At 66.3% G+C, this 55,786-nt stretch carries 56 protein-coding genes and 3 tRNA genes (1 of these 59 cut by a window edge); 48 read left to right on the top strand and 11 right to left on the bottom strand.

Annotated features, from left to right (window positions below; genetic code table 11):
- Positions 1–20: 20 nt before the first annotated feature.
- Positions 21–650: an ANTAR domain-containing response regulator gene (locus METUNV1_RS02865; RefSeq protein ID WP_008058657.1), complete on the bottom strand. Its 630-nt coding sequence runs from the start codon at positions 648–650 to the stop codon at positions 21–23.
- Complete coding sequence (locus METUNV1_RS02870; protein WP_008058658.1) at positions 643–1,815, bottom strand: transporter substrate-binding domain-containing protein; 1,173 nt, start codon at positions 1,813–1,815, stop codon at positions 643–645. Before METUNV1_RS02870 ends, METUNV1_RS02865 begins: the two co-directional genes overlap by 8 nt.
- Positions 1,816–2,092: 277 nt before the next feature.
- Between METUNV1_RS02870 and METUNV1_RS02875 the strand changes: the two genes are divergently transcribed.
- The 12 genes from METUNV1_RS02875 (at position 2,093) to METUNV1_RS02930 (ending at position 14,145) form a co-directional block, all read left to right on the top strand.
- On the top strand, positions 2,093–2,533 hold the full coding sequence (locus METUNV1_RS02875; RefSeq protein ID WP_008058659.1) for a N,N-dimethylformamidase alpha subunit family protein: 441 nt from the start codon (positions 2,093–2,095) through the stop codon (positions 2,531–2,533).
- A 116-nt stretch (positions 2,534–2,649) separates the two neighbouring features.
- Positions 2,650–5,037 (top strand): N,N-dimethylformamidase beta subunit family domain-containing protein, encoded by a 2,388-nt coding sequence (locus tag METUNV1_RS02880; RefSeq protein WP_043358920.1) that lies wholly within the window; start codon positions 2,650–2,652, stop codon positions 5,035–5,037.
- Positions 5,038–5,112: 75 nt separating this feature from the next.
- Positions 5,113–6,096 carry a Rieske (2Fe-2S) protein gene (locus METUNV1_RS02885; protein ID WP_008058661.1) on the top strand — a complete coding sequence of 328 codons (984 nt, stop codon included), beginning with the start codon at positions 5,113–5,115 and terminating at the stop codon, positions 6,094–6,096.
- Between the two features lie 26 nt (positions 6,097–6,122).
- Positions 6,123–6,812, top strand: coding sequence for a tetratricopeptide repeat protein (locus tag METUNV1_RS02890; protein WP_008058663.1), 690 nt, complete (start codon positions 6,123–6,125; stop codon positions 6,810–6,812).
- 4 nt (positions 6,813–6,816) lie between these two features.
- Positions 6,817–7,125: a hypothetical protein gene (locus tag METUNV1_RS02895; protein WP_008058665.1), complete on the top strand. Its 309-nt coding sequence runs from the start codon at positions 6,817–6,819 to the stop codon at positions 7,123–7,125.
- Between the two features lie 539 nt (positions 7,126–7,664).
- Complete coding sequence (urtA, locus tag METUNV1_RS02900) at positions 7,665–8,840, top strand: urea ABC transporter substrate-binding protein (protein ID WP_008058669.1); 1,176 nt, start codon at positions 7,665–7,667, stop codon at positions 8,838–8,840.
- A 97-nt stretch (positions 8,841–8,937) separates the two neighbouring features.
- A complete protein-coding gene (locus METUNV1_RS02905; protein WP_008058670.1) occupies positions 8,938–9,435 on the top strand; it encodes an urease accessory protein UreE in 498 nt (165 codons plus the stop codon).
- A 1-nt stretch (position 9,436) separates the two neighbouring features.
- Positions 9,437–10,171, top strand: a complete 735-nt coding sequence (locus METUNV1_RS02910; protein WP_008058671.1) for an urease accessory protein UreF — start codon at positions 9,437–9,439, stop codon at positions 10,169–10,171.
- 15 nt (positions 10,172–10,186) lie between these two features.
- Positions 10,187–10,891, top strand: a complete 705-nt coding sequence (locus METUNV1_RS02915) for an urease subunit beta (RefSeq protein WP_008058672.1) — start codon at positions 10,187–10,189, stop codon at positions 10,889–10,891.
- 24 nt (positions 10,892–10,915) lie between these two features.
- Positions 10,916–12,628, top strand: coding sequence for an urease subunit alpha (gene ureC / locus METUNV1_RS02920; RefSeq protein WP_008058673.1), 1,713 nt, complete (start codon positions 10,916–10,918; stop codon positions 12,626–12,628).
- A 4-nt stretch (positions 12,629–12,632) separates the two neighbouring features.
- Positions 12,633–13,280, top strand: a complete 648-nt coding sequence (gene ureG / locus METUNV1_RS02925; protein ID WP_008058675.1) for an urease accessory protein UreG — start codon at positions 12,633–12,635, stop codon at positions 13,278–13,280.
- Positions 13,270–14,145: an urease accessory protein UreD gene (locus METUNV1_RS02930; RefSeq protein WP_008058676.1), complete on the top strand. Its 876-nt coding sequence runs from the start codon at positions 13,270–13,272 to the stop codon at positions 14,143–14,145. The genes ureG and METUNV1_RS02930 overlap by 11 nt, the downstream gene beginning before the upstream one ends.
- 171 nt (positions 14,146–14,316) lie before the next feature.
- On the opposite strand, the gene METUNV1_RS02935 is transcribed toward METUNV1_RS02930, so the two are convergent.
- Positions 14,317–15,297, bottom strand: coding sequence for a nodulation protein NodZ (locus METUNV1_RS02935; protein ID WP_008058677.1), 981 nt, complete (start codon positions 15,295–15,297; stop codon positions 14,317–14,319).
- Positions 15,298–15,511: 214 nt separating this feature from the next.
- Here METUNV1_RS02935 and ttcA point away from each other — a divergent pair, with 214 nt between their 5' ends.
- Positions 15,512–16,453, top strand: coding sequence for a tRNA 2-thiocytidine(32) synthetase TtcA (gene ttcA, locus METUNV1_RS02940; RefSeq protein ID WP_008058678.1), 942 nt, complete (start codon positions 15,512–15,514; stop codon positions 16,451–16,453).
- Between the two features lie 7 nt (positions 16,454–16,460).
- Entirely contained in the window at positions 16,461–16,967 is a 507-nt protein-coding gene (locus tag METUNV1_RS02945; protein ID WP_051165294.1) for a low molecular weight protein-tyrosine-phosphatase, read from the top strand.
- Between the two features lie 48 nt (positions 16,968–17,015).
- On the opposite strand, the gene METUNV1_RS02950 is transcribed toward METUNV1_RS02945, so the two are convergent.
- Together METUNV1_RS02950 and METUNV1_RS02955 are read right to left on the bottom strand one after the other, a co-directional pair.
- Entirely contained in the window at positions 17,016–17,531 is a 516-nt protein-coding gene (locus METUNV1_RS02950; RefSeq protein ID WP_008058681.1) for an SRPBCC family protein, read from the bottom strand.
- Between the two features lie 155 nt (positions 17,532–17,686).
- The gene (locus tag METUNV1_RS02955; RefSeq protein WP_008058683.1) at positions 17,687–20,572 is read right to left on the bottom strand and encodes an Rne/Rng family ribonuclease; all 2,886 of its coding nucleotides are present in this window, start codon (positions 20,570–20,572) and stop codon (positions 17,687–17,689) included.
- A 377-nt stretch (positions 20,573–20,949) separates the two neighbouring features.
- On the opposite strand from METUNV1_RS02955, the gene METUNV1_RS02960 reads away from it, so the two are divergent.
- The 4 genes from METUNV1_RS02960 to METUNV1_RS02975 are packed head-to-tail and all read left to right on the top strand — an operon-like array spanning position 20,950 to position 23,907.
- Complete coding sequence (locus METUNV1_RS02960) at positions 20,950–21,930, top strand: RluA family pseudouridine synthase (protein ID WP_043358922.1); 981 nt, start codon at positions 20,950–20,952, stop codon at positions 21,928–21,930.
- 6 nt (positions 21,931–21,936) lie between these two features.
- Positions 21,937–22,593: an HAD family hydrolase gene (locus tag METUNV1_RS02965; protein ID WP_008058687.1), complete on the top strand. Its 657-nt coding sequence runs from the start codon at positions 21,937–21,939 to the stop codon at positions 22,591–22,593.
- A complete protein-coding gene (locus METUNV1_RS02970) occupies positions 22,590–22,931 on the top strand; it encodes a Rieske (2Fe-2S) protein (RefSeq protein WP_043358925.1) in 342 nt (113 codons plus the stop codon). The genes METUNV1_RS02965 and METUNV1_RS02970 overlap by 4 nt, the downstream gene beginning before the upstream one ends.
- Positions 22,932–22,941: 10 nt before the next feature.
- Positions 22,942–23,907, top strand: coding sequence for a S49 family peptidase (locus METUNV1_RS02975; protein WP_008058701.1), 966 nt, complete (start codon positions 22,942–22,944; stop codon positions 23,905–23,907).
- A gap of 14 nt (positions 23,908–23,921) precedes the next feature.
- Here the strand turns inward: METUNV1_RS02975 and METUNV1_RS02980 are convergent, their stop codons facing one another.
- Both METUNV1_RS02980 and METUNV1_RS02985 read right to left on the bottom strand, forming a co-directional pair.
- Positions 23,922–24,653 (bottom strand): SAM-dependent methyltransferase, encoded by a 732-nt coding sequence (locus METUNV1_RS02980; RefSeq protein ID WP_008058703.1) that lies wholly within the window; start codon positions 24,651–24,653, stop codon positions 23,922–23,924.
- On the bottom strand, positions 24,650–25,234 hold the full coding sequence (locus METUNV1_RS02985; protein ID WP_008058708.1) for a Maf family protein: 585 nt from the start codon (positions 25,232–25,234) through the stop codon (positions 24,650–24,652). Before METUNV1_RS02985 ends, METUNV1_RS02980 begins: the two co-directional genes overlap by 4 nt.
- A gap of 125 nt (positions 25,235–25,359) precedes the next feature.
- On the opposite strand from METUNV1_RS02985, the gene METUNV1_RS02990 reads away from it, so the two are divergent.
- The 9 genes from METUNV1_RS02990 to METUNV1_RS03030 all read left to right on the top strand — a co-directional run bounded on the left by METUNV1_RS02990 (position 25,360) and on the right by METUNV1_RS03030 (position 32,104).
- On the top strand, positions 25,360–25,914 hold the full coding sequence (locus METUNV1_RS02990; protein ID WP_008058711.1) for a YceD family protein: 555 nt from the start codon (positions 25,360–25,362) through the stop codon (positions 25,912–25,914).
- 73 nt (positions 25,915–25,987) lie between these two features.
- Positions 25,988–26,167, top strand: coding sequence for a 50S ribosomal protein L32 (rpmF, locus tag METUNV1_RS02995; RefSeq protein ID WP_008058713.1), 180 nt, complete (start codon positions 25,988–25,990; stop codon positions 26,165–26,167).
- Between the two features lie 79 nt (positions 26,168–26,246).
- Positions 26,247–27,260: a phosphate acyltransferase PlsX gene (gene plsX, locus METUNV1_RS03000; RefSeq protein ID WP_008058714.1), complete on the top strand. Its 1,014-nt coding sequence runs from the start codon at positions 26,247–26,249 to the stop codon at positions 27,258–27,260.
- Entirely contained in the window at positions 27,257–28,219 is a 963-nt protein-coding gene (locus METUNV1_RS03005) for a beta-ketoacyl-ACP synthase III (RefSeq protein ID WP_043358926.1), read from the top strand. The genes plsX and METUNV1_RS03005 overlap by 4 nt, the downstream gene beginning before the upstream one ends.
- A 60-nt stretch (positions 28,220–28,279) precedes the next feature.
- Positions 28,280–29,218 carry an ACP S-malonyltransferase gene (gene fabD, locus METUNV1_RS03010; protein WP_008058718.1) on the top strand — a complete coding sequence of 313 codons (939 nt, stop codon included), beginning with the start codon at positions 28,280–28,282 and terminating at the stop codon, positions 29,216–29,218.
- Positions 29,218–29,964 (top strand): 3-oxoacyl-ACP reductase FabG, encoded by a 747-nt coding sequence (gene fabG / locus METUNV1_RS03015; RefSeq protein WP_008058719.1) that lies wholly within the window; start codon positions 29,218–29,220, stop codon positions 29,962–29,964. Before fabD ends, fabG begins: the two co-directional genes overlap by 1 nt.
- Positions 29,965–30,103: 139 nt before the next feature.
- A complete protein-coding gene (gene acpP, locus METUNV1_RS03020) occupies positions 30,104–30,349 on the top strand; it encodes an acyl carrier protein (RefSeq protein WP_008058720.1) in 246 nt (81 codons plus the stop codon).
- 24 nt (positions 30,350–30,373) lie between these two features.
- Complete coding sequence (fabF, locus tag METUNV1_RS03025; RefSeq protein ID WP_008058721.1) at positions 30,374–31,612, top strand: beta-ketoacyl-ACP synthase II; 1,239 nt, start codon at positions 30,374–30,376, stop codon at positions 31,610–31,612.
- 27 nt (positions 31,613–31,639) lie between these two features.
- On the top strand, positions 31,640–32,104 hold the full coding sequence (locus METUNV1_RS03030) for a hypothetical protein (RefSeq protein WP_139026274.1): 465 nt from the start codon (positions 31,640–31,642) through the stop codon (positions 32,102–32,104).
- Here METUNV1_RS03030 and nadB read toward each other — a convergent pair.
- A complete protein-coding gene (gene nadB / locus METUNV1_RS03035; RefSeq protein WP_008058722.1) occupies positions 31,995–33,620 on the bottom strand; it encodes an L-aspartate oxidase in 1,626 nt (541 codons plus the stop codon). The two genes, METUNV1_RS03030 and nadB, sit on opposite strands and share 110 nt — an antisense overlap.
- Before the next feature lie 235 nt (positions 33,621–33,855).
- Here nadB and rpoE point away from each other — a divergent pair, with 235 nt between their 5' ends.
- The 21 genes from rpoE (at position 33,856) to METUNV1_RS03140 (ending at position 50,918) form a co-directional block, all read left to right on the top strand.
- Complete coding sequence (rpoE, locus tag METUNV1_RS03040) at positions 33,856–34,455, top strand: RNA polymerase sigma factor RpoE (RefSeq protein ID WP_008058723.1); 600 nt, start codon at positions 33,856–33,858, stop codon at positions 34,453–34,455.
- A gap of 5 nt (positions 34,456–34,460) precedes the next feature.
- Complete coding sequence (locus METUNV1_RS03045; protein ID WP_008058724.1) at positions 34,461–34,970, top strand: sigma-E factor negative regulatory protein; 510 nt, start codon at positions 34,461–34,463, stop codon at positions 34,968–34,970.
- The gene (locus METUNV1_RS03050; protein ID WP_043358930.1) at positions 34,967–35,935 is read left to right on the top strand and encodes a MucB/RseB C-terminal domain-containing protein; all 969 of its coding nucleotides are present in this window, start codon (positions 34,967–34,969) and stop codon (positions 35,933–35,935) included. The genes METUNV1_RS03045 and METUNV1_RS03050 overlap by 4 nt, the downstream gene beginning before the upstream one ends.
- Positions 35,935–36,387, top strand: coding sequence for a SoxR reducing system RseC family protein (locus tag METUNV1_RS03055; RefSeq protein WP_008058726.1), 453 nt, complete (start codon positions 35,935–35,937; stop codon positions 36,385–36,387). The genes METUNV1_RS03050 and METUNV1_RS03055 overlap by 1 nt, the downstream gene beginning before the upstream one ends.
- Complete coding sequence (locus METUNV1_RS03060) at positions 36,384–37,829, top strand: DegQ family serine endoprotease (protein ID WP_008058727.1); 1,446 nt, start codon at positions 36,384–36,386, stop codon at positions 37,827–37,829. Before METUNV1_RS03055 ends, METUNV1_RS03060 begins: the two co-directional genes overlap by 4 nt.
- Positions 37,826–38,083 (top strand): glutaredoxin family protein, encoded by a 258-nt coding sequence (locus METUNV1_RS03065; RefSeq protein ID WP_008058729.1) that lies wholly within the window; start codon positions 37,826–37,828, stop codon positions 38,081–38,083. The genes METUNV1_RS03060 and METUNV1_RS03065 overlap by 4 nt, the downstream gene beginning before the upstream one ends.
- Positions 38,084–38,207: 124 nt before the next feature.
- Positions 38,208–40,001 (top strand): translation elongation factor 4, encoded by a 1,794-nt coding sequence (gene lepA, locus METUNV1_RS03070; RefSeq protein WP_008058731.1) that lies wholly within the window; start codon positions 38,208–38,210, stop codon positions 39,999–40,001.
- A 51-nt stretch (positions 40,002–40,052) separates the two neighbouring features.
- Positions 40,053–40,865 carry a signal peptidase I gene (gene lepB, locus METUNV1_RS03075; protein ID WP_008058733.1) on the top strand — a complete coding sequence of 271 codons (813 nt, stop codon included), beginning with the start codon at positions 40,053–40,055 and terminating at the stop codon, positions 40,863–40,865.
- Positions 40,866–40,907: 42 nt separating this feature from the next.
- A complete protein-coding gene (locus METUNV1_RS03080) occupies positions 40,908–41,273 on the top strand; it encodes a DUF4845 domain-containing protein (RefSeq protein ID WP_008058735.1) in 366 nt (121 codons plus the stop codon).
- Between the two features lie 4 nt (positions 41,274–41,277).
- Complete coding sequence (rnc, locus tag METUNV1_RS03085; protein WP_008058737.1) at positions 41,278–41,958, top strand: ribonuclease III; 681 nt, start codon at positions 41,278–41,280, stop codon at positions 41,956–41,958.
- A gap of 20 nt (positions 41,959–41,978) precedes the next feature.
- Complete coding sequence (era, locus tag METUNV1_RS03090) at positions 41,979–42,890, top strand: GTPase Era (RefSeq protein WP_008058738.1); 912 nt, start codon at positions 41,979–41,981, stop codon at positions 42,888–42,890.
- A gap of 34 nt (positions 42,891–42,924) precedes the next feature.
- Positions 42,925–43,656 (top strand): DNA repair protein RecO, encoded by a 732-nt coding sequence (recO, locus tag METUNV1_RS03095; RefSeq protein ID WP_008058739.1) that lies wholly within the window; start codon positions 42,925–42,927, stop codon positions 43,654–43,656.
- Positions 43,657–43,658: 2 nt separating this feature from the next.
- Positions 43,659–44,414, top strand: a complete 756-nt coding sequence (locus METUNV1_RS03100; RefSeq protein ID WP_008058742.1) for a pyridoxine 5'-phosphate synthase — start codon at positions 43,659–43,661, stop codon at positions 44,412–44,414.
- On the top strand, positions 44,411–44,800 hold the full coding sequence (gene acpS / locus METUNV1_RS03105; protein ID WP_008058744.1) for a holo-ACP synthase: 390 nt from the start codon (positions 44,411–44,413) through the stop codon (positions 44,798–44,800). Before METUNV1_RS03100 ends, acpS begins: the two co-directional genes overlap by 4 nt.
- Positions 44,797–45,831: a beta-N-acetylhexosaminidase gene (nagZ, locus tag METUNV1_RS03110; protein ID WP_008058747.1), complete on the top strand. Its 1,035-nt coding sequence runs from the start codon at positions 44,797–44,799 to the stop codon at positions 45,829–45,831. Before acpS ends, nagZ begins: the two co-directional genes overlap by 4 nt.
- 15 nt (positions 45,832–45,846) lie before the next feature.
- Positions 45,847–47,628: an excinuclease ABC subunit UvrC gene (uvrC, locus tag METUNV1_RS03115; RefSeq protein ID WP_008058756.1), complete on the top strand. Its 1,782-nt coding sequence runs from the start codon at positions 45,847–45,849 to the stop codon at positions 47,626–47,628.
- 5 nt (positions 47,629–47,633) lie between these two features.
- On the top strand, positions 47,634–48,206 hold the full coding sequence (gene pgsA, locus METUNV1_RS03120) for a CDP-diacylglycerol--glycerol-3-phosphate 3-phosphatidyltransferase (RefSeq protein ID WP_008058758.1): 573 nt from the start codon (positions 47,634–47,636) through the stop codon (positions 48,204–48,206).
- A gap of 70 nt (positions 48,207–48,276) precedes the next feature.
- Positions 48,277–48,352, top strand: a tRNA-Gly gene (locus tag METUNV1_RS03125).
- A 67-nt stretch (positions 48,353–48,419) separates the two neighbouring features.
- Positions 48,420–48,493 (top strand) — tRNA-Cys (locus METUNV1_RS03130).
- A 32-nt stretch (positions 48,494–48,525) separates the two neighbouring features.
- Positions 48,526–48,601 (top strand) — tRNA-Gly (locus METUNV1_RS03135).
- Positions 48,602–48,911: 310 nt separating this feature from the next.
- Positions 48,912–50,918: an extracellular solute-binding protein gene (locus METUNV1_RS03140; RefSeq protein ID WP_051165389.1), complete on the top strand. Its 2,007-nt coding sequence runs from the start codon at positions 48,912–48,914 to the stop codon at positions 50,916–50,918.
- A gap of 48 nt (positions 50,919–50,966) precedes the next feature.
- Here the strand turns inward: METUNV1_RS03140 and METUNV1_RS03145 are convergent, their stop codons facing one another.
- The 3 genes from METUNV1_RS03145 to METUNV1_RS03155 all read right to left on the bottom strand — a co-directional run.
- Entirely contained in the window at positions 50,967–54,704 is a 3,738-nt protein-coding gene (locus METUNV1_RS03145; protein ID WP_008058762.1) for a PAS domain-containing hybrid sensor histidine kinase/response regulator, read from the bottom strand.
- A gap of 140 nt (positions 54,705–54,844) precedes the next feature.
- Positions 54,845–55,411 (bottom strand): DNA-deoxyinosine glycosylase, encoded by a 567-nt coding sequence (locus tag METUNV1_RS03150; protein WP_008058764.1) that lies wholly within the window; start codon positions 55,409–55,411, stop codon positions 54,845–54,847.
- Positions 55,412–55,420: 9 nt separating this feature from the next.
- Positions 55,421–55,786: the 3' end of a tetratricopeptide repeat protein gene (locus METUNV1_RS03155; protein WP_008058765.1), read on the bottom strand. 516 nt of this gene lie beyond the right edge of the window; 366 of the gene's 882 nt are visible here — the last part of the coding sequence; its start codon lies off the right edge, out of view; the stop codon is at positions 55,421–55,423.

Here is a 55,786-nt window from a genome sequence, read left to right on the forward strand (position 1 = left end):
TTGTCATTGCAATGCTTCAGTCATCGTCCGGACAGGATTTCGTCCGCATGGATGATGGCCCGCGCGATCTCCTCGGTCGGGATGCGCTTGCTCATCGCCTGTTCGCGGATGATCTTGTAGGCCTCGGCGTCGCTGACCCCACGGGTGCGCATCAGGATGGCCTTGGCGTCGTTGATCTGGTTCACGCTGAGCAGCTTCTGCTCCAGCCGCTGCACCCTTTTCTTGTAGCCGCGCATTTCCTGCGTCAGGCCGACGGTGAGCACCAGTGAGGCGAGTACGCCGGTCGAGCGCAGCGGCGCGCTCAGCACACCGGTCGCGCCCATGCGCAGCATGACTTCGAAAATGGTCGGGTTCTCGTAGCCGACGACGGCGATCACCGCCGGCGGCTGTTCGAAATTGCTGAAGTTCAGCGGCGCGTGCATTTCGTTCGACTGGATCGCGTAGTACACGACGTCGACCTTGTCCGGCAGGTCCTGCACCGGCGGCCAGAAGGTCTGTACCTGGCAGCCGATGCGCTGCAGCTGCTGGATCAGCACCTCGCCGTCGGCATCGCGCGGATGCAGCACGACGATGCGCAGATTGCGCAGCTGGGTCAGGAATTCAGGCGTGATGCGCTTGCTGCGCACGCCTGCGCGCGGCGGGCTACTCATGGCGACCTTCTTCGACCGCATTCACCCGCAGCCGTGTGCTCCAGTCGTCGAAGGAGTGACTGACCAGATAGGGGTCGGCCTCCACGCCGCCCGGGGTTTCGGCGAGTATCGTGAACTGGCCTTCGCTGTTCACCCGGCCGATGCGCGGGTACAGGCGGGCATGATGGTTATGCGGCAGGATGCGGATGCGGCCCTGCGGCGCGTCGAACTCGCGGCCGAGAACGTACGGCAGCAGGATGTCATGTTCGTCGCTGCCCGCTTCGCGGAAGGCGTCCGCGAACACATGCACCTGGTAGTAGGACGACTCCCAGCTCATGTTGGGCTGTACCTCGTTGCCGAACAGCTTGCGGAACAGCGCTACGCAGTCGCGGTTGCGCGGGGTGTCGATCGACTGGAAATAGGTGCCGCCGGTGTAGTGGCCTTCGGCCAGCCGGATACCCATTTCGGATACCTCTTCCTCGCTGGTGCACAGGCTTGCGATCGGCATTTTCTTCGGATCGAAACCGGCGTCCGCGTAGGCCTGGTAGAGCATGCGCGTGGTCTTGCCGACCATGGTCGAGAAGATGAAGTCCGGCTGCTTGGCCCTGATGTCCTTCATGATCGGCGTGAAGGCGCTTTCCTTCGCGTCAAGGTGCACATAGCGCTCGCCCACCTTGGCACCGCCCTGACGGTGGTGCACGAAGTCGCTCATGATGCGGTTCGACTCGTAGGGGAAGATGTAGTCGCTGCCGATCAGGTACACCCGCGCGCCGAATCGGGTCGACATGTAGTCGGCGAGCAGGGCGCTGTTCTGGTTCGGCGCACCACCGGTGTAGATGATGTTGTTCGAGAATTCGAAGCCCTCGTACATCGTGGGGCAGAACAGCAGACGGTTCCATCTTTCGACCACCGGCAGTACCGCCTTGCGCGTGCTCGACATGTAGCAGCCGAAGATGACATTGACCTTGTCGTCCTGAACCAGGCGCGTGGCCAGTGCGCGGAACTGCTGCGGGTTGGACTGCGGATCGTAGTAGACCGGAACCAGCTCCCGGCCGTCGATGCCGCCGGCATCGTTGATCTCGCGGATCGCGAAAAGCGTGCCGGCGAGCATCGTGTTTTCGATGCGGGATGTCACGCCCTCGCGCGAGAACAGGACACCGACCTTGATGGGATCGTTGATGGACACGGGTTTGCGGCCGGATGACTGAAAACGTGTCCGATACTAACAGACGCTTGACCGCGCGAAAGAGGCTCACTAAGATTCACTCAACGCTTCGCCCCGCCAGCACTGCCGGGCGCGAAGACGGGCAAAAAGGCCTGCACGGATCTCCGGATCCGGCAGGCCTTTTTGTTTTGGTTTTTCGCTTTCGAGTTTTCGCAGTTTTTCGAGATTTTTCGCATTGGCCAGTGCCGGCCGGTCGCGACAGGAGCTTCCAGATGTTCAACCCTTGAAGGAGAGTGCAGTGATTCCGATACCCAGGAAAGGCACGCCGGAACGCGACCGGCTGATCCAGGAACACCTCGAGTGCGTGAAGTCCATGGCCGGCGTGGCCGGCTTCTCGGTACTCAAGTGCGCGACGCCGGGTGACACCACCCACATCAGCGGCGGCGTGCACGAAGACCCTCTGCTCAGGCGCGTGCTGCTGCGCATGCGCGGCGCCTCGCCCAAAGGCAAGCTCATCGTCATCTGCACCAAGATCGACGCGGAATGGCGCATCGGGCGTCTGTCCGGCATACGCGGCGTACCGCCGGTATTCGTCGACGACACCGTCTACACCAGCGAGCAGGACATCCAGCACGCCATCTTCCTGATGCGTCTCGACGAGATGGAAGAGACCGACGGCATGCCCGAGCACTACCACGAAGGCTACAAGCGGCGCGACGACAACTGGCCGGTGACCTGATCACCGCCTCGCGCTGACGCGCGGCTGCGGCCGCACCCGTCTTCACCCCATCTACTGCAAAAGCATCCGAGCCCCCGGAGGGCGGCGCTCGGCCTGGAGAAATGACCATGTGTGCAATGCGACTGACCGGATACGCCGACAAGTTCAGTGTCCATCCGGGCGACACCATCAAGTTCTACGTCAATTGCGACGGACCGAAGAAGTACAGCGCGTCCATCGTGCAGATGATCAATGGCGACACCAATCCGCGCGGCCCCGGCTTCATCGAGAAGGCGGTGAAGGCCGACTGCGAGGGCGTCTACGACGGCATCAAGCAGGTCGTCTATGGCGGCTCGTACGGCTTCGTGGCGGACGCGCCGCAGCTGAAGCCGGACAGCTTCACGCTGCAGTGCTGGATCTGGCCGACCACGCCCAAGACCGACACGCGCTACTGGAAGCACGGCGCCCAGGGCCTGGTGACCAAGTGGTCGGGCGGCAAGGGTTACGGCCTGTTCATCAACACCGACGGCTGCGTCGAGCTGCGCATCAACGGTGAAACCTACTCGACCGGCGCACCGCTGCGCGACCACGCCTGGCACTTCATCGCGGCGAGCTTCGACGCGAAGACCGGCGATGTGGTGCTGTATCACGAGCCGCAGGTGGTGTATGCGCTGGACCCCGAAATCCCGCCGGTCAAGGCGACGTTCAAGGGCAAGGTCGAGCACACGAACCTGCCGCTGGTGATTGCCGGCTACGTGGATCATGTCGAGCCGGGGCCGCTGGGCCTGTCCTCGCTGCCGCAGGGCGTCATCGTCGGCGGCCACTACAACGGCAAGATCGACAGCCCGCGCCTGTGCAGCCGTGCGCTGTCGCGTTTCGAGATCGAAATGATGAAGGGCGGTGCGCAACCGGGACTGACCGAGCGCCGCAACGCCGGCCCGACCGGCGTGCTGTCGGAAGCCATCGTCGCCGCCTGGGACTTTTCCGACGGCATCGACACGCTGGTGGCGAAGGATGCCGGCCCCTACCGCTTCGACGCCACGCTTGTTAACTGCCCGACGCGCGCGCTGACCGGCTACAACTGGGCCGGCCAGACCTTCGACTGGAAGGTCGCGCCGAAGGAATACGGCGCCATCCACTTCCACGACGACGACCTCGACAACGCACGCTGGGAAGTGAGCTTCGAATGGAGCGTGCCGGCCGACATCAAGAGCCGCTTCTACGCCGCCAAGCTCACCACGCCGGAAGGTGACGAGGACTACATCCCGTTCTGGATCGTGCCGAAGATCGGCCAGGAACAGTCGAAGATCGCCGTGATGGTGCCCACCATCAGCTACATGGCGTACGCGAACGAGCACGTCGCGTGCAACGCCGGCGGCGCCGAACTGTTCGTCTATCGCGTGCCCATCATGCAGCAGCAGAACATGTTCCTCGCCGAACACCGCGAGTACGGCGGCTCGATCTACGACACCCACACCGACGGCAGCGGCATCTGCCTGTCGTCGCGGCTGCGGCCCATCCTGAGCATCCGTCCGAAGTACGACCATTTCCTGGCGCAGGCGCCGTGGCAGTACCCGGCCGACCTGCACCTGATCTGCTGGCTGGAACAGATGGGCTACGAGTACGACGTGTTCACCGACGAGGACGTGACCTATGACGGTCTGGCCCGGCTGGAGAACTACAACGTCATCATCACCGGCTCGCACCCGGAGCACAATTCGGGCACCCAGCTCGACGCGCTGCACAACTACACCCAGCGCGGCGGGCGCCTGATGTATATGGGCGCCGACGCCTGGTACTGGGTGCATTCCTTCCACCCGGCCTACGACGGACTGGGCCGCGGCATCGTCACTGAAATGCGCCGCTGCGAATCCGGCATCCGCACTTGGCGCGCCGATCCGGGCGAGTACTACCACCAGGGCACCGGCGAGCTGGGCGGCATGTGGCGCTATCGCGGCCGCTACCTGCATTCGGTGGCGGGTACCGGCATGTCGTCCGAAGGCTTCGACATTTCGTCCTACTTCTCGCGCACGCCGGAAAGTCTGGATCCGCGCGTCAGCTGGGCCTTTGACGGCATCAGCTACGAGGAGAACCTCGGCAACTTCGGTCTGGTCGGCGGCGGGGCGGCCGGTCTGGAACTGGACATCGTCGACACCATGCTGGGTTCGCCGCCGCACATCCTCACCGTCGCCACCTCGGCCGGCCGTCACACCGAGGCCTATCTGCTGGTGATGGAGGACTTCGGCTTCAACCAGCAAGGTCTGGACGGCACCGTGCATCCGCGCGTGCGCGCCGACATCACCTTCCACGAAACGCCCAATGGCGGCGGCTGCTTTGCCTTCAGCTCGATCGCCTACTGCGGTTCGCTGCCGTGGAACAACTGCGACAACAACATTTCGCGTCTGACCAAGAACGTGCTTGACCGCTTCATGCAGGACGGCCCGCTGCCGGCCGCGCCGAAGGAAGCGATCAAGCACCGCGGTCGCGCGGATTACGAGTCGCCGGCGCTGGCGTCGAAGAGCTGATGTGAGGTGCAGGCAGGGTTCGCTCGCCATGCGGGCGAACCCTGCGCAGATGGAATCAGACTGAGGATTCGTCAGATGGAATGCATGACCGAACATCCGGTTCACCTGCACCGCCGGCCGGGCAGGGCGGGCGAGGCATTCGACGTCGCCGCCTTCCGCGGGCTCGATTTTGCACGCGCCGAGGACGACGCGATCTGGACGCGCGAATGGGTGTGTGTGGGCAGCCCGCTCGACATTCCGGCCGCCGGCGATCTGCTGCCTTTCACCGTCGGCGATCACGCCATCCATGTGCAGCGCCTGCCGGATGGCGGATTCGCTGGCCGCTTCAACAAGGCGCAGCACGGCGGTTGTCGCGTGGTGCCGTTGCAGTGCCAGCAGGGCGCGAAGACGCCGTGCTCATTCACCTCCTGCGGTCACAGCCTCGACCGCCCGGCGATCGCGGCCGGTGAACTGGGTGAAGGCACGCCCGAGATGTACCAGTACCTCGGGCTGCGGCCGGAGCGCCTGCTGCCGGTGCGCACAGCGACCTGGGGGCCGCTGCTGTTCGTGAGCCTCGATCCGCACGGGGCATCGTTCGATCCGACCGCGCGCGCGCTGACGACGGCACTGCCGGCGTGGCGCGGCGAGGCCGCGGACCGCCACCGCATCCGCTGGATGAACTGCGACGCCAACTGGAAGCTGGTCGCCCAGCACCTGCTGGCGGCATCCGCCACGTGTGCGTCCGGCGAAGTCGCGCTGTGCCGTGGCGACGCCGAAGGCCGGGCGGCGCTGCTGTTTCCCAATCTCGTGCTGCTGTCGTCGCCGCTTGGCACCTGTGCCGTCGTGCTGCAGCCGGTGTCGCTAACCCGCACGCGGTGCCGGGTCGCGCAGTTCGGGCCTGACGACAGCCCGCTCGCGTGGGAGACGCTGCTGCACACCCGGCTTGCCGCCGCCGCGCAGGCGCAGTCAGCGATTGAAGGCGGCGGCATAGGCGGGCGTGGCTGTGACCCGGCCGGTCAGCTGGATGCCGGCGGACGATGGATCGAAACGCAGGTGATGGCGCGCATCGCTGCGCGCTGATCGGGCAAACCAGGAGATCTGCATATATGGACGCACTGATGGAAACGCCGCTGTCACTCGAAGACGCGGTGGTCGCCTACCGCGATGGCGATCTGCCGACCGCGGCGAGATTGTTCGAGGCGCTGGCCGAGGACGGCAATGCGGAGGCGCAGGCCTGGACCGGCGCGCTGTACGCGAATGGCGAAGGCGTGCCGGCTGATCTGGCGCAGGCCTTCCGCTGGTATCTGCGTGCCGCCGAGAGCGGCCACGTGCCGGCGCAGACCAATGTCGGCGCCATGCTGATGATGGGCAATGGCACGCCGACCGACCCGGAACGCGGCCTGCACTGGCTGCGCATCGCGGCCGAAGCGGGCGACGCGATGGCGCAGAGCAATCTGGCAACGCTGTACTTCAAGGGCCAGGGCACGGCGCAGGACGAAGTGCAGGCGGCGCACTGGTACCGGCAGGCGGCCGGGCAGGGGCACTTTCCCTCCCAGGCGCGGCTGGGTTTCATGTACGCCAACGGGCTGGGCGTGGACAAGGACAGGGCGCAGGCCTTCGCCTGGCTGTCGCTGGCCGCGCAGCACGGCGTGGGCAGCGCGCTCAACGCGCTCGAAGGCATGATCGGCCAGATGTCGGCCGAGGAGAAACAGAAGGGGGCCGCGCTGTTCGACCAGTGGCGCAGCCGCACCGCAGCGGTGTCGTCGCCGGCACGGCTGATTCCGGTTCCGGGGTGATGCGATGAGCTACAGCGTGCAGCAGATCAAGTTCGAGTGCCTCACCTACATCAAGGAGTTCGGCGCGCGCATGGACGAGTGGTCCATCGGCATGGCGGACGACCCTGAACACGCACTGTTCGGCCTGTGCGGCGTCGATCCGGAGCGCGACATCTGGCTGTGGAAGCCGGCGCTGTCGGTGAACGCCGCGCGCACCGTGGTCGACTTCATGACCGGCCGCTACCGTCTGCATCCGGCAAGGGCGTCGAGTGCGGCGGTGGGCGGACGCTGCGTGTTCATGTACCGGCGATCCACCGTGACGGAAGGGTCGTGACGCGACCGTATGGGCGCGATCTTCTGACGGCGAAGGGAGCCCGCATCGAAGCCCGAGGCAGGCAGACGCTGCGTTGCGGCCAAGGTCGCGCCCACCGGGATGCGCGTGAGTCTTAGCGGGCGCCGGGGTTTTGCGGGAGCGGGCTTGCTCGCGATTGCAGCCTTGATCTGAGCGTGAGGCCGGTCAAGGCCGCGCCCACAGAGGAGGGCGCGCCCTCATGCGAATCGTCGGTGCGTGCACGAAAATGCTGTTGTATTGATGGTGCGAAAGCGCGTGCATCGGCGCTTCCGGACCATTGAAAAGAATTTGAGAAAAAGCCGCTGTCGATGCTTGACGCACTGCAGCAGCCTTCCTATCATCGACTCAACTTTCCGCGTCGCCAGCATTGCCGGCGCGGAACAAGGCAAAAGGGCCTGCCCTGGATCTCCGGATCCGGGCAGGCCCTTTTTTTTCGCCTTCACGACACGTAAGTCCGCCCCGGCAACGACGACGGTGCGATCGCAAGCCACTTTCTTTCATCACTTCAATCGAGGTTCAACATGAAGAATCAATCCAGGCGCGACATCGTCAAGGGGCTGGCCCTCGCGGCAGTCGCCGGTCCGTGGATGGTGCGCAACGCCATGGCCGAAGACACGGTCAAGGTGGGCATCCTGCATTCGCTGACCGGCACCATCGCGCTGGCCGAAGCGTCGGTGGTCGACGCGGAAAAGCTGGCCATCGACGAAATCAACGCGGCCGGTGGCGTGCTCGGCAAGAAGATCGTGCCGGTGGTCGAGGACGGCGCCAGCGACTGGCCGACCTTCGCCGAAAAGGCGCGCAAGCTGCTTGACCGCGACAAGGTCGCGGCGGTGTTCGGCTGCTACACCTCGGCCTCGCGCAAGGCGGTGCTGCCGGTGTTCGAACAGCAGAAGGGTCTGCTGTACTACCCGACCTATTACGAAGGCCAGGAACAGTCGCCCAACATCCTGTACACCGCGCACGAAGCGACCCAGCAGTGCATACAGGCCTGCAACTGGCTGCTGGCCAACCGCGGCAAGAGCGTCTATCTGATCGGCTCGGACTACATCTGGCCGCGCGTCACCAACAAGATCGCGCGCCCGACCATCGTGAAGGGTGGCGGCAAGGTGCTGGGCGAGGAATACCTGCCGCTGGGCAGCACCAATTTCGGCTCCACCATCAACAAGATCAAGGCCACCAAGCCGGACATCATCCTGAGCACCGTGGTCGGTGGCTCCAATGTGGCCTTCTACAAGCAGCTGAAGGCCGCCGGCGTGAACTTCAGCAAGACCACGGTGATGGCGCTCGCGGTGTCGGAAGAGGAAGTGTCCGGCATTGGCAAGGAGAACGTGCAGGACGTGCTCACCTGCATGAGCTATCTGCAGAGCCTCGATAACCCGGCCAACAAGAAATTCGTCGCCGCCTTCAAGGCCAAGTACGGCGACAAGCGGGTGACCGGCGATACGCTGGCCAGCGCCTACACCGCGGTCTATCTGTGGAAGCAGGCGGTCGAGAAGGCCAAGAGCTTCGACGTCGACAAGGTGGTGGCGGCCTCGGCCAACCTCGAGTTCGAAGGGCCGGAAGGCAAGGTGAAGTTCCATGCCACCAACCATCATCTGTGGAAGCAGGCGCGCATCGGTTCCTTCATGGCGGACGGCCAGGTCAAGCTGATCTACGAATCGCCGCTGATCGAACCGAATCCGTATCCGACGCTGTAAGCGCATGCGGTCCTGCGACAGCGGGACCGCAGCGGCACGGCCGGCGCCGCGACCGTCGCGGCGCCGGCTCCTGTACCGAAAGATTCGAGATCGAACCATGCTCAGACTGACTGAAATCGTCGGCCACGCGTCCGACCCCGAACTGGCCGAGCGTCTGCACCAGATGGCACACGACGGCGTGGTGGAGCGCATCCACCTGTCGCGCACCGACCTTCAGCGACGCCGTCAGCGCGTGCTGACCGACCGCGGCAACGAGGTGGCGCTGATGCTGGACCGCGCATCGGCGCTCGACAACGGCTCAGTGCTGCTGCTCGAACCCGCCCGTGCGGTGATGGTGGTGCTCGACGAGCCTGAATGGCTGGTGCTGCGCGCACCGCACGCAGCCGGCGCGCTGGAGCTGGGTTACTTCGCCGGCAACATGCACTGGAAGGTGCGCTTCGAGGGCAGCTGCCTTTGGGTGCCGCTCGAAGGTCCGCGCGAAGGCTATGTGCAACGCCTCGCGCATCTGATCGCCCGTGGCGATGCCGAAATCATCGACGCCCCGGCCGTACCGGCGGGCGGGGTGCGCTATCTGGCGGTTCCGCATGCGCACTGACATGAATCACGCCGATCCCGCCCTCGGCCTGCCGGCTGACGACGGCGGTGCGCTGGACATGCTCACCATGCTGCAGTTCGCCGACAGCTTCTTTCCCAGCGGCGCGACCTCGTTCTCCTGGGGGCTGGAATCGCTGCGCCACGACGCCCGGGTGAGCAATGCCGAGCAGGTGTTCGAGGTGCTGTGCGCCCATATCGAACAGCGCTGGGCCGGCTTCGACCGGCCGCTGATGCACGCGGCCCGTGAAGCCTGGGTGCAGCGCGGCGCCGCCGCGCTCAGTGATGCGATCGAACTGGATCGCCTGTGCGAGGCGATGAACCTGACGCGCAGCTGGCGTGACGCCAGCCGCCGGCTCGGCTTCACCCAGCTCCGGGTGCATGCCGATCTGGGGCAGGGCATCGCCCAGGTCTATCTGGATCAGGTGCGTGCATCCGGCCTGCCCGGTCACCTGCCGGTGGTGCAGGGCCTGGTGTGGGGCGCGTACGGACTGTCGGCTGCCGGCTGTGACGCGATGGCGTCCAGCGGACTGTGCACCACGGTGGTCGGCGCGGCGCTGCGGCTGGGGCTGATCGGTCACACCGAAGGCCAGCGCCTGCTTACCCGTACGCGTCCGCTGATCGCCCGCGTGATGGCGGCGCCGCCATGCCCGGTCGACGCGCTGTGGAGCGGCGCACCGGTGCTCGACCTCGCCGCCATGCGCCACGAACCGCGCGCGGCGCGGCTGTTCGCCAACTGACAGGAGGGCGCACACATGCTGCTCACCCCGACCGAACTCGAAAGACTGACGATATTCAACGCCGCCGAACTGGCGCGCCGGCGCCGCGCGCGCGGCCTGAAGCTGAACTGCCCGGAGGCGATCGCGATCATCGTCGACGACATCCTCGAAGGTGCCCGCGACGGCCGCACGGTGGCCGAACTGATCGGCTTCGGCTCGCAGATCCTCACCAGCGACGACGTGCTGCCCGGCGTTGCGGCGCTGATGCCGATGATCCAGGTCGAGGCGAGCTTTCCGGACGGTACCAAGCTGGTGACCGTGCACGACCCGATACGGCCCGGACCCGATGCGGCGAAGCACGCGGTGCCTGATCGCGTACCGGGCGAAATCATCCCGGCCGACGGTCGCATCGAACTGAGCCCCGGCCGCCGTCGCGCCACGCTGCGCGCACTGAACACCGGCGACCGGCCGATACAGGTGGGCAGCCATTTCCACTTCTTCGAGGTGAACCGCGCGCTGGAATTCGATCGCGCGCTGGCCTGGGGCATGCATCTGGACATCGCCGCCGGCACCGCGGTGCGCTTCGAACCGGGCGAGGACAAGGAAGTGACGCTGGTCGCCTTCGGCGGCAGCGGCGAGGTGTTCGGCCTGAACCGGCTGGCCGAAGGATCGACCGCCGACGGCGCCGGCCTGCCCGATGCATTGATACGCGCCCGCGCCGCCGGATTCCGCGGCGCCTGACCGACAGAACACGGAGACCACCTGATGACATCGCTCTCCCGCCGCGACTACGCGGCGATGTACGGACCGACCAGGGGCGACATGGTGCGCCTGGGCGACACCTCGCTGCTGGCTGAGATCGAGCACGACTACACCACGCCGGGCGACGAGTGCCTGCACGGTGGTGGCAAGACGCTGCGCGACGGCCTCGGCATGATGGGCGGGCTCACGTCGGAACAGGGCGCGCTCGACATGCTGATCAGCAACGTCGTCGTGATCGACGCGGTGGCCGGCATCGTGAAAGGCGACATCGGCATCAAGGACGGCCGCATCGTCGCCATCGGCAAGGCCGGCAACCCGCACGTGATGGATGGCGTGCATCCGCAGCTGCTGGTGGGTAACGCCACGACGGTGCGCGACGGCGAAGGGCTGATCGCCACCGCTGGTGGGCTGGACGTGCATGTGCATTTCGATTCGGCGCAGCTGGTCGAGCACGCACTCGCCTCCGGCATCACGACGATGTTCGGCGGCTCGCTCGGCCCGATCACGGTGGGCATCGACTGCGGCGGCGCGTGGAACGTCGGCCGCATGCTGCAGGCGTCCGAACAGTGGCCGATGAATTTCGGCTTCCTCGGCCGCGGCAACTCCTCGCGCCCGGAGTCGCTGGTCGAGCAGATGAAGGCCGGCTGCATCGGCCTGAAGATCCACGAGGATTGGGGCGCCACGCCGGCCACCATAGACACCTGCCTGTCGGTCGCCGACGAGATGGATTTCCAGGTGCAGTTGCACACCGACACGCTGAACGAATCGGGTTTCCTCGAAGACACGCTGGCGGCGACCAAGGGCCGCACCATCCACATGTATCACACCGAGGGTGCGGGCGGCGGCCACGCGCCGGACGTGATCTGCGTGGCCGGTCTGCAGCACTGCCTGCCGTCGTCGACCAACCCCACCAACCCCTACACGGTGAATACCTTCGACGAACACCTGGACATGATCATGGTGTGTCACCACCTGAATCCTGCGGTGCCGGAGGACGTGGCGTTCGCCGAAAGCCGCATCCGCGCGCAGACCATCGCCGCGGAGGACGTGCTGCACGACATGGGTGCGATCTCCATGCTGGGTTCGGACAGCCAGGGCATGGGGCGCATCAATGAAGTGATCTGCCGCACCTGGCAGCTGGCCAGCAAGATGAAGGACCAGTTCGGCCGCCTGCCGGAAGAGACCACGCGCAGTGCCGACAACGAACGCATCCTGCGCTACATCGCCAAGTACACGATCAACGCGGCGCGCTCCTTCGGCGTCGATCACCACGTCGGTTCGCTGGAGCCGGGCAAGCTCGCCGACATCGTGCTGTGGCGCCCGGCCTTCTTCGGCATCAAGCCGGAAATCGTGGTCAAGGGCGGCTTCATCGCCTACGGCGCGATGGGCGATTCGGCAGCATCGCTGATGACCTGCGAGCCGCTCATCATGCGGCCGCAGTGGGGCGCCTTCGGTCGCGCGCCGCAGGGCCTGTCGGCCAACTTCGTCTGCGCCGCCTCGCTGGACAGCGACCTCCACGGCCGGCTCGACATCCGCAAGGCGCTGCTGCCGTGCAAGGGCACGCGCACGCTGCAGAAGGCCGACATGGTGCGCAACGCCGCCTGCCCGAACATCACGGTCAATCCGCAGACCTTCGAGGTCAGCGTCGACGGGCGCGTCATCAGCTGCCCGCCGGTCGACCGCGTGCCGCTCAACCGTCTTTACATGATGAGGTGATGCCATGTCCGCCCAGCTCTCTCCTTCTTCAAAGGCCCGGCCGCGTGGTGCGGCGCGGGTCGGCATCGGCGGCCCGGTCGGCTCCGGCAAGACCGCGCTGCTGGAACAGCTCATTCCGCGCTTCATCGCGCGCGGCACCGACATCGCGGTCATCACCAACGATCTGGTCACCGCCGAAGATGCCGAGCGCGTGCGCCGCAGCGGCCTGATCGCGCCGGAGCGCGTGTTGGCGGTGGAAACCGGTGCCTGCCCGCACACCGCGATCCGCGAGGACCCGACGCTGAATCTCGCCGCGGCCGACGAGCTGGACCGCGCCTACCCTGGCCTGGAACTGATCCTGATCGAAAGCGGCGGCGACAACCTGGCGTCCTCCTTCTCGCTCGATCTTGTTGATTACTGGCTGTTCGTGATCGACGTCGCCGGCGGCGACGACATTCCGCGCAAGCGCGGGCTGGGCGTGCTGCAAAGCGATCTGCTGGTGATCAACAAGGTCGACCTGGCGCCGCATGTGAACGTGAATCTCGATCGCATGGTGCGCGAGGCGCATGAAGTACGCGCCGGGCGTGCCACGCTGCTCACCAACTGCGCCCGTGGCGATGGCGTTGATGCGGTGGTCGAGCGCATCGCGCAGGAGGTGTTGTTTGATCGCTGAACCGGCACTGGCTGACGCGGCACACCGGGCGGCTCCCGACATGGGCGGGCGACCCTGCGTCGATCTCGCGTTCGCGCGCGACGCCGCCGGGCGCACCTATCTGGGCCGACAGTACGTCAGCTACCCGGTACATGTCGGGCGGGCGCTGCATGTCGATGGCTCGGCGCCCGATCTGTGCGTGGTGTATCTGCAGTCGGTGTCCGGCGGCCTGTTCGAGCACGAGCGGCTGGCCGGCCGGATCGAGGTGGGGCAGGGCGCGCGCGCCCATGTCGCAACGCCGGCCTCCACCATCGTGCATGCGATGCAGGGCGGGTCCGCGGTGCAGCGCATGCGGCTCGTCGCGCAGCCGGGCGCGCTGCTGGAATACCTGCCGGCGCCGCTCATCCTGTTTCCCGGCAGCCACATGGTGAGCGATACCGAGGTGACGCTGGCCGAGGGCGCGCTGGTCGTGGTGGCCGACAGCTTCCTGCCGCACGATCCGAAGGGCGGGCAGGGCTGTTTTGCGCGCATCGAATCGGCGATGACCGTCCGCGATGCGCAGGGGCAATTGCTGGCGCGCGAGTGCATGCGCATCGACGGCGCCGGCTGGCTGGCCGGCGGTGCCGGTGCGAACGCCGGTCTGCGCATGCACGGCTCGCTGTGGCTGCTGGGCAGCCCGGCGGAGGGCGAACTGCTGCAGGCGCTGCGCGCGCTGCCGGTACCCGCCGGCGAACTGGCGGGCGCCAGCCTGCTGCCGAATGGCGCCGGCATCGTGTTCCGCGCACTCGCCGGCGACGCGGTCGGGCTGGACAGACTCATGCACGCCGCCTGGAGCGCGGCGCGTACACATCACACCGGCTCAGCGCCGGCGCTGCGACGACGCTGATCGTCGCGGCACATCGATCCCGTTGGCGGGGCGTGGCGGATGGCGGAAGGGGCAAGCCGCCACGCCTCGCTGGCGGGACCCCACGAATTCAACGCGTACGCAGCTGCAGGCGGTCCATGACGCTGCGGGCGTGCGGTCAACCTTTGCTCAGGAATGCGGGACAGGTGCAGGTCACTCCCGCAGCGTATCCGGCAGATACTGCTTCATCGAGCGGGTCATCAGTTCGGCATCCGGAAACCAGCATTTCGCATCGAACGGCGCGTTGAGCATGATGATGGGCAGGTCAGGCCGGAACAGGCTGGACCAGGCAGACATGAAAGAAGATGAGCGGATGAGCACGTCACAGCGTGACAGCAGCAGCGTGTTGATCAGTGCTTCGCGCGCCTTCTGCCCGTTGTCGCCACGGGCTGCCTGGGTGTGGATGGCCTTGCCATCCCGGCTGCGCTCCTGGTCGTCGTGCGCGATCACCTCGATGCCGGCGATGCGGTCGCGTATCCAGTCGATGAAGGCCGCTTCGTCGCTGGACACGAACAGCACCTGCGTGTCCGGGTGGGCGCGGCGGTAGTTGTCGACCGTGGCTGCGCAGTCTTCCCAGGATACCCGGTGCGCTTCGGTGGCCTTGTCGGTGCCTCGAAAGTGCAGGCCGATCACCCGGCGCCGGTCGAAGTGCTGCGCGGCGAAGCGATCGACATGAGCCAGGATGTCCGGGCGAACGCGCAGCTGTTCGCGTATCAGCCGGGCCGCCTGACGCACCGATATCCGTGCCGGAATGTCGCGGGCGAGGCCCAGCTGGGCGAATTCCGAAATGCGGCTGATCCGGAGGGCGCGCACCGGCGTTCCGGGTGTGTCGCTCTGCCCGGAAGGCCGTTCGAACAGTTCACCCAGCCAGTCCTGACCGTGTACGCGCGCATAGAGCGGGCCGATCAGCCGGATGCGCGGCTCGAGCCCACGCTCCTCGCAGTACTTCAGCAGATAGACCACCCAGGTCAGCTGGGCGAACAGGCCGACCCAGGCGTCGATGTCTACCGCCAGCACGCCGCCGTTCGAGCGCTGCTGCAACGGGCAGTAGAGCGGCTTGAGGCGATTGTCCACGGAGCGCAGCAGCAGCCGTGTCCGGCTGCGCAGGGACCAGATGCGGGGGCGCAGGCTCATCGAGAGGCAAGGATGCGGAGCGATGTCTCGATCGTCATGTTATTGGGTTTTTGCGCTTCAGGTGGTGCAGTCGCCGGTGGGCGGCGTGTCGCGGATCGCAGGCCGGTATAATCGACGTTTCTCAATGATGTTTCGTCTGCATGTCCGGCACCGCGTGTCGTGCTCCGCGCCCGGAGCGCGAAGATGCGACGCCTGCGGCATGCCCGGAGTCCTTATGCTGTCTGCCACCGCCCCGCTGCCCGAGCAGGGCACCCCGTCGAACACCTTCCTGAAGTTCCGCAAGCGCCTCGAGCGCGCGGTCGGGCAGGCCATCGCCGACTACTCGATGATCGAGGACGGCGACGTGATCATGGTGTGCATGTCCGGCGGCAAGGATTCCTACACCATGCTGGAACTGCTGCGCGGCCTGCAGCTGCGCGCGCCGGTGCGCTTCCGGCTGATCGCCTTCAACCTCGACCAGAAGCAGCCGGGCTTTCCGGATCACATTCTGCCGGCCTATTTCGAATCGATCGGCGTCGAGTACCGGATCGAGACCGAAGACACCTACTCCATCGTCAAGGACAAGATTCCTGAAGGCAAGACCACCTGCGGCCTGTGCTCGCGGCTGCGTCGCGGCATCATCTATCGCGTGGCGTCCGAACTGGGCGCGACCAAGATCGCGCTCGGCCACCACCGGGACGACCTGCTGGAAACGCTGTTCCTGAACATGTTCTTCGGCGGCAAGATCAAGTCCATGCCGCCCAAGCTGGTCAGCGACGATGGCCGGCACATCGTGATCCGGCCGCTGGCCTACTGCACCGAACGTGACATCGAGCGCTTCGCCCGGGTGATGGACTACCCCATCATCCCCTGCAATCTGTGCGGCTCGCAGGAGAACGCGCAGCGCAAGCAGGTGAAGGCCATGCTGCAGGAGTGGGCGCGGCTCTACCCGGGCCGCATCGAATCGATGGCGACCGCGATGCGCAATGTCGTGCCTTCGCATCTGGCCGATCAGAAACTGTTCGATTTCGCCGGACTGAAGCCGGGCAGCGTGGTGGAGGAGGGCGACACCGCCTTCGATCCGCCGGAACTGCCGGTGCGCTCATGGGTGGAGGACGATGCGGTGGGTGGCATACCGGTCCGTCTGAACGTCGCCTCGGGTGGCGGCTGTGCTTGAGCGCTGGATGCGCAGGCCGCTGCGGGCGGTACCGGACCCGGACATGAGAATCCTGTTCTGCTGCATGGGCAACATCTGCCGTTCGCCGACTGCGGAGGGGGTGGTGCGTGCCCGCCTCGACGCCGCGGGACTGGGTGCTCAGGTGGCCGTCGATTCCGCTGGCACTCACGGCTACCACACCGGCGCGCGCCCCGATCCGCGGGCGATTGCCGCGGCATCGACGCGCGGCGTGGATATCAGCGGCATCCGGGCACGCAAGGTGGACGTGGCGGACTTCGAGCGCTTCGACCTGATCTATGCGATGGACCGCGACAACCTGCGCAATCTCGAGCGCCACTGCCCCGATCCGCTGCGCCACAAGCTGGCGCTCTTCCTGCAGCACGCCGACGCCTTCGACGAGGACGAAGTGCCCGACCCTTACTACGGCGGGCCGGCCGGTTTCGAGCGTGTGCTCGACCTGATCGAAGATGCCGCCGACGGTCTGGTGCGCGATCTGCAGCAGCGGCTCAAATGAAAACGGGCGGCCACGGCCGCCCGTCCTCTGTCGCCGGTCAGTGGGCGATCACTTGTCCAGCAGCGCCTTCAGATTTTTCAGGCCGTCGGTATAGACCGCCTTCATCGTGCCGGTGGCCGCTTCATCATCCTTGCCTGCGGCCGGATGTTCGCTGGCGTCGGCGCGGAAGAACACGCCCTTCCATTCCACCACCGAACCGCCGCCGTCGGCCGGCTTCACGGTCAGCGTGGACTTGTACTTGCTGACCGGCAGCGCACTGCCGTCCTGCGCGGTATAGGTGAAACTGCGGTCGGCGTCCGAAATCGCTTCCAGCTTTTCGATCACTTCGCCACCGCCCTTGATCTTCAGCGTGCGCACCGATCCGACCTCGCTGCCTGCGGTCGCGGTGCTGCTCTCGACTGCCGGGTGCCAGGACTGCAGCTGGGTGAAGTCCTTCACCTTGGCCCAGACCGCGTCCGGGCTGGCTTTCAGCGTGATGGACTCGTTCGCCTTCAGGCGCGACGGGCCGTGGGCGAACACGGTGGTGCTGGCGACGACGGCGAGCAGGGCTGCAAAAAGACGCATGGGTTTTTCTCCTCGTTTGTTGTGATTGAACCTGCGGGGCGCAGTGTCGGTGAAAACATCCGCCCTGTGACCGGGAAATTTTCCTGCGGATTCCAATGAAGAAGGGCCCGGACGATGCCGGGCCCTTCTGCACGATGCGGGACGACGGAGCGCGCTTATTCGCCGCGCGTTTCCACCTGCTGCATCGGCTCGTTGCTGATCACCGCGACCGGACGACGGCGGCGGCCGAGCGGGGTCTGCTCGACCTCCACCGGCACGACGCTGGCCGTTGCCGACGTTTCGACCATGACCAGGCCGCTGCTCGACAGCGAACTCTTCAGGTCGGGCGCCGCGACCGGTGCCGGCGCGGGGGCCGCCGGGGCGAAGCCGCCCAGGCTTTCCATTGCGCGCACCAGCGTCGATTCGCTGCTGTCGGTCTGCGGTACCGTCGGCGCCGCCTCTTCCGCTGCGACCACGGCCGGTTCGACCGCGGATTCGATCACTGCGCTTGCCGACGCGGTCACCGTGTCCGCCACGGTTTCGGCAGCCTGAACGACGCTGTCCGCAGCCGGGGTCGGCTGGGCTTGCGGTTCGTTCTGCACCGGCGTCGCGACGGCTTCGGTCTCCACCGGCGTATCCAGCGGCAGGCTGGCCTGGGCTTCTGCGGTCGCGACCTCGGCGACCGGAGCGTCCGCCACCGGCGCCACGGTGTCGGCGGCCACGCTGACAGCCGCTTCATTGGCTGCGGCGACCACCGGCAGATCCGCCTCGACGCCTTCGTCGGCCGCGCCTTCCGCGCCGCTCAGACCTTCGGTGGCGGCGTCCGGACGGCGTTCACCCCGTTCGCGACGACCACCACGACGGCGACGACGCGGTGCGGCGGCGCCTTCCACGCCCTCGGCCGGTGCCGGCACTTCGGCGCCGGTGGCTTCGGTCAGCGGCAGATCGGTCTGGGCAGCGGCCTGTTCGCGGCCGTCATTGGCAGCCCGTTCGCGCGGTGCCCGCGGTTCACGGGGCTCGCGCGGCTCACGCGGTTCACGCTGCTTGCGCGGCTGGCCATCGCCACGGCCTTCGTTCCGGCTCTCGTTACGACCTTCGCCGCGACCTTCACCCTTGTTCGGCTGTTCTGCGCGTGCCTCGCGACCTTCGCGGTTTTCACGGCCTTCGCGCGGCTCGCGACCCTCGCGCTGTTCGCGACCTTCACGGCCCTCACGGCCGTCACGGCGGTTGCGGTTGCGACCGCGTTCGCCGTCACCACGCGGGGCGCGCTCGCGCGTCTGCGCCGGTTTGGCTTCAGTGGCCGGAGCCGGTGCGGGCGCAGGTGCGGACTGGCCGCCACCGAACAGCGAGGCGATCCAGCCGAAGAAGCCGCCCTTGGCTGCCGGCGCGGGCGCCGGAGCGGCGGCAACCGGAGCGGCTGCCGCCGGTTCGGCCACCACAGGCGCCGGCTGATCCGGCGTGATGTGCTTGATCGCCGCTTCCATGCGCTTCGGACGCTCGTCGGCCGGAATGGCGGACGGCGGCTGATAGCCTTCGGCGGACGGGTTGATTGCCATCTGGTAGGACGGCGGCGTCGTGCCTTCCAGATTCAGCTGGTCATGGCGCAGGCGGATGATTTCGTGTGCCGGCGTTTCGAGGTGCTTGTTCGGGATGAGGACGATGTTGACCTTGTGGCGCAGTTCGATCGCGTTGATGTCGGCCCGCTTCTCGTTCAGCAGGAAGGTGGCGACATCGACCGGCACCTGGGTGTGCACCGCACCCGTGTTCTCCTTCATCGCTTCCTCTTCGAGGATGCGCAGGATGTGCAGCGCGGCCGATTCGGTCGATCGGATGTGGCCGGTGCCGCTGCAGCGCGGGCAGGGGATGTAGCTGGTTTCCGCCAGGGCCGGACGCAGGCGCTGGCGCGACAGTTCGAGCAGGCCGAAGCGGCTGATCTTGCCCATCTGCACGCGGGCGCGGTCGTGATGCAGCGCGTCGCGCAGGCGGGTTTCCACCTCGCGCTGGGCGCGCGGGTTTTCCATGTCGATGAAGTCGATGACGATCAGGCCGCCGAGGTCGCGCAGGCGCAGCTGGCGGGCGATCTCGTCCGCCGCCTCGCAGTTGGTGCGCAGCGCGGTTTCCTCGATGTCGCTGCCCTTGGTCGAGCGGCCCGAGTTCACGTCCACCGCCACCAGCGCTTCGGTGTGGTCGATCACGATGGCGCCGCCGGACGGCAGGTTCACCTGACGCGAGTAAGCGGATTCGATCTGGTGTTCGATCTGGAAGCGCGAAAACAGCGGCACGTCGTCACGGTAGCGCTTGACCCGGGACACGTTGCCGGGCATCACGTGTTCCATGAAGGTGTAGGCCTGCTCGAACACCTCGTCGGTGTCGATCAGGATTTCACCGATGTCCGGCTGGAAGTAGTCGCGGATGGCGCGGATCACCAGACTGCCTTCCTGGTAGATCAGGAAAGCGCCGGTCTGCGACTGGGCCGCACCTTCGATCGCGGTCCACAGCTGCAGCAGGTAGTTCAGATCCCACTGCAGCTCTTCGGCGTTGCGGCCGATGCCGGCGGTGCGGGCGATCAGGCTCATGCCGCCCGGCACTTCGAGCTGATCCATGGTTTCGCGCAGTTCGGCGCGATCATCCCCTTCGACCCGGCGCGACACACCGCCACCGCGCGGGTTGTTCGGCATCAGCACCAGATAGCGGCCGGCCAGCGAAATGAAGGTGGTGAGGGCGGCGCCCTTGTTGCCGCGTTCGTCCTTGTCGATCTGGACGATCAGTTCCTGGCCGACGCTCAGTGCATCCTGGATGCGGGCGCGGCCCGGCTCGAGGTCGGGCTTGAAATAGGAACGGGATACTTCCTTGAACGGCAGGAAGCCGTGACGGTCTGCACCGTAGTCGACAAAGCAGGCTTCGAGACTGGGCTCGATGCGGGTAATGACTGCCTTGTAGATATTGCTCTTGCGCTGCTCCTTGCTGGATGACTCTATGTCGAGGTCAACCAGCTTCTGACCGTCAACAATCGCGACGCGCAGCTCTTCGGCCTGCGTCGCGTTGAAGAGCATTCGTTTCATCAACTTCTCCCGCGCGCACCGCACACGGGCAGGACAAACCGCTCGTCAATTAATAACGTCTATCTTGTCGGCTGCAATCGGGTTTTTTCGATGGGAACGGACGGGGGACGTGGAGGGGTCTGCCAACTCTCAATGCAGCCGCACTGTGCGACTGCCTGGGGGATTCTGCCTGTACGGTACTCGCGCTACTCAGTACACTCGCTACTTTGGGTGAGCGGGATTAACCCGTGATCCGGTTCTGGCCTGTTCAAGAAGGACTGCATGAGGAAGCACTTCACCGTCTTAATGTCACCCGGCGTCCGCCACTTCGGGCTGGATGCGCTTCACGCTGCGTCTGTATTGAAACCAGAGCAAAAACCCGTCGCAGTATATTTGAAATGAAGGAGTTGGGTAAAGAAGCTCCGAAGGTGGTGCGGCATGTGGTGGACGCGGAGGACGCCGGCCAGCGCATCGACAACTTCCTGCTGCGTGTATGCAAGGGCGTGCCGAAAAGTCACGTCTATCGCATCCTGCGTTCCGGCGAGGTACGTGTTAACAGCAAGCGGGTCGATCAGACCTACCGGCTAACCGAGCACGACGAGGTGCGCATTCCGCCCATCCGGACGGCCGAGCCGGGGGCGCCGGCCGCCGTGCCGGCACTCGAGTTCGCCATCCTGTACGAGGACGAGGCCTTTCTGGCGATCAACAAGCCGGCCGGCATCGCGGTGCATGGCGGTTCCGGCGTCAGCTTCGGCGTCATCGAAAGCCTGCGCCGGGCACGGCCGCAGGCGCGGCTGCTGGAACTGGCGCACCGTCTTGACCGCGAAACCTCCGGCATCCTGCTGATCGCCAAGAAGCGTTCGGCGCTGACCGCGCTGCACGACGCCTTCCGCGACGGCGCGATGGACAAGCGTTACTTCGCGCTGGTGAAGGGCCGCTGGCTGAACCCGGTGCAGCACATCCGGCTCGCGCTGACCAAGTACCTGACCGAATCCGGCGAGCGGCGGGTGTCGGTGGATCCGGACGGCAAGACCGCCCATTCCATCGTCGAGCTGGAAGCGCGCTGGCCCGGCTACAGCCTGCTCGGCGTGCGCATCAAGACCGGCCGCACCCACCAGATCCGGGTGCATCTGTCGGCCAGCGGCTTTCCGATCGCCGGCGACGAGAAGTACGGCGACTTTCCGCTGAACAAGGCACTGCGCAAGGAGGGGCTGCCGCGCATGTTCCTGCACGCGCACAGCCTGACCCTGAACCATCCGCTCACAGGTGAGCGTCTGCAGATCGAGGCGCCGCTGCCCGACGACCTGGCCGGCTTCGTGCGCCGGCTCGACCAGCAGCATCCGCGCGAATTCGATCGCGCGGCCCGCCCACAACCCTGACCTTCCATGCCCGCACAGTTCGACCTCATCGTTTTCGACTGGGATGGCACGCTGCTCGATTCCGCGGCCGCCATCGTCCATGCCATTCAGCACGCCTGCGTCGATATCGGCGTTCCGCCGCCGGACGACGCGACCGCGCGTTCGGTCATCGGCCTTGGCCTGATCGATGCGCTGGCCCGTGCAGTGCCCTCGCTGCCGGTGTCGCGCCATCAGGAGCTGGCCGGCCGCTACCGCTATCACTACCTTGCGCGCGACCACGAACTGACGCTGTTCGGCGGCGTGCCGGAGCTGCTGGACGATCTGGCCGGCTGGGGACATACGCTGGCGGTCGCCACCGGCAAGAGCCGCGCAGGCCTGAACCGCGCGCTGGGTCACACCGGGCTGGGACCGAAATTTGCGTCCACCCGCTGTGCCGACGAGTCGGTGTCCAAGCCGGCGCCGGACATGGTGCTGGAACTGATGGAAGAGCTGGGTCACGCGCCGGAACGCACGCTGGTGATCGGCGATACCACCCACGACCTGCTGATGGCCCGTCACGCCGGCTGCGCGGCGGTGGCGGTGAGCTATGGCGCGCATCCGCTGGACGAACTGCTGGCTGCCGGGCCGCACGGCCACGCCGCCAGCGTCGATGAGCTCCGGGAGTGGTTGCGGTGTCACGCATGAAGGTGTGCGCGTCGGCCGACATCGGGGAGGGCGGCCCGGGCGTGCGGTTTGCGATCGACCGTTCCGGGAAGCCTGTTCAGGCGTTTGCGGTCCGCTTCCGGGGCAAGGTGTATGGATATGTCAACAGTTGCCGCCATGTACCGATCGAGCTGGACTGGAACCATGGCGAGTTCTTCGATACTTCAAAGCTATACTTGATCTGTTCCACGCATGGCGCCCTGTATGAGCCGGATACCGGCCTGTGCGTGGGTGGTCCCTGTCGCGGCAAGCGGCTCGAAGCGCTGGGGCTCGAGGAATCCGAAGGACAGGTGTGGCTGTCCGAAGCACGCAGCGAGTAAGTGAAACATCATGTCCGAATCTGAACGTCAGTCCGAACAGCGCGTTGATCCGACCTGGGAGCGCAAGCTGATCGAACGGCTGGCTCTTGAATCCGTGGTCGAGCAGCGCCGTCGCCGTCGCTGGAGCATCTTTTTCCGGCTGGTCGGCTTTGCCTACCTGGGCGTGCTGGCTTTCGCGCTGATCGACTGGAGCGCGCTGTTCAATCAGGCAGAGCACCGCAAGCACACCGCGTTGGTGGAGCTGAGCGGCGTGATCGCGCCCAACGGCGAGGCGAGCGCCGACCGCATCATTTCGTCGCTGCAGTCCGCCTTCGACGACAAGAACACCCAGGGCGTCATCCTGAAGATCAACAGCCCGGGCGGCAGTCCGGTGCAGAGCGGCATCATCAACGACGAAATCTACCGCCTGCGCGCGCTCTACCCGGACACCCCGCTGTACGCGGTGGTCGAGGACATCTGCGCGTCCGGCGGCTATTACGTGGCGGTGGCCGCCGACCGCATCTATGTAGACAAGGCCAGCATCGTCGGCTCCATCGGCGTGCTGATGGACGGTTTCGGCTTCACCGGCCTGATGGACAAGGTGGGCGTGGAGCGCCGTCTGCTGACCGCCGGCGAGAACAAGGGCTTTCTCGATCCGTTCTCGCCGCAGGATCCGCGCCAGAAGGCGCACGCGCAGCAGCTGCTGGGCGATGTGCATGAGCAGTTCATCGCCGTGGTGCGTAAGGGGCGTGGTGACCGGCTCAAGGAGTCGCCGGACATGTTCTCCGGCCTGATGTGGAGCGGTTCGCGCAGCATCGAGCTCGGACTGGCCGATGATCTGGGCAGCGTTGAATTCGTGGCGCGCGATGTGGTGAAGGCGGCGGACATCGTTGATTTCACCCAGCGACAGAACATCGCCGAACGTTTCGCCAAGAAGTTCGGCGCGGATCTGGGTGAGAGCGTCGCCGGCGCGCTCGGGCGGGTCGGCATGCGCTGATTTTGCTGGCCGGTTCAGCCGGCCAGCAGCAGAAAGAGGGCGGGGCGGCGATCGATGCGACCGATCTCTTCGGAGGTCCATTGCGCGACCGGCCGGGTCCGGATGAACTGATCCGGTGCGGTCAGCGCAGCCGCAATGCACAGCAGCGTGTCGCCGCGACAGTGTGCGCGTATCGCGTCGAACATCCGCAGGTTGCGGTACGGCGTTTCGATGAACAGCTGGGTCTGGCGCAGCCGCTGCGACTGCTTTTCCAGTTCGGCCAGTGCCTTGGCCCGCGCGCTCTCATCCACCGGCAGATAGCCGTGAAAGGCGAAGGACTGACCGTTCAGCCCCGAGGCCATCAGCGCGAGCAGAATGGACGACGGCCCGACCAGGGGGGCAACCGGGATGCCCATTGTGTGGGCGGTGCGTGCAGCCAGTGCGCCCGGGTCGGCCACGCCGGGACAGCCCGCATCGGAAATGACGCCGGCGCTGCGACCGGCGAGCACCGGTGACAGCAGTTCGCGCAGCAGGCGCCCGTCCTTTTCCGGTGGCAGTTCGACGATGTCCAGTTCGCGCAGCGGCGTCGGGTGTTCGAGGCGCTTCAGCGTCGCGCGCGCCGACTTGGCGCTTTCGACCAGGAAGTAATCCAGCTGGTGAGCGCGCTCGCGAACCGCCGCCGGCGTGTCGAGCGCGGTGCCGGTGGCGGCGTCCAGCGGGCTGGGCAGCATGTAGAGCGTGCCCGGTGTGCGGGGTGCGTCACTCATGGCAGCGTATAGCCCAGTTCGCGCAGGATGGCGCTGAGCCGTATCAGCGGCAGGCCGACCAGTGCGGTCGGGTCGTCGCCGCTGAGCCTTTCCAGCAGAGCGATGCCCAGCGATTCGGATTTGGCCGCGCCGGCGCAGTCCAGCGGCTCGTCGAGGTCGATGTAGCGCTCGATCTCGGCGTGCGACAGCGGGCGGAATACGACTTCGGTCGGCACCACCGCTTCATGAGGCTGGCCGCTTCGGCCGTCGATGACGCACAGCGCGGTGTCGAACACCACGGTCTGTCCGCTCAGTTCGGCCAGCTGGGCAATGGCTGCGTCTCGCGTGCCCGGTTTGCCGTACTGTCGGCCGCCGCAGGAAGCCACCTGGTCGGAGCCGATTACGGTGTGGCCGGGCAGCCGACGGGCGATCGCCTCCGCCTTCTGCCGCGCCAGCCGGGCGGCGAGTGCGCGCGGCGTTTCGCCGACGCTTGGGCTTTCATCGATGTCCGGCGACGCGGTGGTGAATGGAATGCGCAGGCGTGACAGCAGTTCGCGCCGGTAGCGCGAGGACGAGCCAAGGACGAGGTCGGGCAGGGGCATGGTGCGGGCGGGAGGCTGGGCGCACTGCGTCGTGAAGACGCAGGTTGCTTTGACATACATGAGCGGCGGATAGTATCATTTACGGTTTGTTTCTCCGCCTCGCGAGATGTCGTGGCGCCACAGGCATGGCTGAACAGACCGGAAACACGCTGTCGGGCGACGAACTGCAGGTGCGTATCGACGCGCAGCAGTTTGCGCGTGCCGGAACCACGCTATCAGGCGAGGTCAGGTTGGCCGCATTTGAACGGCTGGCGTCCGAATGCGGCGCGGAAGGCGCCGGCGAGCGTTCGCTGCGCTGGGCGCTTCACGGTTCGGTCGATGCAGAGGGCGCCTGCTGGCTGTCACTCGAAGTGAGCGCTGACGTGCCCATGCAGTGCCAGCGCTGCCTCGGCGACGTGCTGGTCGAGGCCCGGGGGGCATCACGCTTCCGGCTGGTGGTCGCCGGCGAAGAGTGGGGTGACGAAGACCTCGAGGACGACAGTTTCGAGGCGCTCGAGATTGACGGACCGCTCGACCTGCATGCGCTGGTCGAGGACGAGGTGCTGCTGGCCTTGCCGACCGTGCCGGCGCATGCGCAGTGCGACATGCCTGATGTCGCGGGCAAGGCCGGGGAGCCGGCCGGTGCGACCGAGAAACGGCCGTCGCCGTTCGCGGTGCTCGAACAGCTGAAACGGAATTGATTCATGCTCGCTGGCAGGTGCCGGCGGGTGAGTGCGTAGAGTTTTTTATCCGGTTATCCGGGGGAGTTGTTTCATGGCTGTCCAGCAAAACAAGAAGTCGCCGTCGAAGCGCGGCATGCATCGTGCCCACGATTTCCTGACCGCGCCGGCGACTGCCGTCGAGTCGACCACGGGTGAAACCCACCTGCGTCATCACATCTCGCCGAGCGGCTTCTACCGCGGCAAGAAGGTGCTCAAGACCAAGGGCGAGTGATCATCGCCGTTCCGTTGTTTCCGGCCCGCCGCCTCCGCGCGGCCGAACCGGGTGAACGTGAATTGATCGGGTGCGCGGCATGAGCTATACCCTGGCCATCGATTGCATGGGCGGGGATCATGGTCCGTCCGTCACCCTTCCGGCGTCCCTGGCCTATCTGCGCAGGGACCCGGACTGCAGCCTCCTTCTGGTGGGCCTGCAGGATGTCCTCCATGCAGAACTGAAGCGGCTCGGCGCGGATCGCGAGCCGCGGCTTTCTGTCGTCCACGCGTCCGAGGTGGTCGGGATGGACGAGCCCCCGGCTCAAGCCCTGCGCGGCAAGAAGGATTCCTCGATGCGGGTCGCGATCGATCTGGTCAAGGAGGGGCGTGCCCAGGCTGCGGTGTCGGCTGGCAACACCGGCGCGCTGATGGCCATTTCCAAGTTCGTGCTGAAGATGCTTCCCGGCATCGACCGCCCGGCCATCGCGTCCATTCTGCCGACGGTCAAGGGGCACACCTATGTGCTCGACCTTGGCGCCAATGTCGACTGCACCTCGGAGCACCTCTACCAGTTCGGCCTGATGGGCGCGATGCTGGTGTCCGCACTGGAGTCGCGCGAGCGCCCCAGCGTCGGTCTGCTGAACATCGGCGAAGAGGAAATCAAGGGCAACGAGGCGGTCAAGGGCGCGGCCGAACTGCTGCGCGCCAGCGACCTGAACTTCCACGGCAATGTGGAAGGCAACGACATCTACAAAGGCACGACCGATGTCGTCGTGTGCGACGGCTTCGTCGGCAATGTTGCGCTGAAGACGTCGGAAGGTCTGGCCCAGATGATCGGCACCTTCCTGCGCGAGGAATTCAGCCGGGGGCCGCTGCGCAAGCTGATGTACATCGTGGCCCGCCCGGTCATCGCCGCCTTCCGCAACCGGGTGGATCATCGCCGTTACAATGGCGCCAGCCTGCTGGGCCTGCGCGGTGTCGTGGTGAAGAGCCACGGCTCCAGCGATGCCTACGGCTTTGAACAGGCGGTTGCGCGCGCTGCTGACGCGGTGCGCAATGACCTGATTGCCCGCATCACGCAATGCATGAAACGTACCGAGGTAGCTGCATGACTTTCTGCCGCATTACCGGCACGGGTGGCTATCTGCCCGGCGCCCCGGTGTCGAACCATGACCTGGTGGCCCGGGGGATCGATACCTCCGACGAGTGGGTTGCCGAACGCACAGGCATCCGCTTCCGGCATTTCGCCGCGGACGCCGAACATTCCAGCGACCTCGCGCTGCACGCCAGCCAGAAGGCGCTGGAAGCGGCAGGCCGCAGCGCGGCCGATGTCGATCTGATCATCGTCGCAACCTCGACGCCCGATCAGGTTTTCCCGAGTACCGCCTGCATGCTCCAGCACAAGCTGGGCAACCGTGCCGCGACCGCCTTCGACGTGCAGGCCGTGTGCTCGGGCTTCGTCTATGCGCTCACGGTGGCGGAAAAGTTCATCCGCTCCGGTTCGCACAAGTGCGCGCTGGTCGTGGGTGCTGAAGTGTTCTCGCGCATCCTGGACTGGAACGATCGCGGTACCTGCGTACTGTTTGGCGACGGCGCGGGTGCGGTGGTGCTCGAAGCGTCGGACGAGCCGGGCATCCTGGCTTCCGCGTTGCATGCCGACGGTCATTACCACGACATCCTGTCGGTGCCGGGCCAGGTATGCAATGGCGCCATATCCGGCAAGCCGCTGCTGCAGATGGACGGGCAGGCGGTATTCAAGTTCGCGGTGCGCGTGCTCGGCGACACCGCGGTCGAACTGATGCAGGCAGCCGGCCTTCCGCTCGATTCGCTGAACTGGCTGGTGCCGCATCAGGCCAATATCCGCATCCTGCAGTCCACGGCCAAGCGGCTCAATCTGTCGATGGAACACGTGGTGACCACGGTGGCCGAACACGGCAACACCTCGGCCGCGTCGGTGCCGCTGGCACTGGACGTGGCGGTGCGCGACGGCCGCATCAAGCGCGGCGACCACGTGATGCTCGAAGGCGTGGGCGGCGGCTTCACCTGGGGCGGCGTGCTGCTGCGCTACTGATCCGCGGGGGCGCACCTGCCGGGCGCTCCGCATCGCTGGACATCTGATTCCTTACACACCATGCAGAAACTTGCTTTCGTATTTCCGGGCCAGGGTTCGCAGTCGGTCGGCATGATGGCCGCCTATGGCGACGACGCCGACATCCGCGCCACCTTCGACGAAGCGTCAGCCGCGCTGGGTGAAGATCTGTGGGCGATGGCGGCCGAAGGCCCGGCCGAACGCCTGTCGCTGACCACCAATACCCAGCCGCTGATGCTCACCGCCGGTGTGGCGGTGTATCGCAGCTGGATCAAGCGTACCGGCCGTCAGCCGGACGTGGTGGCCGGACACAGCCTCGGCGAGTACGCGGCGCTGGTGGCGGCCGGCGTGCTCGCACTGAAGGATGCGGTGCCGCTGGTGCGTCTGCGCGCGCAGGCCATGCAGGAAGCCGTGCCTGCCGGTACCGGCGCCATGGCTGCGGTACTGGGCCTGGATGCCGACGTGGTGAAGGCCGCTTGCGTGGATGCCGCCCAGGGTGAGGTGGTGGCTGCAGTCAATTTCAATTCGCCGGAACAGACGGTGATCGCCGGCCATGCCGCCGCGGTGCAGCGGGCGATGGCCGTGCTGTCCGAACGGGGTGCCAAGCGGACTGTCGCGCTGCCGGTCAGCGCGCCTTTCCACTGCAGCCTGATGCAGCCGGCGGCCGATCGTCTGGCGGCGGTTCTGCCGGGCATCGCCTTCGCCCGTCCGCAGATCGCGCTGGTGAACAATGTCGATGTGGCGACGCCGGACGAGGCGGACGCCATCCGCGACGCGCTGGTCCGCCAGGCCGCCGCGCCGGTCCGCTGGGTCGAGGTGATCCAGCGCATGGCCGCGCTGGGCGTCACCACGGTGGCGGAGTGCGGCCCGGGCAAGGTGCTGGCCGGTCTCACCAAGCGCATCGACCGCAATCTCAACGGTGTGGCGCTGGCCGATGCGGCCGCGCTCGACCAGCTTGCTCAACAGATCGGAGTGAATTGATGGGCGTACTTGACGGACAGATCGCGCTGGTGACCGGCGCGAGCCGCGGCATCGGCCGCTCGATCGCGCTGGCGCTGGGCCAGGCGGGCGCGACCGTGGTCGGTACCGCCACGTCTGAAAGCGGCGCTGCAGGCATCCAGCAGGCCTTCGACGCCGCGGGCATCAAGGGCCGCGGCGTGGTGCTCGACGTGACCGATGCGGCGGCCATCCCCGCCGTGATCGGCGCGATCGAGAAGGACTTCGGCACCGTGTCGGTGCTGGTGAACAACGCCGGCATCACGCGTGACAATCTCGCCATGCGGATGAAGGATGACGAGTGGCAGGCGGTGATCGACACCAACCTCAAGGCGGTGTTCACCATGTCGCGCGCGGTGATGAAGGGCATGATGAAGGCGCGCAGCGGCCGCATCATCAACATCACCTCGGTGGTAGGCGAAACCGGCAATCCGGGCCAGGCCAACTACGCGGCCGCCAAGGCCGGCGTGGCCGGCATGAGCATGGCCCTGGCGCGCGAACTGGGTTCGCGCAACATCACGGTGAACTGCGTGGCGCCCGGCTTCATCGCCACCGACATGACCGAGGCCCTGGGCGACGCTGCACGCGACGCGCTGCTGGGCCAGATTCCGCTGGGTCGTCTGGGTCATGCCGACGAGGTCGCCGCGGCGGTCGTATTCCTCGCTTCGCCCGGTGCAGCCTACGTCACCGGCAGCACGCTGCACGTCAACGGCGGCATGTTCATGCATTGATTTCACCCGGGCGCCGGACAGTGTGTTCCACCGGTTGGCGCCCGGAAGCGAAGTGGAGCAGGCTTTCTGATACACTCGCGCCACTTTTTTTTCGCGTCCTCACGCTCTCGTCAGGGCCTAACAGGGAAGGAGTACCGCAATGGAAAACATCGAACAACGCGTCAAGAAGATCGTCGCCGAACAACTGGGCGTCAACGAGGCCGAGATCAAGAACGAATCGTCCTTCGTGGATGATCTGGGTGCCGATTCGCTCGACACCGTCGAACTGGTGATGGCCCTCGAAGAAGAATTCGAGTGCGAAATCCCGGACGAAGAAGCCGAGAAGATCACCTCGGTGCAGCAAGCCATCGACTACGTGACTCGTCACCTCGCCAGCAAGGCTTGATCGTTTCATTTCGCGGAGCACGTTTTGGCACGTAAGAGAATAGTCGTCACCGGCCTGGGCATCATTTCCCCGGTCGGCAATACCGTCGGCCAAGCCTGGGAGAACATACTGGCGGCGAAGTCGGGCATTCGTCGCATCACGCGCTTCGATGCTTCGGAAATGCCGGTCCAGATCGCAGGCGAAGTACGCGATTTCGACGTCGCCAACTACCTGTCTCCGAAAGAGGCCCGCCGTTACGACACCTTCATCCATTACGGCATTGCTGCCTCGATGGATGCGGTGCGTGATGCCGGTCTCGAAGCGCACCCGGCCAACGCCGAGCGCATCGGCGTGTGTGTCGGTTCCGGCATCGGCGGCCTGCCGATGATCGAGGACACGCATACCGCCATGATGTCCGGCGGCGTGCGCAAGGTGTCGCCGTTCTTCATTCCCGGTTCGATCATCAACATGATCTCCGGCATCGTCGCGATCAACTACGGCTTCAAGGGCCCGAATTTCGCGACGGTGAGTGCCTGTGCCACTGCCAATCACTCGATCGGCGAAGCCATGCGCCTGATCGAGTACGGTGACGCCGACGTGATGATCGCCGGCGGTGCCGAATCGACCATCTGCAGTCTCGCGGTGGGTGGTTTCGCGGCTGCGAAGGCGCTGTCTACCCGCAACGATGATCCGGAAACGGCCAGCCGTCCGTGGGACACCGGCCGTGACGGTTTCGTGCTGGGTGAAGGTGCCGGCGTGCTGGTGCTCGAGGAATACGAACACGCCAAGGCGCGCGGGGCTCGCATCTACTGCGAGCTGGCCGGCTACGGCATGAGCGCGGACGCGCATCACATCACCGCCCCGTGCGAGGATGGCGAGGGCGCTTCGCGCAGCATGGCCAATGCACTGCGTAACGGTGGTGTGGCGCTGGACGAAGTGGACTACATCAACGCCCACGGCACATCCACGCCGCTGGGTGACATTGCCGAAACGGTGGCGGTCAAGCGCTGCTTCGGCGAGCACGCCAAAAAGCTGTGCGTCAGTTCGACCAAGTCCATGACCGGCCACGCGCTGGGCGCGGCGTCGGGCATCGAGGCGGTGGTGAGCATTCTGGCGCTGCACCACCAGATCGCGCCGCCGACCGCCAATCTGCACGATCAGGATCCGGCCTGCGACCTGGATTACGTCCCGCTGGTCCCGCGAGAAATGAAGATCCGCGCCGCGATGTCGAATGCCTTCGGTTTCGGGGGCACCAACGCGACGCTGGTGTTCCGTCGCCTCTGACGCGGGCGGCGCCGGACGTCCGCAAGGATGGCAGTCGCCGAACCGATTCAGCTGAAAGGGTCACGTCGTTCAGACGTGGCCCTTTTTGTTTGTGCGCTGGCTGCGGTTCTGGTGGCGTGGCTGCAGCCGGTGGTCACCTTCGCGCTGCTGCCGGCGCTGTGCGCCTGCGCGTGGCTGCGACATCGCGACCGGGGTCTGCAGGCGCTGTCGCTGGAGAACGGGTGTGATGTGCGGCTGTACCGACGCGATGGCGAGACGGTGCAGGCGCGGCTCAGGCACGCGCGCATGAGCCGGCATGCGCTGTCCCTTGAACTGGAGTGCGCCGGATCGGGCCCGCGGCGTCTGCTGCTCAGCGCCGACCGCTTCGTCCGGCGGGACGACTTCAGGCGTCTGCGGCGAGCGGTGCGTGAAGGTCTTCGGGATGACGCGCGCGACGCGGCCGGAGGATGGTCGGCATGGCGGTCGCGCTGGTTTCCGGATAGTCGCGGCTGAAGTGCAGGCCGCGGCTTTCGTGCCGCTGCATCGCGCTGCGCACGATGAGGTGGGCGGTGAGCACCAGATTGCGCAGTTCGATCAGGTCGTTGCTGATGCGGAAATTGGCGTAGTACTCGTCGATTTCCCGCTCGAGCAGCCGGATGCGATGCAGCGCGCGTTCCAGTCGCTTGTTGGTGCGGACGATGCCCACGTAGTCCCACATGAAGCGGCGCAGTTCGTCCCAGTTGTGGGCGATCACCACCTCTTCGTCGGCGTCGGTGACGCGGCTTTCGTCCCAGGCCGGCAGATCCGGCTGGGCCTGCGGGCTGCGGGCGAGGATGTCCTGTGCCGCTGATTCGGCATAGACCAGGCATTCCAGCAGTGAATTGCTTGCCAGACGGTTCGCGCCGTGCAGCCCGGTGTAGCTGGTTTCGCCCAGCGCGTACAGGCCGTCGACGTCGGTGCGGGCACGGTGATCGACCCGCACGCCGCCACAGGTGTAGTGGGCGGCCGGCACCACCGGTATCGGCTGCCGGGTGATGTCGATGCCCAGTTCCAGACAGCGGGCGTGGATGTTCGGGAAGTGGCTGATCAGGAAGTCGGCCGGCTTGTGCGACACGTCCAGATAGACGCAGTCCAGACCGCGCTTCTTCATTTCATAGTCGATCGCACGCGCCACCACGTCGCGCGGCGCCAGTTCGGCGCGCTCGTCGTGGGCCGGCATGAAGCGTTCGCCGTCCGGCAGCCGCAGGAGGCCGCCTTCGCCGCGCATGGCTTCGGTGATCAGGAAAGACTTGGCATGTGGGTGATAGAGGCAGGTCGGATGGAACTGGATGAATTCCATGTTGCCGACCCGGCAGCCGGCCCGCCAGGCCATCGCGATGCCGTCGCCGGTCGCGGTGTCCGGATTGGTCGTGTACAGATAGACCTTGCCCGCGCCACCGGTTGCCAGGGCCACCACCGGGGCCGAGAAGGTATCGACCTGGTCGTCATCGAGATCCAGCACGTAGGCGCCGGCACAGCCCAGATCCGGGCGGCCGATTTTCCAGCCCACGATGAGATCCACCGCCAGATGGCGCTCGAAGATGTGAATGTTCGGATGTGCCTTGACCTGGCCGGTCAGCGTCATCTGGATGGCGGAACCGGTGGCGTCCGCCGCATGCACGATGCGGCGGTGGCTGTGGCCGCCTTCACGCGTCAGGTGGTACCCGAGCGCACTGCCTTCATCGCGGGTGAAGGGTACGCCCCGGGCGATCAGCCATTCGATCGCGCGCCGGCCGTTCTCGACCACGAAGCGGCTGGCCTCAAGGTCGCACAGACCGGCGCCAGCCACCAGCGTATCGCGAAGGTGGGCTTCGATCGAATCCTCGTCGTCCAGTACCGCTGCCACACCACCCTGAGCCCAGCTCGAAGCCGAATCCTCCAGCTTGAGCTTGGTGATGAGCGCAACCTGGCGGCCGGCCTCGGCAAGACGCAGCGAAAGCGCCTGGCCCGCAAGGCCGCTTCCCAGTACCAGCACGTCGAATGTCTGCACGGTTTTCCGCGTTTCACGAGAAGGGCTGCACTATATCGCAGTGCAACGCGACGTACCGCCGGAAACGCTGAGTGACGCATCGGATGAACTTTGCTGAAACCATCCAGTCAATGAGGGCATGGACGCGACCCTGAACCCCCTCCAAGTAATGCCCAGGCCTGTGCGCTCGGATATACTGCGCGCCAGTTCAAAATCCGCGCCGGCGAAAGACCCGGGTGGCACCACAACGGCCCAGATGACTGAGCGAGAGCTTGACCAGCGACTCGTCGAGCGCGCGCAGCGCGGCGACAAGCAGGCCTTCGGGCTGCTGGTCAGCAAGTACCAGCGCAAGCTCGGACGGCTGCTGTCGCGCCTGATACGCGACCCTGCCGAGGTCGAGGACGTCGCACAGGAAGCCTTCATCAAGGCCTACCGTGCGCTGCCTTCGTTCCGTGGCGAGAGTGCGTTCTACACTTGGCTTTACCGCATCGGCGTGAATACCGCGAAGAACTATCTCGTGTCCCAGGGCCGGCGTGCCCCGACCAGCACGGAGTTCGATTCCGAAGAGGCGGAGAACTTTGACGACAGCGACAACCTCAGGGATATCAACACGCCCGAACGGCTGCTGCTGACCAAGCAGATCGGAGAGACGGTGACTTCCGCGATGGAAGCGCTGCCTGAAGAACTGCGCACGGCCATCATGCTGCGCGAACTCGAGGGCATGGCCTACGAGGAAATCGCGATGGTGATGGAGTGTCCGATCGGCACGGTGCGTTCGCGCATCTTCCGTGCCCGTGAGGCGATCGCCGAAAAGCTGCGCCCGCTGCTCGATACGGCACCCGACAAGAGGTGGTAACACGCATGAAAGAGAATCTGAGCGCCTTCATCGACAATGAACTCGATGAGCGCACGTCGCAGCAGGTGCTGGACCGCCTGCATGCCGACGGTGATCTGCGTGACGAGTTCGCGCTGCAGGTGCTGATCGGTGACTTGCTGCGCGGCGAACAGCGGCATTTCGACGACGGCTTCACCGCATCGGTCATGAGCCGTCTTGAGGACGAGCCCACCGTGCTTGCACCGGTCGCGCTGCGCGTGCAGCCGGAAGCCAAGCGCCTGTGGATGCCGGCCGCCGCCGCGGTTGCCGGCGTCGCGCTGGTGTCCTGGCTGGGACTCGACCTGATGTCTGCGCCGTCCGAGCAGCTTGCGGTGGTGCCTGTGGCTGCGCCCGCCGTTGTCCAGGTCGCCCAGACCGACTCTCCCCTCCGCGCCTATCTGGTGGCGCATCAGGCTTACTCTCCGGCCGGCAGCATGCAGGGTGTCGCCCTGTACGCGCGCGGCGTTTCGGACCCGCAGACCGACGAACGTCGATGATTCTTCGTGCAGCAGGGTTGCTGGCGGGCCTGCTGATCGGGCAGGTGGCGCTGGCCCAGGGGCAACCGGAAGCACTGTCCCTGCTCGGGCGGGCAGTCAGCGCCTCGCAGAAAACCTCCTATGTCGGCACCTTCGTCTATCAGAGCGGTGCCAGCGTCGAAACCTCCCGCATCGCCCACTACGTCGATACCGAAGGCAATTCGATCGAGCGGCTCGAAGTGCTGGATGGCAGCCCGCGCGAGGTGATACGCGTCAATGACGACGTACGCTGCTATCTGCCGAAGGAAAAGATGATCATCGAAGATCGCCGCGGCACACGGAAGACTTTTCCGTCCCTGCTGCCGGAGGCGGTTGCCGCACTCGGTGATTTCTACACGGTACGCAAGGGCGCTCCGGTCCGCGTGGCCGGTTTCGATACCCAGACGGTCATGCTGGAACCCAAGGACGGCTTCCGCTATGGCCACATGTTCTGGATCGAATCCCAGTCCGGCCTGCTGATGAAGGCGCGCATGGTGAACGAGAAGGGCGAACCGATAGAGCAGTTCGCCTTCGCACAGCTTCAGATCGGGCCGCCACTGACCCGCGACGACGTGCAGTCCAGACTTGCGGCCAGCGCCACCGGCTGGAAGGTGCATGCAGCCAACTCCACCCAGGCCCAGAACGCTGACCTCGGCTGGACGGTGAATGCCGACGTGCCGGGCTTCCGGCAGATCGCCGGCATGCGGCGATCGCTCGGGCCCGACCGGCAGGACATGGTTCACATGGTGTTTTCGGACGGCCTCGCCGCGATTTCGGTGTTCATCGAACCCTACCGCAAGGACGACGGCAATCAGGTCGGACCGATGAAGCACGGTGCGGTCAATGTGTTCAAGCGGCGCGTCGCGGGATTCGTCGTGACCGCGCTGGGCGAGGTGCCTGCACACAGCGTGCAGCGCATGGCCGAGGCGGTGGGGCCCAAGCGCTGATGAACGTCAGGCCGGGCGTGGTCCGCCGCGTGGCCGACGGGTACGCGTGGGTCGAGGTCGAACGCCAGAACGGCTGTGGCCGCTGTGCGGAAAATGGTGGCTGCGGCCGCGCCTGCGAATCCGCTCCGTCCCCGAGCACCTATGTCGTGTCGGTCGACACCGCACTGCTGCCCGGCGCACAGGTCGCGCTGGCGGTGGGTGACCGCGCGCCGCTGACTGCGGCGCTGCTTTCCTACGGCGTGGCATTGCTGGCGCTGTTTGCCGGCGTATCGATCGCGGTGCTGATCGGCGGCCTGTCCGACCCGGTGGTGGCGGCGGGTGCACTGTCAGGTCTGGCCGCAGCGGCGGGCTGGCTGCATCTGGGTCGCCGGTACCGGAGCCTGCTGCCGGCCGTTCGCATCCTTCCCGATCCGCTGAACTGTTCCGATTCCTTGCCTGCAGGAAAATCATGACTGCCTTGATCCGGGCCGCGGTATTCGGCCTGCTGACCGCCCTGAGTCTGCCGCACACCGCTGCCGCTCAGCGTGAGCTGCCGGATTTTTCCCAGCTGGTCGAACAGCAGGCAAGGGCGGTCGTCAACATCAGTACCACGCAGAAGGTCAGCGCGCGCCCCATGCCGCAGATGCCGCCCGGCGTGGATGAAGACGATCCGATGTTCGATTTCTTCCGGCGCTTCATTCCGCAGCAGCCGGGAACGCCGGGCGCCCAGGACGCGCGGTCGCTCGGCTCAGGATTCATCATTTCCGCCGACGGTCATCTGCTGACCAATGCTCATGTGGTCGAGGATGCTGACGAAATCACGGTGCGCCTGTCCGACAAGCGCGAGTTCAGAGCGAAAGTGATCGGCGCCGACCGGCGCACCGACATCGCGTTGCTCAAGATCGAAGCCAGCGGCCTGCCAGTCGTGCGCTTCGGCGATGCGAACCGGCTGAAAGTGGGGGAGTGGGTGGTGGCCATCGGCTCGCCCTTCGGCTTCGAGAGCTCGGTCACCGCCGGCATCGTATCGGCCAAGGGGCGGGCGCTGCCGCAGGAAAACTTCGTGCCCTTCATCCAGACCGACGTGGCCATCAACCCGGGCAATTCGGGTGGCCCGCTGTTCAACCTGCGTGGCGAGGTGGTGGGCATCAATTCGCAGATCTACAGCCGCAATGGCGGCTACATGGGTCTGTCGTTCGCGATCCCGATCGATGTGGCTATGGACGTGCAGTCCCAGCTGCGCGCGACCGGCCGCGTGCAGCGCGGGCGCATCGGCGTGGTCATCCAGGAAGTGACCCGGGAACTGGCGGATTCCTTCGGCCTGCAGAAGACGGAAGGCGCGCTGGTCAGTTCGGTCGAGCCGCGCGGCCCGGCGGAAAAGGCCGGCATCGAGCCGGGCGACGTCATTCTCCGTTTCGACGGCAAGCCGGTCGAGAAGTCCGGTGATCTGCCGCGGCTGGTCGGGGCCACCAAACCCGGCGCGACATCGGTGCTGCAGGTGTGGCGCAATGGCGCGGCGCGCGACGTACGCGTCACCGTGGTCGAGCTGAACGATGATCGCATCGATCCGCGCAAGGGCCGACGGAGCACCGCGCCGGAGGCCGGGCCTGCGCCCAACCGGCTCGGGCTGGTGCTGTCGGAACTGAACGCGCAGCAGAAGCGGGAACTGAAGGTCGAGGGTGGCCTGAAGGTTGAGCAGGTGTCGGGCAACCAGCGCTCCGACCTGCGTGCCGGCGACATCATCCTGGCGGTGATTGCGCGCGGCAGGCAGACGCCGGTGAGCACGCTGGACCAGTTCAACCGCATCCTGTCCGGCATCGAGCCCAAGGTCGGCCTGACCGTGCTGGTACGCCGGGGCGACAGCCAGACCTTCCTGACCCTGCGCGCCCCGGATTCACAGCGCGGTGAAGAGCGGTGAGCGGTGGCCCGCGCGAGCTGACGCTCTACCTGCGCCGCTGGTGCCATCTGTGCGACGAACTGCTGGCAGCGCTCGAACCGCTGATCGCCGGGCAGGGCGTGTCGGTCCGTGAAATCGACATCGACGAGCACGAGGAATACGAGGACGCCTACGGCGAACACATTCCGGTGCTGTGCGCCGGCGAACGCGAACTGTGCCGGCATCGACTGGACGAGCAGGCGGTCAGGGCCTATCTGCTAGAATCGCGCGCTTGAACAGAGGTCCGGCCGATCACGGGGGCTGCCGACAGGGCGCCCCTTTTTGTTGCCAGGCCTGCACCGGCGCCGCTGTTCCCGACCCGTTCCGGGCCCTTGAGTACTTTCCGATTCCATCCGACTGATGCAGCACATCCGAAACTTTTCCATCATCGCCCACATCGATCACGGCAAGTCCACGCTGGCGGACCGGCTGATCCAGCGCTGCGGCGGCCTGTCCGACCGCGAGATGGAGGCGCAGGTGCTCGACTCGATGGATCTGGAGCGCGAGCGCGGCATCACGATCAAGGCGCAGACCGCGGCGCTGACCTACAAGGCGAGGGACGGGCAGGTCTACAACCTGAACCTGATCGACACCCCGGGCCACGTCGACTTTTCCTACGAGGTGAGCCGTTCGCTGTCCGCCTGCGAAGGCGCGCTGCTGGTGGTCGATGCGTCGCAGGGCGTCGAGGCGCAGACGGTCGCCAACTGCTACACCGCGCTCGACCTCGGCGTCGAGGTGGTGCCGGTGCTGAACAAGATGGACCTGCCGCAGGCCGATCCGGACAACGCGAAGCAGGAAGTCGAGGACGTGATCGGCATCGACGCGACTGACGCCATTCCGTGCTCGGCCAAGACCGGTCTGGGCATCGACGACATCCTGGAGGCGGTGATCGCCCGCATCCCGCCGCCCAAGGGCGACCCGGATGCGCCGCTGAAGGCGCTCATCATCGATTCCTGGTTCGACAACTACGTCGGCGTGGTCATGCTGGTGCGTGTGGTCGATGGCGCGCTGAAGCCCAAGGACCGCATGCTGCTGATGTCGACCGGCGCCCAGTACCAGTGCGACCAGGTCGGCGTGTTCACGCCGAAGTCGGTGCAGAAGACCGCACTGTCCGCCGGCGAGGTGGGTTTCATCATTTCCGGCATCAAGGAGCTGCAGGCCGCCAAGGTGGGCGACACCATCACGCTGGCCGACCGCCGCGCCGACGCGCCGCTGCCCGGTTTCAAGGAAATCAAGCCGCAGGTGTTCGCCGGCCTGTACCCGGTGGAAGCCAGCGAGTACGACCAGCTGCGGGAGTCGCTGGAAAAGCTCAAGCTGAACGACGCCTCGCTGCAGTACGAGCCGGAAGTGTCGCAGGCGCTGGGCTTCGGTTTCCGCTGCGGCTTCCTCGGCATGCTGCACATGGAAATCGTGCAGGAGCGGCTGGAGCGCGAGTTCGACATGGACCTCATTACGACCGCGCCCACCGTGGTGTACGAGGTGCTGATGAACGACGGCAGCGTCGTCATGGTCGAGAACCCGTCCAAGCTGCCGGAAACGTCCAAGGTCGCCGAAATCCGCGAACCCATCATCAAGGCGGTCATCTTCATGCCGCAGGATTACCTGGGCGCGGTGATCACGCTGTGCGAGCAGAAGCGCGGCCAGCAGGTGAACATGCTCTACCACGGCCGTCAGGTGCAGCTCACCTACGATCTGCCGATGGCCGAAGTGGTGTTCGACTTCTTCGACAAGCTGAAATCTGTGTCGCGCGGCTACGCCTCGCTCGACTACGAGTTCAAGGAATACCGCGCCGCCGACGTGGTGAAGCTCGATCTGATGGTGGCCGGCGAGAAGGTCGATGCGCTGTCGGTCATCGTGCACCGCGCCAACGCGCAGTTCCGCGGCCGCGAAGTGGCGGCCAAGATGCGCGAGCTGATTCCGCGGCAGATGTTCGACGTGCCGGTGCAGGCGGCGATCGGCGCCCACATCATCGCGCGCGAAACGATCAAGGCGCTGCGCAAGAACGTGCTGGCCAAGTGCTACGGCGGCGACATCACGCGGAAGAAGAAGCTGCTGGAAAAGCAGAAGGCGGGCAAGAAGCGCATGAAGCAGGTGGGCAATGTGGAAATTCCGCAGGAAGCCTTCCTTGCCGTGCTGCGGGTCGACGACAAGTAAGCGCGTCGCGCAGCCTGCCTCTCCGAACGATTACAGGACTGGATTCCGATCTTGAACTTTGCACTGATTCTTTTCGTGCTGTGCGTGGCCACGGGCATTCTGTGGGGCCTGGACAAGGCGGTGTTCGCCAAGCAGCGGCCGGCCGGTGCGCCCGATCCGTGGTGGGTCGAGTACGGCGCCAGTTTCTTTCCGGTCATCATCGTGGTGTTCACGCTGCGCAGCTTCGTGGTCGAGCCTTTCCGCATTCCGTCCGGCTCGATGATCCCGACCCTGCTCGTCGGTGATTTCATCCTGGTGAACAAGTTCACCTACGGCATCCGCCTGCCGGTGCTCAACACCAAGGTGGTCGAGATGAACTCGCCGCAGCGCGGCGACGTGATGGTGTTTCGCTACCCGGCCGACCCCACGGTCGATTACATCAAGCGCGTGGTCGGTCTGCCGGGCGACAAGATCGTCTATCAGAACAAGCGGCTCACCATCAACGGCGTCGAGGTGCCGGTGAAGGCGCAGGACGACTATCTGCACAAGGACCGCGCCTACTACTCGAAGCGTTTCCAGGAAACGCTGGGCGAGGTCGAGCACTCCATCCTGAACGACCGCGATGCGCGCGCCGACGTGCCGATGGCGCTCGATTTTCCGGGCCGTGAGAACTGTGTCTACAATCACGAAGGGGTGCGCTGCGAAGTGCCGGCCGGCCATTACTTCATGCTCGGTGACAACCGTGACCAGAGCGCGGACAGTCGTGTGTGGGGCTTCGTGCCGGATGCCAACATCGTCGGCAAGGCCTTCTTCGTGTGGTTCCACGCGGATGCCATCGTGCCGCCCAAGGGCATCGATTTCGGCCGTATCGGCAGTTTCCGGTAAGGCTTTCCGCTTCTGCACAGAACAGTTAACAGGGAGGCAGCGATGCAGCGCAAGCAGTCCGGTCTGAGCATGATCGGTTTCCTCATCGTCGCGAGCTTCATCGCGATCATCGTCATCCTCGGCATGAAATCGGTGCCGGCGGTGATCGAGTACTACACCATCCTGAAGAACGTGAAGGCGGTCGCCAAGAGCAGCGAACTGCGCGGCGGCACGGTGGCTGATTACCGCAATGCCTTCGGCAAGCGCGCCATCATGGACGAAATGTCCAGTATCACGCCGGCCGATCTGGACATCGTGAAGGACTCGACCGGCGTCGAGATTTCCTTCTCCTACCAGCGCAAGGTGCCGCTGTTCGGCCCGGTCAGCCTGCTGTTCGATTTCGAAGGATCGGCCTCGGGGTCGAACTGACGTTTTGAGCGCACCGGATGCAAGGGTCGAGCAGGCGCTCGGCCACGTCTTTGCCTCGCGCGCACTGCTCGCGCAGGCGCTGACGCACAGCAGTTTTTCCTCTTCCCACAACGAACGGCTCGAACTGCTCGGCGATGCGGTGCTCGATTGCGCCGCGACCGATCTGCTGTTCCGCCGCTTTCCGGACACGCCCGAAGGCCTGCTGTCACGGCTGCGCGCTTCGCTGGTCAAGGAAGACACGCTGGCGGAAATCGCCGCCGGCATCGCGCTGGGCGATGCGCTGCGTCTGAGCGCCGGCGAACAGAAGACCGGCGGCCGCGGCCGTCCGGCCCTGCTGGCCAACGCGCTGGAGGCGCTCATCGGTGCGGTGTTCCTCGAAGCCGGTTACGACGCGGCGCGCGCCGTGGTGGCCCGTCTGCTCGAATCCCGGCTGGTGGCGCTGAACCCGGAGCGCGACGCGCGCGATCCCAAGACCGCGCTGCAGGAATGGCTGCACGCGCAGGCCAAGCAGCCTCCGCGCTACGAAATCGTGTCTACCACCGGCCCGGCCCACGCGCCGGTGTTCCGCGCCGCCTGCGTGATCGACACGCTCGGCCTGCGCACCGAAGGCGAGGGCCGCAGCCGGCGTCATGCCGAACAGGCGGCCGCCGCGTGCGCGCTCGAACAACTTCAGGGGGCGGCATGACCGACATTCCTCAGCAAGACATGAAGGCGGACGATGCCGCCGCATCGCCGGTCACCCATTGCGGCTTCATTGCCATCGTCGGCCGGCCCAACGTCGGCAAATCGACCTTGATGAACCGTCTGATCGGCCAGAAGGTGAGCATCACCTCGGCCAAGGCGCAGACCACCCGTCACCGCATCCACGGCGTGTTCACCCGCGACGCACACCAGTTCGTGTTCGTCGATACGCCGGGTTTTCAGACCAAGCACCGCAATGCGCTGAACCGCGTGATGAACCGTGCGGTCACGCAGGCGCTGGCCGACGTGGACGTCATCCTGTTCGTGATCGAAGCCGGTCGGCTGACCGAAGCCGACGAAGAGGTGATCGCGCTGCTGCCCAAGGACAGGCCGGTGCTGCTGCTGCTGAACAAGACCGACAAGACCGGCGACCGCGCGAAGCTGCTGCCTTTCGTCGAACGCGTCGCCAAGCTGCACGACTTCCACGCCATCATGCCGGTGAGCGCCCAGCGCGGCGACGGCCTGGATGCGCTGCTGAAGGTGGCTGGCGAACTGCTGCCCGAAGGGCAGGCCATGTTCGACGTCGATGACTTCACCGACCGCAGCGAACGCTTCCTCGCCGCCGAGTACATCCGCGAGAAACTGTTCCGGCAGCTCGGCGACGAACTGCCCTACGGCCTCGCGGTCGAGATCGAGCGCTTCGAGGCAGAAGGCGCGCTGCGCCGCATCGCCGCCTGCGTCATCGTGAGCCGCGAGGCGCACAAGGGCATCGTGATCGGCCGCGGTGGCGAAGTGCTCAAATCGGTGGGCGCGGCGGCGCGTGGCGACATGGAGAAGGTGTTCGGCTCCAAGGTATTCCTCGAACTGCACGTGAAGGTACGCAGCGGCTGGGCCGACGACGAGCGCGCCCTGAAGAGCCTGGGCTTCGAGCCATGAGCACCGCGCAGCCTGCGCACCGGAGGACGGTGGCGTGACCACCGGCAAGCAGCGGGTGGACGGCCAGCCCGCCTTCCTGCTGCAGGCCCACCCCTACCGCGAAACCAGCCTGGTGGTCGACGTGTTCAGCCGCGACTTCGGCCGCATCGGCCTGGTCGCGCGCGGCGCCAAACGCCCGCGCTCTCAGCTGCGCGGCGTGTTGGTCGAGTTCCAGCCGCTGGATCTGGGCTGGTTCGGCGCGGGCGAACTGCGCACGCTGGCGCGCGCGGAGTGGCAGCGCGCCTGGCCGATGCTGTCCGGCCCGCGACTGCTGCTGGGCTACTATCTGAACGAGCTGCTGCAGCGCCTGATGGTGCGCGATGACGCCCATCCTGCGCTGTTCGACCTCTATGCCGAGGCAGTGCAGAAACTGGCGCTGGCGCCGGCGGAAACCGTACGCCACGAGGCGTTGCTGCGCGGTTTTGAAAAGGCACTGCTGCGCGAACTGGGCTATGGCCTGACGCTGGACCACGACGCCAACGGCGATGCGCTCGACCCGCAGGCGCGCTATGTCTACAAACCGGAACTGGGTCTGCTGGAAGGCGAGGGCAGCGGTGACGACGTGAGCATGACCGGCGCGCAGGCGCTGGCGCTGCACGAGGACGACTACGCAGACGCGCAGGTGGCGCGTCTGGCCAAGACACTGATGCGCGTGCTGATCGCGCATTATCTGCAGGGACAGGAGCTGCGCACGCGGCGCGTTTTCATCGAACTACAGGATCTCTGAACATGATCGAACTGGGCGTCAATATCGACCACGTGGCCACGATACGGCAGGCGCGCCGTACCTACGAACCGGATCCGGTGTGGGCAGCGGTCGAGGCCCACCTGGGCGGCGCGGACGGCATCACCGTGCATCTGCGCGAAGACCGTCGGCACATCCAGGATGACGACGTGCGCCGGCTGCGCGATCTGGTGCACATCAAGCTCAATCTCGAAATGGCGGCCACCGAGGAAATGGTGGGCATCGCCTGCGCGCTGAAGCCGGAAATGGCCATGCTGGTGCCGGAAGGCCGGCACGAAGTGACCACCGAGGGCGGGCTGGACATCGTGTCGCAGGAAGAACGCCTGAAGGGCGTGATCGGCCGTCTGCGCGACGCCGGCATCGTCACCAGCGTGTTCATCGACGCCGAGCCGGCGCAGATCGAGGCGGCCGCGCGCATCGGTGCCCAGGTGTGCGAGGTGCACACCGGTCCGTACGCGCACGCCTTCTACGGCCTGGGCCGCGACCGCGAATCGCAGGCGGTGGTGGTCGAGCTGGACAAGGTGCGCGCCGGCGGCAAGCTCATCCGTGACCTCGGCATGCGTTTCAACGCCGGCCACGCGCTGAACTACGCCAACGTTCAGCCGGTGGCCGAACTGCCGGGCGTGCGCGAACTGCACATCGGCCACGCCATCGTGAGCCGTTCGGTGTTCGTCGGCCTGCGCGAGGCGGTGCGCGAAATGAAGGCACTGATGCGCGAGGCGGCCGGGAGGGCTGCGTGATTTTCGGCGTCGGCACCGACCTGTGCGGCATCGCGCGTTTCGAGCGCATGCTGGCCGGGGACGGTGACGGCATCGCGCGGCGCATCCTCGCCGCGTCCGAACTGGATGAATTCGCGCGTGCGAAGCAGCCGGCGCACTTCCTGGCCAAGCGCTTCGCCGCCAAGGAGGCGCTGGGCAAGGCCCTGGGCACCGGCATCCGCGCGCCGGTACTGCTGCGCTCGATCGCGGTGACGCACGACGATCTGGGCAAACCGGCCTTCGCCTACGACAACACGCTGACCGCGTGGATGAGCGCACGCGGCCTGCATGCCCATCTGTCGCTGTCCGACGAAACCGAATACGCGCTCGCCTTCGTAGTGGTCGAGCGCACGGAGAACATTACATGAGAACCACCCCGCCCGGACCGGTCATGATCGATGTGGCCGGTTTCGAACTGGACGCCGAAGACCGCGAACTGCTGGCCCACCCGTCGGTGGGCGGGCTCATCCTGTTCGCGCGCAACTTCCACGACGCGAAGCAGCTCGTCGCGCTGACCGAGGCCATTCACGCGCTGCGCAGGCCGCCGCTGCTGATCGCGGTCGACCATGAGGGCGGCCGCGTGCAGCGTTTCAAGTCCGATGGCTTCACCCATCTGCCGTCGATGCGCACGCTGGGCGCGCGCTACGAGGCGGATGCGCAGGGCGCGCTGGCCGACGCCCGCGCCGCCGGCTACGTGCTGGCGGCCGAACTGCGCGCGCTGGGCGTGGATCTGTCCTTCACGCCGGTGCTCGATCTCGATTTCGGCCGCAGCGGCGTGATCGGCGACCGCGCCTTCCACCGCGACCCGGCCATCGTTGCGCCGCTGGCCGGGTCGCTGGCGGAGGGGCTGCGTGCCGCCGGCATGAAATCGGTCGGTAAGCACTTCCCCGGCCACGGCTTCGTCGAGGCGGATTCGCATGTCGCCATTCCGGTCGACGAGCGCGATTTCGACACCATCTGGGCCGACGACATCCGCCCCTACATCGACCTCGGCAGGCAGATCGACGCGGTGATGCCGGCGCACGTGATCTATCCGGCGGTCGATCGCATGCCGGCCGGTTTTTCGCGCGCCTGGGTGCAGGGCATCCTGCGTGACAAGCTCTCTTTCGATGGCGTGGTGTTCAGCGACGACCTGTCGATGGAAGGCGCGTCGGTGGCGGGTGACGTGATCGCACGCGCCGAAGCGGCATGGGACGCCGGCTGCGACATGGTGCTGGTGTGCAATGCGCGCGACCAGGCGGTGAAGCTGATCGACGGCTGGCGCCCGGCATTCGACAGCGTGCGCAGCGCGCGTGTCGAATCGCTGATGCCGAAGCAGCCTTACGGCGACCGCACGGTGCTGGCGCAGGATGTGCGCTACCGCGACGCGCTCGCTGCGGTGCAGCGCCTGATCGGCTGACGGAATGTCTGGGGCATGAGCTTCGACGCGAAGGCCTTCCTGCCTACGGTGCCCGAAGATCCGGGCGTGTACCGGATGATAGGCAGCGAGGACGAGGTGCTCTACGTCGGCAAGGCGAAGAACCTGCGCCGGCGGGTGTCCTCCTACTTCCAGCGCACGCCGTCGAGCCCGCGCATCGGCATGATGGTGTCGCAGGTGGTGCGGGTGGACCTCACCGTGGTCAGGTCGGAAGCCGAGGCGCTCATCCTCGAGAACAACCTGATCAAGAGCCTGCGGCCGAAGTACAACATCCTGTTCCGGGACGACAAGTCCTACCCCTACATCAAGCTCAGCAATGACCGCTTCGCGCGCATCGGCTTCTTCCGCGGCACGGTGGGCCGGGACGCGCGCTATTTCGGTCCGCTGCCCAACGCCTGGGCGGTGCGTGAAACGATACAGCTGGTGCAGCGGGTATTCCTGCTGCGCACCTGTGAGAACAGCGTGTTCTCGAACCGCTCGCGGCCCTGCCTGCTGCACCAGATCCATCGCTGTTCGGCGCCCTGTGTCGACCTCGTATCCAAGGAGGATTACGACGAGGACGTGCGCATGGCCGCGCTGTTCCTGAACGGCCGCCACGGCGAGGTGATCGACCGGCTGTCGGAACAGATGAATGCTGCCGCCGAGGCGCTGGCCTTCGAGAAGGCGGCGCAGATCCGCGACCAGATCCGCGCGCTGTCCAAGGTGCTGCACAAGCAGTATGCCGACAGCGCCCGCGACGAAGACCTCGACATCGTGGTCGCCATCGAGCGCGACGGCTCGGCCTGCGTCAATCACGCCATGGTGCGCGGCGGTCGTCACCTCGGTGACCATGCGCATTTTCCGGCCGCGGGGCAGGGCAGTGCGGCCGACATGCTGCTCGCCTTCGTCACCCAGCACTACGCGGCAGGCAATGCGCCTAAGCGCATCGTGGTCAATGCGCTGCCCGAGGCGGACGAGGGCGAGGCGCCGCTGCCCGGCTCCACGCTTGCGCTGGCCCGCAACGAACGCGAGCGCGCCTGGACCGACATGGCGCTGAAGAACGCCGAGATCGCGCTCGGCGTGAAGCTGGATGCCGGCGCCCGGGCGTCGCACCGGGTGCGCGCGCTGGTCGAGGCGCTGGAACTGGATGTGGCGCCGGAGCGCATCGAGTGTTTCGACATCAGCCACACGATGGGTGAGGCCACCGTGGCGTCCTGCGTGGTGTGGATGGGCGGCGCCATGCGCAACAGCGAGTACCGCCGCTACAACATCGACGGCATCACGCCGGGCGACGATTACGCCGCGATGCGCCAGGTGCTCACGCGCCGCTACGAGAAGGTGGCGAGCGGCGAGGGCGCACGGCCCGATCTGGTGCTGATCGATGGCGGCCGCGGCCAGCTGGGCATCGCCATCGAGGTGATGGCCGAACTCGGGCTGGACCTGCCGCTGGTCGGCGTAGCCAAGGGCGAAGAACGCAAGATGGGCGCGGAAGAGCTGATACGCCCGGGCATCGACCAGGCGCTGGTGCTCGGTCCGGAGCATCCGGCGCTGCACCTGATCGCGGAAATTCGCGACGAGGCACACCGTTTCGCGATCGCAGGCCACCGCGCCAAGCGCGCGAAGAAGCGGCTCACCTCGACGCTGGAAGACATTCCGGGCATCGGTCCGGCGCGTCGCAAGCGACTGCTCACCACCTTCGGCGGACTGGCCGGCGTACGCAATGCCACGGTCGAGGATCTGTGCCGGGTGGACGGCATCAGTCGCACGCTCGCCGAACAGATACACCGGCAGTTAAACTAGGCCTCATGTTTACGCTGCCTACCGCGCTCACCTGGGCGCGCATCCTGCTGATTCCGCTGTTCGTCGGTGTGTTCTTCGTGCCCGCAGGCACGCTGGGGCTGCACGAAAAGAACCTGATCGCCACCGTAGTGTTCGTCGTTGCCGCGCTCACCGACTGGCTGGACGGTTACCTCGCGCGCACGCTGAACCAGACCTCGGCCTTCGGCGCCTTTCTCGATCCGGTCGCCGACAAGCTCATGGTGGCGGCGGCACTCATCATGCTGGTCGAGCTGTCGCGCACCAGCACCGTCATCGCGCTCATCATCATCGGGCGTGAAATCACCATTTCCGCGTTGCGCGAATGGATGGCCAAGGTGGGGGCCTCGCGCAGCGTTGCGGTATCGATGATCGGCAAGATCAAGACCACCGCCCAGATGATCGCCATCCCCATGCTGCTGTACTTCGATCCGTTGTTCGGCATCGACGTCGCCGCCATCGGCGGCAAGCTCATCTGGGTGGCTGCGGTGCTCACCGTGTGGTCCATGGTGTACTACATGCGAAAGGCATGGCCGGAGCTGCGTGCGCGCAAGGCGGTTTGATCCCTGTTCAAAAAAGTGCGCACGCAGTGTTGACAGCTTCTCTGGCAGGCCTATAATGCGCGCCTGTCTTGCGGGAATAGCTCAGTTGGTAGAGCGCAACCTTGCCAAGGTTGAGGTCGCGAGTTCGAGCCTCGTTTCCCGCTCCAGGATACAGAAATGGGGAAGCCTAGCTTCCCCATTTTGCTTCACAGCCGGTTCGCCGGCTGCGCCTCAGGCGAGGTGGCAGAGTGGTTATGCAGCGGCCTGCAAAGCCGTGGACGCCGGTTCGATTCCGACCCTCGCCTCCAGGACAATTTGATCGGTGCTCACGTGCCGGTACGCGGGAATAGCTCAGTTGGTAGAGCGCAACCTTGCCAAGGTTGAGGTCGCGAGTTCGAGCCTCGTTTCCCGCTCCAACACCCTGAAACGGGGAAGCGAAAGCTTCCCCGTTTTCTTTTGTGCTGCGCTCGCTGACTGCGCGTGCGTCCCGCCTGTGTCCGTTCCCGCATCGATGTTGCGAGGGGGCTGTCTTGCCCCTGTCGTGCGGCTTGCCCGCATGTGTCCGCCTGTCCGGGCTTATGATGCAGGTCTGATGCAGGGCCGCGTGGCAGCAGCGTGCGCGGCCGGACAAGGAATCCGGTGGCAGACGATCGGTCGGTGCGGCACATCCTCTCATCCAATCTTGCCGGCAGCGGCATGTCGGCGCGGCGCCTTCTGCTGCGCTGCATGGCCCTGCTGGTCTGGCTGCCCGGCAGCGTATTCGCGGCCGGCACGGTCCGACTGGTGGCGGCCGAAATGTCGCCCTACATCGGGCCTACCCACGCGCAGCAGGGCTATGTCGCCGAACTGGTGAAGGCGGCGTTCGAACGCGTCGGCTACCGGGTGGATCTGCGTTTCTATCCCCTCGCCCGCGCGCGCAGCCTGGCCGCGGCCGGGCAGGCCGACGGCCTGCTTCCGGTGTCAGACAGCCGCGCGCTGGAAGACGACTTCGTCCTGTCGGCGCCTTTCCCGGGCGCGAATGGCGGCCTGCTGAAGAAGCGTTCGCTGAATCTGTCCTACCCGCCGGACGCGCCGGGCAAGCCGCTGGACACGTTGCGGGCGATGTCCGGCCTGCGCTTCGGCGCGGTGCGCGGGGCGTCGGTGTCGGCCGCTTTCGATCAGGCGGATTTCCTGAAGCGGGACTACGTCGACAGCGATCTGCAGAATCTGGACAAGCTGGCGCTGGGCCGCATCGATCTGATGGTGGTCGACAAGTTCCGCGCCAGTGATCTGATGATCCTGCACCGGCCGCATCTGATCGGCCAGATGGAGTTCCTGCGTCCGCCGCTGTTCCGCAGCGACTTTCACGTCGCGTTCTCGCGCAAGGCGCCGAATCAGGCAAAATTGCGCGCGGATTTCAACCGCGGGCTTGCGGCGCTGGCCGCCGAGGGGCGTATCGACGACATCCTGCTTCGTCATGGCCTGAGCGTGCGCAAGGCGGCGGTGGCCGGACGCGAGGTGCTCACGATCGGGACCGTGAACAATCCGGACATGCTGCTGATGCGCAAGCTGTCGGATGAATTCGTGCGCCAGAATCCGGGCCTGCGCATCGAGTGGCGCGTGCTCGACGAGAACTCGCTGCGAACCCGTCTGATGACCGATCTGGCGACTGCGGACGGGCAGTTCGACGTGATGACCATCGGTTCATACGAGGCGCCGATGTGGGCGGCCCGGGGCTGGCTGGCGCCCTTCGATGACCTGCCGCCGGCCTATGCCGTAGACGATCTGCTGCCGCCGGTGCGCGCCAGTCTGAGCTATCGCGACCGCCTGTATGCGCTGCCGTTCTACGCCGAAAGTTCGATGACCTATTACCGGCGGGACCTGTTCCAGCGCGCCGGCCTGACGATGCCGGACCAGCCGAGCTGGGCGGACATCCAGCGCTTTGCCGCGACGCTGCACGACCCGGCGGCCGGCGTGTATGGCATCTGCCTGCGCGGCCGACCCGGCTGGGGCGAGAACGTGACCCTGCTGACCACGATGGCCAACAGTTTCGGCGGCCGCTGGTTTGACGAGAACTGGAAGCCCGAGCTCGACAGCGAACCCTGGCGGGAAGCGGTGCGGCTGTATGTCGATCTGCTGCAGCGCTACGGTCCGCCGGATGCGCACCTGAACGGATTCAACGAATCGCTGGATCTGTTCGCCCGCGGCAAATGCGCCCAGTGGGTGGATGCGACCGTGGCCGCCGGCATGCTGTACAACCCGAAGACCTCGAAGGTGGCCGGTCAGCTCGGCTATGCAGCGGCACCGGTCGCCCGGGTACGGGAAGGATCGAACTGGCTCTGGGTGTGGGCGCTGGCCGTGCCCGACAGTTCACCGAACAAGGCGCTGGCCCGACGCTTCGTGCAGTGGGCGACCTCGTCCGACTATGTCCGGCTGGTGGCCGCGCGCGAAGGCTGGGTGGCGGTGCCGCCCGGTACGCGGCAGTCGACCTACGACCAGGCGGCCTATCTGGGCGCTGCGCCGTTCGCCCGCTTCGTCAGCGACGCGATCAGACGTTCCAGCAACCAGCTGCCGGGCCGGAATTATCTCGGCATACAGTGGGTGGGCATTCCGGAGTTTCCGGCCATCGGTCACGGTTTCGGATCCGAGATCGCGAAGGTGCTCGGCGGCGAGCTCGATGTCGACAGCGCGCTGCGCAAGGCGCAGGCCGACATCGCTCGCCTGATGCGCGACTCGGGCTATCTGAAGCCGTAGCGCGGCCGGCCTTGTCCCGGTTGCCCGGGGCTGGGCGCCGGCACCGTGTCAGCCCTCGCTGTCCGGCGGCAGCGGCACGGTCTGCAGCAGGGCCAGTGCCGCGTCGAAATCGTAACGGTGGGTGGCCCGGCCGATATCCTTCAGATGGCCGTGCAGCTGTTGCGGCACCTCGGCTGAAAGCAGCCGGTCGACAAGATCCAGCGCATCGCTGTCATTGCTTTCAAGCAGCGCCTTCAGACGCGCGAGTTCGCTGCGCAGACGTGTGCTCGGCCATACCCGTGCATGACGGTCCAGATAGCTGACAACCGCCTCGCGGGTGGCGGCCAGCGTGGTGCGGGTCTGTTCGGTGATGGTCGTGACGCGGCCGATGTCGGCCTGCTCACGGCAGGCCTGTTCGAGCGCGTTGGCGCAGGCGAGCAGCGCCTGGGCGCCGAGCGAAGCGCAGCTGCCGCGCAGTTTGTGCGCGATCTGCCAGAGCCGGTCTAGATCCATGTCGGCGCGGCTGCGCTGCAGCGCCTCCAGTGTGGCGTCCGCGCTGTCGATGAACAGGCCCAGTATCTTCACGTAGGTGGTCTGGTTGCCGCGCAGGGCACGCAGTGCGGTCGATGCGTCAAGCAGCGGTGCGGCGTCCGGCGAATCGATCGCGCTGGCTGCCGGTGCGCTGTCCGCCACTGGCGCGTCGGTGCCGAGTGCGCGCAGCAGCGCGTTGATCAGGGCGTCGATGTCCACCGGTTTGGTCACGTGCTCGTCCATGCCGGCTTCCCGCGTTTGCGCGCGTTCCGACTCCATCGCACCTGCGGTCATCGCGATCACCGGCAGGCCCTTCAGTGCCGGTCGCTGCCGGATGGCACGGGTGGCCGCGAGGCCATCCATCACCGGCATCTGCACGTCCATCAGCACGCAGTCGAAGCGCTGCTGATCCAGCCGCTCCAGTGCCTCCTGACCGTTGTTTGCCACGGTGACCACCATGCCGATGCTGCGCAGCAGTTCGATGCCCAGTTCCTGGTTGATTTCGTTGTCCTCGACCAGCAGCACGCTGCGGCCGCGCAGCGCGGCGGCGTCGCTGCGCCCGAAACCGGCGCTGGCGGACGGTCCCGGCTGCGCGCCTGAGCGCCCGAACGCGGACGTCAGCGCGTCGTGCAGCGAAGACAGGCTGACCGGCTTGTTCAGCACGGCGGCCAGCGACAGTTCGCTGGACGCCGCACGCACCTCCTCGGCGTCATGCACGCTCACCATGATGACGGTTGCGGGCCGTGATCCCGGTGCCAGCGCCTGCACCTTCCGGGTCAGTTCGATGCCGTCCATGCCGGGCATGCGCCAGTCGCTCACCATCAGGTCGAACGGGGGCTGGCTCGCGATCAGCGCGAGCGCTGCGGTGGCCGATTCCGCACGCTCCGGAGACAGCCCGAGATGGGCGAGATCGCGGCACAGGATGTCCAGTGCGTCCGGGTTGTCGTCCACCACCAGCACCCGCCGCCCCTTGAGCTCGGTGGGCAGCGGGCCGGCGGACTGCGTGCCCTCGCTGTCGCGGCCGAGCGGTACGCGCACGGTGAGCGTGAAATGGCTGCCTTTGCCGGGTGTGCTGCGCACCTCCAGCGTGCCGTGCATGAGGTCGGCCAGGCGCTTGCTGATCGCCAGACCCAGGCCGGTGCCGCCGAAGCGCCGGGAAATGGTGCTGTCTCCCTGGCGGAAGGGCTGGAACAGTTCGCTGATCTGCTCCGCGCTCATGCCGATGCCGGTGTCACGCACGCCAAACTCCAGCGTCACGCCGTCGTCGTCGCGCGCCACCGGCCGGCACGACACGATCACCTCGCCGCGGTCGGTGAACTTGACCGCGTTGCCTGCAAGGTTGGTGAGGATCTGGCCCAGCCGCAGCGGGTCGCCGACGATCACGTCCGGCGTGTCGGGCGCCACGTCGAACAGCAGGTCCAGCCCCTTCTCGTCGGCCTTCAGCGCGATCACCGTGCCCAGCGAGTCGAATACCCGCTCGAGCCGGAAATCCACCTGTTCGAGATCGATGCGGCCGGCTTCGACTTTCGAGAAATCCAGGATGTCGTTCAGGATGCCCAGCAGCGCTACGGCCGAGCCATGGGCCTTGCTGACGAAATTGCGCTGCTTGGGCGTCAGTTCGGTCTGCAGTGCCAGCCGGGTCATGCCGATCACCGCATTCATCGGGGTGCGGATTTCGTGGCTCATGTTGGCCAGGAATTCGCTGCGGGCCTGGGCCGCGCTTTCGGCCGCAAGCTTGGCGCGTATCAGCGCCTGTTCCGCTTCCTTGCGCGGCGTGATGTCGATGGCGAAGGCGATGTAATGTCCGGCGCTGCCGTCCGGCGGCGGGTCGAAGAACACGCCGATCTCGATCGGTACCCGGTTGCCGTCCCCACGCAGCGCGCTGCCCTCCAGACGCAGGCTGCCTTCCGCGCGCAGGCGCTGTTCCATGGTTTTCAGGCCGTCGCGCGAGAAGTCGGCGAGCACGGTGCTGGCCGGCAGGCCGATGATGCGTTCGCGTGGCCGCCCGAACAGCGTGCAGGCCTGGTCGTTCACGGCGCTGAAACACCCGGTTTCGGCGTCTATCCACTGGATGGCGACGCCGGCATGGTCGAGCGCGAACTGGGTTTCCTCCAGCCGGCGGTTGGCCGCTTCCAGTTCCGCGGTGCGGCTGGACACCAGTTCCTCCAGCCGGTTGCGGTGGCGTGCAAGCTCCTCTTCCGCCAGCGTGCGGTCGGTGATGTCGTTCAGCACCGTGATGTTCGGGTCTTCGGTCATCATGCCGCTGATCTCGACGATCTTGACGCTGCCGTCCTTGCAGGTGACCCGGTACGGACGCGCCTTGATCAGGCCCGAGGCCTGGCGCGATGCCTCCAGCTCCTGCGCCCAGCCGTTCAGCACTTCGCTACGATACGTGGGGTCGGGATAGGCGCGTTCGAACCAGGTGTGGGCGTCCGGCAGATCGTCCAGCGTGTAGCCGAAGGTTTCCACGAAGCGCTGGTTGACGAACACGATGCGGCCGTCGCGATCGAACAGGCTGACCGGGAAGGGCAGCAGCCGGATCACCCGCTCGAATCTTTCGGTCGACCGGCTCAGCTCCTCGTTGCGCAGGCCAAGCTGACGCACCATGGCGTCGATCGATTCGGTCAGCCGCTGCAGTTCGCCGGTGAAGCGCAGTTCGCCCAGCACGGTCTGGCTGTGTTCGCCGCGTGCCACTGCGTCCGCATGGCGTTCGACCAGACGCAGCGGCTGCAGCACCATGCGCTGCAGACCGATGTAAAGCGCGAGCGACAGCACCGCATCCAGCAGCACGATGAACAGGATGCGGGCGATCAGCGCCGCCCTCAGTTCTTCATCGACGAAGCGCGTGGTGCCGTACTGGCGGACCTGACCGATCACCTGACCGTCGAAACGGATCGGCTGTTCGCTGACGAACAGACCCTGCGCGTTCAGGTCGCCGTCCACCCAGCGCGGCACGCCGTCGCGGCTGCGCTCCAGCGTGAAGCGGGCGGTATCGAGCTGTACCGTCAGTCCATGCACCGCCGGTTCGCGCAGGCGGCTTTCCATCAGCTTGCGTACCTGCTCGTATTCGAGGTTCCAGGCCGCGGGCGCCAGGCTGATCGCCAGCTGTTCGCTGGCCAGATTCATCGCGCGGTTGAATTCGTCGCGCTCGCCCTGGCTGTAGCTGCGATAGGTCAGCGCGCCGCCGGCCCCCAGCAGCACCGAAACGGTGACCACGATGAGCACGATCAGCAGGGCCGCGATCGAGGTCGGGTTGCGGGCGGCGGGGCCGTTCATGCGGCGGGCCTTCGGTGGGCGGAGCGTGAAACCGGCCGGGGCAGGGTCTGGGCGTCGGGATTCATGGGCGAGTGGCGGCTGACGACCGGCTCCGGTGCGCGGCTGGCCCGGAGCCGTGAATCATCACTACGACCCCATCATTATCGGCGCTTGGCACCGGTTCTTGTGTCTTCTTTGTCACCAGCCGGCGCGGGCCCCTGTCCGCACAGCGCAGCCTGCCACGCCGCCAGCTTGCGCTCCGCCGGCAGGCCGGCGTAGGCCGGGCTGGTCGAGGGCAGGCGGATCAGTTCGAGCGGCCTCAGCTGCGGCGCGATATCGCGCCGGAACAGCCGTTCGGCGGTACCGCCATTGAAGGCGACCCGGCATATGCCCGGGTGGGCCGCGAAGAATTCGACGAAATCGTTGGCCTGCGCGCTGCGCAGATCGATGTCCGCATCCAGGCTTCCCGGGCGCTCGCAGCTTTCCAGCACGTCCCACAGTGCGATGCCAGCGCGTATCAGCGCCTGCAGCCGGGCCTCGTACGGCAGCACCGGGCCGGCGCCGAACAGGGCGCCCATGATGGGCCAGAACTGGTTGCGCGGATGCGCGTAGTAGCGGCCGGCGGCCAGCGAGGCGACGCCGGGCATGGAGCCGAGGATGAGCGTGTGCGCAGTGGCCGGGTCGGCCACCGGCGGAAAGCTGCGCAGTCGCGGCAGGTCAGCGGCCATGCGCCCGGGTCAGCGGTTGAGCGCCGTGGCCAGTTCGCGCCGGTAGTGGCGGACCAGCGCGTGCTCCGATCCGAGCGCCGCGAACAGGTCCAGCAGGAAGCGGCGGCCGGCGTCGTCGTCGAAGCTGCGGTCGCGTCGAACGACCTCCAGGGCCTGTTCCATCGCCTTTTCCCATCTTTCGTCCGCGGCCAGTGCCGAGGCCAGCGACATGCGGGCGGCGAGGTCGCCCGGATTGCGGGCGATGCGGCCCACATAGTCGGTGTCGTCGCCCGAAGGCTGGCGGCGGGCGATGGCGATGCGGGCATACAGCGCCCCGATGCGCGCACGGTCTTCCTGTTCGTAGGGCAGGGCGTCGAGCGCGGACTGCGCCTCGTC

This window comes from Methyloversatilis universalis FAM5 (assembly GCF_000214035.2).
Classification (GTDB): domain Bacteria; phylum Pseudomonadota; class Gammaproteobacteria; order Burkholderiales; family Rhodocyclaceae; genus Methyloversatilis; species Methyloversatilis universalis.

Bases quoted from the DNA above. Each gene is read 5' to 3' on its own strand.
- METUNV1_RS02990 (WP_008058711.1), top strand. From the start codon at position 25,360: ATGGCTGAACAGACCGGAAACACGCTGTCGGGCGACGAACTGCAGGTG.
- rpmF (WP_008058713.1), top strand. From the start codon at position 25,988: ATGGCTGTCCAGCAAAACAAGAAGTCGCCGTCGAAGCGCGGCATGCAT.
- METUNV1_RS02905 (WP_008058670.1), top strand. From the start codon at position 8,938: ATGCTCAGACTGACTGAAATCGTCGGCCACGCGTCCGACCCCGAACTG.
- METUNV1_RS03060 (WP_008058727.1), top strand. From the start codon at position 36,384: ATGACTGCCTTGATCCGGGCCGCGGTATTCGGCCTGCTGACCGCCCTG.
- METUNV1_RS03140 (WP_051165389.1), top strand. From the start codon at position 48,912: ATGGCCCTGCTGGTCTGGCTGCCCGGCAGCGTATTCGCGGCCGGCACG.
- METUNV1_RS02865 (WP_008058657.1), bottom strand. From the start codon at position 650: ATGAGTAGCCCGCCGCGCGCAGGCGTGCGCAGCAAGCGCATCACGCCT.
- acpP (WP_008058720.1), top strand. From the start codon at position 30,104: ATGGAAAACATCGAACAACGCGTCAAGAAGATCGTCGCCGAACAACTG.
- ttcA (WP_008058678.1), top strand. From the start codon at position 15,512: ATGCTGTCTGCCACCGCCCCGCTGCCCGAGCAGGGCACCCCGTCGAAC.
- METUNV1_RS02950 (WP_008058681.1), bottom strand. From the start codon at position 17,531: ATGCGTCTTTTTGCAGCCCTGCTCGCCGTCGTCGCCAGCACCACCGTG.
- METUNV1_RS03080 (WP_008058735.1), top strand. From the start codon at position 40,908: ATGCAGCGCAAGCAGTCCGGTCTGAGCATGATCGGTTTCCTCATCGTC.
- METUNV1_RS02890 (WP_008058663.1), top strand. From the start codon at position 6,123: ATGGACGCACTGATGGAAACGCCGCTGTCACTCGAAGACGCGGTGGTC.
- uvrC (WP_008058756.1), top strand. From the start codon at position 45,847: ATGAGCTTCGACGCGAAGGCCTTCCTGCCTACGGTGCCCGAAGATCCG.
- urtA (WP_008058669.1), top strand. From the start codon at position 7,665: ATGAAGAATCAATCCAGGCGCGACATCGTCAAGGGGCTGGCCCTCGCG.
- METUNV1_RS02895 (WP_008058665.1), top strand. From the start codon at position 6,817: ATGAGCTACAGCGTGCAGCAGATCAAGTTCGAGTGCCTCACCTACATC.
- ureC (WP_008058673.1), top strand. From the start codon at position 10,916: ATGACATCGCTCTCCCGCCGCGACTACGCGGCGATGTACGGACCGACC.
- fabG (WP_008058719.1), top strand. From the start codon at position 29,218: ATGGGCGTACTTGACGGACAGATCGCGCTGGTGACCGGCGCGAGCCGC.
- nagZ (WP_008058747.1), top strand. From the start codon at position 44,797: ATGAGAACCACCCCGCCCGGACCGGTCATGATCGATGTGGCCGGTTTC.
- METUNV1_RS02885 (WP_008058661.1), top strand. From the start codon at position 5,113: ATGGAATGCATGACCGAACATCCGGTTCACCTGCACCGCCGGCCGGGC.
- METUNV1_RS02975 (WP_008058701.1), top strand. From the start codon at position 22,942: ATGTCCGAATCTGAACGTCAGTCCGAACAGCGCGTTGATCCGACCTGG.
- METUNV1_RS02980 (WP_008058703.1), bottom strand. From the start codon at position 24,653: ATGAGTGACGCACCCCGCACACCGGGCACGCTCTACATGCTGCCCAGC.
- METUNV1_RS03005 (WP_043358926.1), top strand. From the start codon at position 27,257: ATGACTTTCTGCCGCATTACCGGCACGGGTGGCTATCTGCCCGGCGCC.
- METUNV1_RS02945 (WP_051165294.1), top strand. From the start codon at position 16,461: ATGCGCAGGCCGCTGCGGGCGGTACCGGACCCGGACATGAGAATCCTG.
- METUNV1_RS03145 (WP_008058762.1), bottom strand. From the start codon at position 54,704: ATGAACGGCCCCGCCGCCCGCAACCCGACCTCGATCGCGGCCCTGCTG.
- METUNV1_RS02880 (WP_043358920.1), top strand. From the start codon at position 2,650: ATGCGACTGACCGGATACGCCGACAAGTTCAGTGTCCATCCGGGCGAC.
- METUNV1_RS02960 (WP_043358922.1), top strand. From the start codon at position 20,950: ATGAAGGAGTTGGGTAAAGAAGCTCCGAAGGTGGTGCGGCATGTGGTG.
- lepA (WP_008058731.1), top strand. From the start codon at position 38,208: ATGCAGCACATCCGAAACTTTTCCATCATCGCCCACATCGATCACGGC.
- plsX (WP_008058714.1), top strand. From the start codon at position 26,247: ATGAGCTATACCCTGGCCATCGATTGCATGGGCGGGGATCATGGTCCG.
- ureG (WP_008058675.1), top strand. From the start codon at position 12,633: ATGTCCGCCCAGCTCTCTCCTTCTTCAAAGGCCCGGCCGCGTGGTGCG.
- METUNV1_RS02955 (WP_008058683.1), bottom strand. From the start codon at position 20,572: ATGAAACGAATGCTCTTCAACGCGACGCAGGCCGAAGAGCTGCGCGTC.
- METUNV1_RS03045 (WP_008058724.1), top strand. From the start codon at position 34,461: ATGAAAGAGAATCTGAGCGCCTTCATCGACAATGAACTCGATGAGCGC.
- METUNV1_RS03055 (WP_008058726.1), top strand. From the start codon at position 35,935: ATGAACGTCAGGCCGGGCGTGGTCCGCCGCGTGGCCGACGGGTACGCG.
- METUNV1_RS02915 (WP_008058672.1), top strand. From the start codon at position 10,187: ATGCTGCTCACCCCGACCGAACTCGAAAGACTGACGATATTCAACGCC.
- METUNV1_RS02965 (WP_008058687.1), top strand. From the start codon at position 21,937: ATGCCCGCACAGTTCGACCTCATCGTTTTCGACTGGGATGGCACGCTG.
- era (WP_008058738.1), top strand. From the start codon at position 41,979: ATGAAGGCGGACGATGCCGCCGCATCGCCGGTCACCCATTGCGGCTTC.
- METUNV1_RS03030 (WP_139026274.1), top strand. From the start codon at position 31,640: ATGGCAGTCGCCGAACCGATTCAGCTGAAAGGGTCACGTCGTTCAGAC.
- METUNV1_RS02985 (WP_008058708.1), bottom strand. From the start codon at position 25,234: ATGCCCCTGCCCGACCTCGTCCTTGGCTCGTCCTCGCGCTACCGGCGC.
- METUNV1_RS02970 (WP_043358925.1), top strand. From the start codon at position 22,590: ATGAAGGTGTGCGCGTCGGCCGACATCGGGGAGGGCGGCCCGGGCGTG.
- METUNV1_RS03050 (WP_043358930.1), top strand. From the start codon at position 34,967: ATGATTCTTCGTGCAGCAGGGTTGCTGGCGGGCCTGCTGATCGGGCAG.
- pgsA (WP_008058758.1), top strand. From the start codon at position 47,634: ATGTTTACGCTGCCTACCGCGCTCACCTGGGCGCGCATCCTGCTGATT.
- METUNV1_RS03100 (WP_008058742.1), top strand. From the start codon at position 43,659: ATGATCGAACTGGGCGTCAATATCGACCACGTGGCCACGATACGGCAG.
- METUNV1_RS03150 (WP_008058764.1), bottom strand. From the start codon at position 55,411: ATGGCCGCTGACCTGCCGCGACTGCGCAGCTTTCCGCCGGTGGCCGAC.
- METUNV1_RS02910 (WP_008058671.1), top strand. From the start codon at position 9,437: ATGAATCACGCCGATCCCGCCCTCGGCCTGCCGGCTGACGACGGCGGT.
- rpoE (WP_008058723.1), top strand. From the start codon at position 33,856: ATGACTGAGCGAGAGCTTGACCAGCGACTCGTCGAGCGCGCGCAGCGC.
- METUNV1_RS02935 (WP_008058677.1), bottom strand. From the start codon at position 15,297: ATGAGCCTGCGCCCCCGCATCTGGTCCCTGCGCAGCCGGACACGGCTG.
- fabD (WP_008058718.1), top strand. From the start codon at position 28,280: ATGCAGAAACTTGCTTTCGTATTTCCGGGCCAGGGTTCGCAGTCGGTC.